53 protein-coding genes, 2 tRNA genes and 1 riboswitch (1 of these 56 cut by a window edge) are annotated in these 55,147 nt (G+C 70.9%); of the genes, 17 read left to right on the top strand and 38 right to left on the bottom strand.

The features are described 5' to 3' along the window. Positions 1-377, bottom strand: partial view of a hypothetical protein gene (locus ACFQ2V_RS18975; RefSeq protein WP_386054505.1) — the 5' portion only. The gene continues 55 nt to the left of window position 1, outside the view; only the first 377 of its 432 coding nucleotides appear in the window; the start codon lies at positions 375-377; its stop codon lies off the left edge, out of view. Positions 378-485: 108 nt separating this feature from the next. Here ACFQ2V_RS18975 and ACFQ2V_RS18970 point away from each other — a divergent pair. Next, positions 486-556, top strand: a tRNA-Gly gene (locus ACFQ2V_RS18970). Positions 557-648: 92 nt separating this feature from the next. Here ACFQ2V_RS18970 and ACFQ2V_RS18965 read toward each other — a convergent pair. The 7 genes from ACFQ2V_RS18965 to ACFQ2V_RS18935 form a co-directional block, all read right to left on the bottom strand. After that, positions 649-1,788, bottom strand: coding sequence for a tyrosine-type recombinase/integrase (locus ACFQ2V_RS18965; protein WP_386054504.1), 1,140 nt, complete (start codon positions 1,786-1,788; stop codon positions 649-651). After that, the gene (locus tag ACFQ2V_RS18960; protein WP_256796217.1) at positions 1,788-1,988 is read right to left on the bottom strand and encodes an excisionase family DNA-binding protein; all 201 of its coding nucleotides are present in this window, start codon (positions 1,986-1,988) and stop codon (positions 1,788-1,790) included. Before ACFQ2V_RS18960 ends, ACFQ2V_RS18965 begins: the two co-directional genes overlap by 1 nt. Then, positions 1,963-3,627 carry a replication initiator gene (locus ACFQ2V_RS18955; RefSeq protein ID WP_386054503.1) on the bottom strand — a complete coding sequence of 555 codons (1,665 nt, stop codon included), beginning with the start codon at positions 3,625-3,627 and terminating at the stop codon, positions 1,963-1,965. The genes ACFQ2V_RS18960 and ACFQ2V_RS18955 overlap by 26 nt, the downstream gene beginning before the upstream one ends. Positions 3,628-3,722: 95 nt before the next feature. Then, a complete protein-coding gene (locus tag ACFQ2V_RS18950) occupies positions 3,723-4,115 on the bottom strand; it encodes a WhiB family transcriptional regulator (protein WP_386054502.1) in 393 nt (130 codons plus the stop codon). Beyond that, the gene (locus ACFQ2V_RS18945; protein WP_386054501.1) at positions 4,112-4,501 is read right to left on the bottom strand and encodes a WhiB family transcriptional regulator; all 390 of its coding nucleotides are present in this window, start codon (positions 4,499-4,501) and stop codon (positions 4,112-4,114) included. Before ACFQ2V_RS18945 ends, ACFQ2V_RS18950 begins: the two co-directional genes overlap by 4 nt. Positions 4,502-4,506: 5 nt before the next feature. Then, positions 4,507-6,201: an FtsK/SpoIIIE domain-containing protein gene (locus ACFQ2V_RS18940; protein WP_386054500.1), complete on the bottom strand. Its 1,695-nt coding sequence runs from the start codon at positions 6,199-6,201 to the stop codon at positions 4,507-4,509. A gap of 1 nt (position 6,202) precedes the next feature. Continuing rightward, entirely contained in the window at positions 6,203-6,619 is a 417-nt protein-coding gene (locus tag ACFQ2V_RS18935) for a hypothetical protein (RefSeq protein WP_386054499.1), read from the bottom strand. Positions 6,620-6,760: 141 nt separating this feature from the next. Here ACFQ2V_RS18935 and ACFQ2V_RS18930 point away from each other — a divergent pair, with 141 nt between their 5' ends. Next, complete coding sequence (locus ACFQ2V_RS18930) at positions 6,761-7,498, top strand: XRE family transcriptional regulator (RefSeq protein ID WP_386054498.1); 738 nt, start codon at positions 6,761-6,763, stop codon at positions 7,496-7,498. Positions 7,499-7,521: 23 nt separating this feature from the next. Further along, complete coding sequence (locus ACFQ2V_RS18925; RefSeq protein ID WP_386054496.1) at positions 7,522-7,992, top strand: NUDIX hydrolase; 471 nt, start codon at positions 7,522-7,524, stop codon at positions 7,990-7,992. Here the strand turns inward: ACFQ2V_RS18925 and ACFQ2V_RS18920 are convergent. From ACFQ2V_RS18920 to ACFQ2V_RS18910, 3 genes are all read right to left on the bottom strand, one after another. Next, positions 7,942-8,523 (bottom strand): hypothetical protein, encoded by a 582-nt coding sequence (locus ACFQ2V_RS18920; RefSeq protein ID WP_386054494.1) that lies wholly within the window; start codon positions 8,521-8,523, stop codon positions 7,942-7,944. The genes ACFQ2V_RS18925 and ACFQ2V_RS18920 overlap by 51 nt on opposite strands. Positions 8,524-8,680: 157 nt before the next feature. Continuing rightward, the gene (locus tag ACFQ2V_RS18915) at positions 8,681-9,535 is read right to left on the bottom strand and encodes a hypothetical protein (protein WP_386054492.1); all 855 of its coding nucleotides are present in this window, start codon (positions 9,533-9,535) and stop codon (positions 8,681-8,683) included. A gap of 299 nt (positions 9,536-9,834) precedes the next feature. Beyond that, positions 9,835-10,158, bottom strand: a complete 324-nt coding sequence (locus ACFQ2V_RS18910) for a WhiB family transcriptional regulator (protein ID WP_386054490.1) — start codon at positions 10,156-10,158, stop codon at positions 9,835-9,837. Positions 10,159-10,515: 357 nt separating this feature from the next. On the opposite strand from ACFQ2V_RS18910, the gene ACFQ2V_RS18905 reads away from it, so the two are divergent. Then, positions 10,516-10,920: a hypothetical protein gene (locus ACFQ2V_RS18905; RefSeq protein WP_386054488.1), complete on the top strand. Its 405-nt coding sequence runs from the start codon at positions 10,516-10,518 to the stop codon at positions 10,918-10,920. An 82-nt stretch (positions 10,921-11,002) separates the two neighbouring features. Next, a complete protein-coding gene (locus tag ACFQ2V_RS18900; protein WP_386054486.1) occupies positions 11,003-12,622 on the top strand; it encodes a signal peptidase I in 1,620 nt (539 codons plus the stop codon). A 1,085-nt stretch (positions 12,623-13,707) separates the two neighbouring features. Here ACFQ2V_RS18900 and ACFQ2V_RS18895 read toward each other — a convergent pair. The 3 genes from ACFQ2V_RS18895 to ACFQ2V_RS18885 all read right to left on the bottom strand — a co-directional run bounded on the left by ACFQ2V_RS18895 (position 13,708) and on the right by ACFQ2V_RS18885 (position 16,287). Then, entirely contained in the window at positions 13,708-14,178 is a 471-nt protein-coding gene (locus ACFQ2V_RS18895) for a DUF4411 family protein (protein ID WP_386054484.1), read from the bottom strand. Next, the gene (locus ACFQ2V_RS18890) at positions 14,178-15,347 is read right to left on the bottom strand and encodes an ImmA/IrrE family metallo-endopeptidase (RefSeq protein ID WP_386054482.1); all 1,170 of its coding nucleotides are present in this window, start codon (positions 15,345-15,347) and stop codon (positions 14,178-14,180) included. Before ACFQ2V_RS18890 ends, ACFQ2V_RS18895 begins: the two co-directional genes overlap by 1 nt. A 364-nt stretch (positions 15,348-15,711) precedes the next feature. Next, entirely contained in the window at positions 15,712-16,287 is a 576-nt protein-coding gene (locus ACFQ2V_RS18885) for a C40 family peptidase (protein WP_386054480.1), read from the bottom strand. Between the two features lie 6 nt (positions 16,288-16,293). Next, a riboswitch (cyclic di-AMP (ydaO/yuaA leader) is annotated at positions 16,294-16,438 on the bottom strand. A 382-nt stretch (positions 16,439-16,820) separates the two neighbouring features. On the opposite strand from ACFQ2V_RS18885, the gene ACFQ2V_RS18880 reads away from it, so the two are divergent. Beyond that, a complete protein-coding gene (locus ACFQ2V_RS18880; RefSeq protein ID WP_386054478.1) occupies positions 16,821-17,303 on the top strand; it encodes an FBP domain-containing protein in 483 nt (160 codons plus the stop codon). Positions 17,304-17,307: 4 nt separating this feature from the next. Here the strand turns inward: ACFQ2V_RS18880 and ACFQ2V_RS18875 are convergent, their stop codons facing one another. Continuing rightward, positions 17,308-17,463: a hypothetical protein gene (locus ACFQ2V_RS18875; protein WP_386054476.1), complete on the bottom strand. Its 156-nt coding sequence runs from the start codon at positions 17,461-17,463 to the stop codon at positions 17,308-17,310. Between the two features lie 218 nt (positions 17,464-17,681). Between ACFQ2V_RS18875 and ACFQ2V_RS18870 the strand changes: the two genes are divergently transcribed. After that, positions 17,682-17,755: transfer RNA gene (locus ACFQ2V_RS18870), tRNA-Gly, on the top strand. A 241-nt stretch (positions 17,756-17,996) separates the two neighbouring features. Beyond that, positions 17,997-19,859, top strand: coding sequence for an acyl-CoA dehydrogenase (locus ACFQ2V_RS18865; protein WP_386054474.1), 1,863 nt, complete (start codon positions 17,997-17,999; stop codon positions 19,857-19,859). Between the two features lie 115 nt (positions 19,860-19,974). On the opposite strand, the gene ACFQ2V_RS18860 is transcribed toward ACFQ2V_RS18865, so the two are convergent. The 6 genes from ACFQ2V_RS18860 to ACFQ2V_RS18835 form a co-directional block, all read right to left on the bottom strand. Beyond that, positions 19,975-20,979 (bottom strand): GNAT family N-acetyltransferase, encoded by a 1,005-nt coding sequence (locus ACFQ2V_RS18860; RefSeq protein ID WP_386054473.1) that lies wholly within the window; start codon positions 20,977-20,979, stop codon positions 19,975-19,977. 160 nt (positions 20,980-21,139) lie between these two features. After that, positions 21,140-21,403, bottom strand: coding sequence for a DUF6458 family protein (locus ACFQ2V_RS18855; RefSeq protein WP_386054471.1), 264 nt, complete (start codon positions 21,401-21,403; stop codon positions 21,140-21,142). Between the two features lie 68 nt (positions 21,404-21,471). Then, positions 21,472-22,350 carry a hypothetical protein gene (locus ACFQ2V_RS18850; protein ID WP_386054469.1) on the bottom strand — a complete coding sequence of 293 codons (879 nt, stop codon included), beginning with the start codon at positions 22,348-22,350 and terminating at the stop codon, positions 21,472-21,474. A gap of 59 nt (positions 22,351-22,409) precedes the next feature. After that, positions 22,410-24,272, bottom strand: a complete 1,863-nt coding sequence (locus ACFQ2V_RS18845) for an NHL domain-containing thioredoxin family protein (protein WP_386054467.1) — start codon at positions 24,270-24,272, stop codon at positions 22,410-22,412. Further along, positions 24,269-25,075 (bottom strand): carbon-nitrogen family hydrolase, encoded by an 807-nt coding sequence (locus ACFQ2V_RS18840; RefSeq protein ID WP_386054466.1) that lies wholly within the window; start codon positions 25,073-25,075, stop codon positions 24,269-24,271. The genes ACFQ2V_RS18845 and ACFQ2V_RS18840 overlap by 4 nt, the downstream gene beginning before the upstream one ends. Before the next feature lie 119 nt (positions 25,076-25,194). Beyond that, the gene (locus ACFQ2V_RS18835) at positions 25,195-27,279 is read right to left on the bottom strand and encodes a cytochrome c oxidase assembly protein (protein ID WP_386054464.1); all 2,085 of its coding nucleotides are present in this window, start codon (positions 27,277-27,279) and stop codon (positions 25,195-25,197) included. A gap of 26 nt (positions 27,280-27,305) precedes the next feature. Here ACFQ2V_RS18835 and ACFQ2V_RS18830 point away from each other — a divergent pair, with 26 nt between their 5' ends. Both ACFQ2V_RS18830 and ACFQ2V_RS18825 read left to right on the top strand, forming a co-directional pair. Continuing rightward, complete coding sequence (locus ACFQ2V_RS18830) at positions 27,306-28,169, top strand: maleylpyruvate isomerase family mycothiol-dependent enzyme (protein ID WP_386054462.1); 864 nt, start codon at positions 27,306-27,308, stop codon at positions 28,167-28,169. 166 nt (positions 28,170-28,335) lie between these two features. Beyond that, positions 28,336-29,124 (top strand): sigma-70 family RNA polymerase sigma factor, encoded by a 789-nt coding sequence (locus ACFQ2V_RS18825; protein ID WP_386054460.1) that lies wholly within the window; start codon positions 28,336-28,338, stop codon positions 29,122-29,124. A 118-nt stretch (positions 29,125-29,242) separates the two neighbouring features. Here ACFQ2V_RS18825 and ACFQ2V_RS18820 read toward each other — a convergent pair whose 3' ends face one another. Then, on the bottom strand, positions 29,243-29,971 hold the full coding sequence (locus tag ACFQ2V_RS18820) for an ANTAR domain-containing protein (RefSeq protein WP_386054458.1): 729 nt from the start codon (positions 29,969-29,971) through the stop codon (positions 29,243-29,245). Between the two features lie 228 nt (positions 29,972-30,199). Here ACFQ2V_RS18820 and ACFQ2V_RS18815 point away from each other — a divergent pair, with 228 nt between their 5' ends. Both ACFQ2V_RS18815 and ACFQ2V_RS18810 read left to right on the top strand, forming a co-directional pair. Continuing rightward, a complete protein-coding gene (locus ACFQ2V_RS18815; RefSeq protein ID WP_386054456.1) occupies positions 30,200-30,721 on the top strand; it encodes a MarR family winged helix-turn-helix transcriptional regulator in 522 nt (173 codons plus the stop codon). A gap of 1 nt (position 30,722) precedes the next feature. After that, positions 30,723-32,471 (top strand): MDR family MFS transporter, encoded by a 1,749-nt coding sequence (locus ACFQ2V_RS18810; protein WP_386054454.1) that lies wholly within the window; start codon positions 30,723-30,725, stop codon positions 32,469-32,471. A 144-nt stretch (positions 32,472-32,615) separates the two neighbouring features. Here the strand turns inward: ACFQ2V_RS18810 and ACFQ2V_RS18805 are convergent, their stop codons facing one another. The 4 genes from ACFQ2V_RS18805 to ACFQ2V_RS18790 all read right to left on the bottom strand — a co-directional run bounded on the left by ACFQ2V_RS18805 (position 32,616) and on the right by ACFQ2V_RS18790 (position 36,901). After that, positions 32,616-33,815 carry an MFS transporter gene (locus tag ACFQ2V_RS18805; RefSeq protein WP_386054453.1) on the bottom strand — a complete coding sequence of 400 codons (1,200 nt, stop codon included), beginning with the start codon at positions 33,813-33,815 and terminating at the stop codon, positions 32,616-32,618. A 94-nt stretch (positions 33,816-33,909) separates the two neighbouring features. Further along, on the bottom strand, positions 33,910-34,647 hold the full coding sequence (locus ACFQ2V_RS18800) for an enoyl-CoA hydratase-related protein (RefSeq protein ID WP_386054451.1): 738 nt from the start codon (positions 34,645-34,647) through the stop codon (positions 33,910-33,912). Beyond that, positions 34,644-35,753: an acyl-CoA dehydrogenase family protein gene (locus tag ACFQ2V_RS18795; RefSeq protein WP_386054449.1), complete on the bottom strand. Its 1,110-nt coding sequence runs from the start codon at positions 35,751-35,753 to the stop codon at positions 34,644-34,646. Before ACFQ2V_RS18795 ends, ACFQ2V_RS18800 begins: the two co-directional genes overlap by 4 nt. Next, positions 35,753-36,901, bottom strand: a complete 1,149-nt coding sequence (locus ACFQ2V_RS18790) for an acyl-CoA dehydrogenase family protein (RefSeq protein ID WP_386054448.1) — start codon at positions 36,899-36,901, stop codon at positions 35,753-35,755. Before ACFQ2V_RS18790 ends, ACFQ2V_RS18795 begins: the two co-directional genes overlap by 1 nt. Before the next feature lie 221 nt (positions 36,902-37,122). Between ACFQ2V_RS18790 and ACFQ2V_RS18785 the strand changes: the two genes are divergently transcribed. After that, positions 37,123-38,154, top strand: coding sequence for a hypothetical protein (locus tag ACFQ2V_RS18785; RefSeq protein ID WP_386054446.1), 1,032 nt, complete (start codon positions 37,123-37,125; stop codon positions 38,152-38,154). A gap of 140 nt (positions 38,155-38,294) precedes the next feature. Here the strand turns inward: ACFQ2V_RS18785 and ACFQ2V_RS18780 are convergent, their stop codons facing one another. Next, positions 38,295-39,554 (bottom strand): Nramp family divalent metal transporter, encoded by a 1,260-nt coding sequence (locus tag ACFQ2V_RS18780; protein WP_386054444.1) that lies wholly within the window; start codon positions 39,552-39,554, stop codon positions 38,295-38,297. A gap of 104 nt (positions 39,555-39,658) precedes the next feature. Continuing rightward, positions 39,659-41,122, bottom strand: coding sequence for a hypothetical protein (locus ACFQ2V_RS18775; protein ID WP_386054443.1), 1,464 nt, complete (start codon positions 41,120-41,122; stop codon positions 39,659-39,661). 88 nt (positions 41,123-41,210) lie between these two features. On the opposite strand from ACFQ2V_RS18775, the gene ACFQ2V_RS18770 reads away from it, so the two are divergent. Further along, positions 41,211-41,570, top strand: a complete 360-nt coding sequence (locus tag ACFQ2V_RS18770; protein WP_386054441.1) for a TraR/DksA family transcriptional regulator — start codon at positions 41,211-41,213, stop codon at positions 41,568-41,570. A gap of 29 nt (positions 41,571-41,599) precedes the next feature. Here ACFQ2V_RS18770 and ACFQ2V_RS18765 read toward each other — a convergent pair whose 3' ends face one another. Beyond that, positions 41,600-42,208: a TetR family transcriptional regulator gene (locus ACFQ2V_RS18765; protein WP_386054440.1), complete on the bottom strand. Its 609-nt coding sequence runs from the start codon at positions 42,206-42,208 to the stop codon at positions 41,600-41,602. Positions 42,209-42,281: 73 nt separating this feature from the next. On the opposite strand from ACFQ2V_RS18765, the gene ACFQ2V_RS18760 reads away from it, so the two are divergent. Together ACFQ2V_RS18760 and ACFQ2V_RS18755 are read left to right on the top strand one after the other, a co-directional pair. Then, positions 42,282-44,402 (top strand): MDR family MFS transporter, encoded by a 2,121-nt coding sequence (locus ACFQ2V_RS18760; RefSeq protein WP_386054438.1) that lies wholly within the window; start codon positions 42,282-42,284, stop codon positions 44,400-44,402. Between the two features lie 154 nt (positions 44,403-44,556). Then, the gene (locus tag ACFQ2V_RS18755; RefSeq protein WP_386054436.1) at positions 44,557-45,378 is read left to right on the top strand and encodes an oxidoreductase; all 822 of its coding nucleotides are present in this window, start codon (positions 44,557-44,559) and stop codon (positions 45,376-45,378) included. 99 nt (positions 45,379-45,477) lie between these two features. Here the strand turns inward: ACFQ2V_RS18755 and ACFQ2V_RS18750 are convergent, their stop codons facing one another. The 9 genes from ACFQ2V_RS18750 to hisC form a co-directional block, all read right to left on the bottom strand. Then, the gene (locus tag ACFQ2V_RS18750) at positions 45,478-46,965 is read right to left on the bottom strand and encodes a dihydrolipoamide acetyltransferase family protein (protein ID WP_386054435.1); all 1,488 of its coding nucleotides are present in this window, start codon (positions 46,963-46,965) and stop codon (positions 45,478-45,480) included. A 15-nt stretch (positions 46,966-46,980) separates the two neighbouring features. Continuing rightward, positions 46,981-47,967: an alpha-ketoacid dehydrogenase subunit beta gene (locus ACFQ2V_RS18745; RefSeq protein ID WP_386054434.1), complete on the bottom strand. Its 987-nt coding sequence runs from the start codon at positions 47,965-47,967 to the stop codon at positions 46,981-46,983. Next, complete coding sequence (gene pdhA / locus ACFQ2V_RS18740; protein ID WP_386054432.1) at positions 47,967-49,121, bottom strand: pyruvate dehydrogenase (acetyl-transferring) E1 component subunit alpha; 1,155 nt, start codon at positions 49,119-49,121, stop codon at positions 47,967-47,969. Before pdhA ends, ACFQ2V_RS18745 begins: the two co-directional genes overlap by 1 nt. 277 nt (positions 49,122-49,398) lie before the next feature. Then, a complete protein-coding gene (locus ACFQ2V_RS18735; RefSeq protein WP_386054430.1) occupies positions 49,399-50,811 on the bottom strand; it encodes an AAA family ATPase in 1,413 nt (470 codons plus the stop codon). Between the two features lie 213 nt (positions 50,812-51,024). Next, entirely contained in the window at positions 51,025-51,438 is a 414-nt protein-coding gene (locus ACFQ2V_RS18730; protein ID WP_386054428.1) for a glyoxalase superfamily protein, read from the bottom strand. Between the two features lie 59 nt (positions 51,439-51,497). Continuing rightward, positions 51,498-52,235 carry a hypothetical protein gene (locus tag ACFQ2V_RS18725; RefSeq protein WP_386054427.1) on the bottom strand — a complete coding sequence of 246 codons (738 nt, stop codon included), beginning with the start codon at positions 52,233-52,235 and terminating at the stop codon, positions 51,498-51,500. Next, positions 52,232-53,023 (bottom strand): hypothetical protein, encoded by a 792-nt coding sequence (locus tag ACFQ2V_RS18720; RefSeq protein ID WP_386054425.1) that lies wholly within the window; start codon positions 53,021-53,023, stop codon positions 52,232-52,234. The genes ACFQ2V_RS18725 and ACFQ2V_RS18720 overlap by 4 nt, the downstream gene beginning before the upstream one ends. Positions 53,024-53,052: 29 nt before the next feature. Next, a complete protein-coding gene (locus tag ACFQ2V_RS18715) occupies positions 53,053-53,733 on the bottom strand; it encodes a hypothetical protein (protein ID WP_386054424.1) in 681 nt (226 codons plus the stop codon). 51 nt (positions 53,734-53,784) lie between these two features. Further along, the gene (gene hisC / locus ACFQ2V_RS18710) at positions 53,785-54,900 is read right to left on the bottom strand and encodes a histidinol-phosphate transaminase (RefSeq protein ID WP_386054422.1); all 1,116 of its coding nucleotides are present in this window, start codon (positions 54,898-54,900) and stop codon (positions 53,785-53,787) included. 147 nt (positions 54,901-55,047) lie between these two features. Here hisC and ACFQ2V_RS18705 point away from each other — a divergent pair. Then, the coding region (locus ACFQ2V_RS18705; protein ID WP_386054528.1) for a 6-phosphofructokinase at positions 55,048-55,147 on the top strand (100 nt) is incomplete at its 3' end.

Genomic DNA, 55,147 nt, shown 5'->3' with positions numbered 1-55,147 from the left:
ACCAGCCAGTCGGCGCCCGCCGCCGGGCCGCCGCTCGCCTCGGTGTCGGCGTCGACCGTCATCGCGTCGACCTCCTCGGGCTGCAGCGTCGTGATGACGGCCACCCCACTGGCGTAAGGCCATTCGTCGTCGGGGAAGTCCTGGAACTCCAGCACGTCGAGCTCGACCCGGACGTCGTGCACCTCGGGCCGCTCGCGCAGGTCGAACAGCACCCGGCGCACCGTGTCGAGTGGCACGTCGTCGGGACGGTTGGGCGCGATGCTCCACTCGCAGTCGTTGCCCTCGAAGAACTGCTCGAGGGTCACCGCCACCTGGGCCGTGGCACCCCCACGTGCGCGGACGTGGTCGACGAAGGCGGACTGCTTGGTCAGATCCATGACGGTGGTGGGCCCCTGGGTCGCGGTCAGTGCACTGGCACGGCGTCGGCTACACTGACGCCGCGTGCCGCCTCGCGAGCCCTTCCGGGGCACCAGCCGGCGGCCCGTGCGAGCGTAGCTCAATGGTAGAGCGCCAGCTTCCCAAGCTGGATACGCGGGTTCGATTCCCGTCGCTCGCTCCGACACGAAGCCGCAGGCCAGGAGATGTCTCCCGGCCTGCGGCTTCGTCTTTGGGGCTGTGCCCTTGGTGCCGCGTGCAACGAACGTGCAATTACGTGCCCTCGTCCACGTCGTGCGACGCGGGTCCACGGTGCGCGGCGACCAGGTCGTTGAGGCGGTCGGCAAGGGCGCGCGACCGAGCCTCCGTGGCGTGCTGGTAGATGAGCGCGGCCCGCATCGTCGAGTGCCCCATCCGGTGCATCAGCTCTCGCGTCGAGGCTCCCGACTGGGCGACGAGGTGGTTGCCCGTGTGGCGCAGGTCGTGGAAGTGGAAGCCCTCGGGCAGCCCGGCCGAGACCAGGGCCTGTGCCCATCCGACGTTGGCGCGCCAGTTTCCGCGGCGTGGGGTGGCGCCCCGCTCCCCCGTGAAGACCAGGGCGTCGTCACCGCCGGCTACTCGCGCCACGTGGCGACGCAGCTCGTCGACCAGGAGGGCGGGCAGCGTCACAACGCGGACGCTGTTGTTCTTGGGCGGTCCCTCCTCGAGCAGTCCGCCTCGTTCGATCAGGCTCCGGTGCACGAAGGCCAGCCCCTCGTCCAGGTCGAGGTCGCGGCGACGGAGGGCGATCAACTCGCCCCATCGCATGCTCGTGAGGGCGGCGGTCAGGACAAAGGCTCGGAACTGCGGGCCGACGGCATCGGCAAGAGCGAACACCTGGGCGACCGAGGCGACCGGTCGCTCGGGAGCCTTCTCTTGGTCGGCGCCCTTGATACGGCAAGGGTTGCGGGCGATTCGTCCGTCATCGACGGCCGTGTTGAGCACCGCACGCAGCAGCCGGTACGCCTTGGCGGTCGTGACCTCCGAGCGGCCCGAGCGCAGAAGCTCGGCGCGCCAAGCGCGGACACGTTCGGTGGTGAGCGAGCCGAGCTGCACGTGGCCGAGGATTGGCCGGATGTGCAGACGGTTCAGGCCCTCGTACAGGTCCCGAGTTCGGGCGCTGATGCGGTGCTCGACGATCCACTTGGTTGCGTAGTCGTCGAGGGTGACACGGCCCAAGTCAGGATCGAGCCAGTCGCCGCGGAGGAGCTCGGACTGCCGCACCGTCAGCCACGCGTGGGCATCGGCCTTGGTGCGGAAAGTGTTGGGCGCCGTTCTGCGAAGGCCGTCGGTGGCCAGATAGCTCGCTTGCCAGCGACCCGACGGCAGTTGGCGGACGGCGCCGAACTCGCGCCGCTTCCTCCGGGTTGCCATCAGGACGCCTGCCGGTTCGCACGGTCGACGGGCTCGACCATCCCAGCGGCCACGAACTCGACGAGCGCCGACTCAGGGATCCTCACGTGCCGGCCCACCTTCACGAAGCGGATGCGCCGCTGGGCAATGAGTCGCCGTGGAAATCGAGGTGACGTGCCGAGGCATACGGCCGCCTCATCGAGGTTCAACAGTCGTTCCATCGTTCTCCTCCTCGGGTGAGCCGACCATGTTGGCGGCGGTGGGACTGTTTGCCGAATGACTGTCCACAGGCGTGGCGGGCGGTGAGCCACGATCGGTTTCGCGTTGTGCCGCAGTGCGTTTCGCGTCGTCGTACTGGGTGCGCCAGCGTTGGGCCTGCCGCAGTGAGGCGGTGATGACGGCGGTGTAGTCGCGGTCGCGGACGGGGACGTCTTCCCAGACGAACCGGGGCAGCCCGTCCTCGTGGAGGACGTCGGCGGCGAGCCGGTCGGCCTCTGGGGCGTCGATGCCGGCCTCGGTCAGGACGGCGCGGACGACGGCGGCGCGGTCGGCCTTGTGCTGGGTGAGGGTCTTGCCGGACCAGTGGCGGGAGACCAGGACGCGGCGGCCGCCGAGGCCGAGGTGGTCGCGGTCGTGGGCTTTGGACGGGCACGCGCCGGGGGTCAGGCCGGGGCCGGGATCTTTGGGTTGGATGCCGTGGCGCAGCCAGTTCGCGCAGGACGGGGAGCAGGGCAGCCACCGGACCTCGTGGTGCAGCCGGTCGATGTGCCGCTCGTACGCCAGCGCCGCCGCGTCGGGCTCGCCCTGCGGGCCAGCAGGGTCGTGATCGTCGGTGGCGGGTGTGCCGGCGTAGGTGTCGGCGATGGACTTGGTCAGGTACTTGCACAGGTAGCGGACGGCGCGGTCGCTGTCGGGGGTGCCGCCGAGCAGGCCTTTGATGTCGACCTGCTTGCCGAAGGTGAGCACGTGCATCGGCTCGACGTCTTCGCCGACGGCGCGGTCTGCGTCGAGCCGGTCGAGCGCGTCCTGCCAGGTCGGCAGCGCGGCCCCGGTGGTCGGGTCTGTGTAGGCCTCCCGGTCGCGGTCCCAGACCGGGAGCATGTCGCCGTCGTAGACCACCTGCTCGATGGAGGGCCACCAGATCGCGGCGTAGGTGCCGCGGGCGACGGCCTTGATGGTGGCCCTGGGGATGGCACCGCGGACGGCGGCGTGCAGGTGCGGGGCGAGGCGGCGCTGGGATTCGACGGCGGCGAAGTACTGCACCTTGTAGCCGGCCGCCCGGCGCAGGTTCTGCCAGAACCGGTCGACCAGCCGCGGGAACAGCAGCGCGTCCAGCGCGGCACGCCGGTAGTCGTAGCGGGCCGGGTGGCGGGGGACGCCGGTGCCGGGGATCACCTTGCCGTAGGAGGGCAGGGTGAGGGTCAGGAACATCGAGGGCCGGTAGGTGCGGCCGGTGCGCTCGTCGGTGAACGCAGTACCGATGGTGCGGTCCTGCACCGGCAGTGTGGGCAGGTCTGGGAAGCCGGGCAGGTGCCGGGTCGAGCGCACCCGACGCGACGACGGCTCCTCCTCGTCCGACGCCTCGTCCTTCTCGTCCTCCCCTTCCTCGTCTTCGAGCTGCTCTCGCTCGAGCTGGTCGGTGTCGAGGTGGCGGGGTGGGTCCTCGGTCAGGTGCCAGCCTTCGCGGCATTGGTGCATCCGTAGCCGGCGGGCCTTGTCGGCGCAGGACTGGCAGACCTTCTCCCGGGTGGAGCCGCACGCGATGGGGACGGTGGTGACGGCGCCGGTGGCGCGGTCGGTGACCTGGCGCAGCACCGGCCGGATGCAGACCCCGGCGCTCTCGGCAGCGGCGACGGCCATGTCCGTGGTGACACCGTCGTGAGCGCGGGTCCGCAGGCGCCGCTCAACGCCAGTCACGCGGCTGGCGGTCGCAGCCGGTGCGGGGCGGTGGCTGCTCATGCGGCACCGCCGAACGGGAGGACGCCCTGCCACGCAGGCTGACCGTCGCTGGCGCCGTGGGCTTTGACCCAGCCGGGCCGGGCGGGCTCGGCGTAGGCCGGGTCCCGGTTCGTCCCGGCCCACCAGCCCGCGGACACACCAGAGGTGTCGACGTACGCGGCGCAGTCCGCGAGGACCGGGCAGGAGCGGCACAGCGCGCGCATGGACTCGGCATCCCACGGGCCGATGTCCTCGGGGTCGGAGGTCCACGGCAGGTCAGTCCGGGCGCCGCACGAGCCGAGCGCCTGCCACGCGACCGAACCAAGCGGGCGACGAGCTGCGGCATCCGCGGCCTGGCACCAGACGGACTCCAGGGCGGCCCAGCGGGCCGAGCGGGACAGCGCGGTCATGCGACCTCACCCCCAGCAGCTGACCCAAGACCTGACGGCCGAGAGAGTGCGTCGTCGACGACGACCGCAAGGGGGACACCACGGGTGAGCCGCCTCTGGAGCGGGCGCCGTTCCGAGGCATCGAGGCCGCCCCAGATCCCGAACGGCTCGTCAAAGACCAGAGCCCAGGCCAGGCAGGGGCGGCGGACCGGGCAGGCGTGGCAGATGGACGCGGCGCGGGCGTGGATGCGGCGTGAGGTGTCGGCGAACCAGAGTTCCGCGTCGGTTTGGCGGCAGGTGCCGTACTCCTTCCAGCCGCCGGAGGCGAGGGCGGCAGGCACCGGGTTGGCGGTGCGCGACAGGTCCCGCCTACCCGACAGGGCGGTCAGTGCGGTCTGGGCGTGCATGATGATCAGGCCGCCTCGGGCCCGTGGTCGCCTGACCCCGACCCTAACCCGGACACCGACGAGGCGGGCGCAGCGCTCTCCCGGGGTCGGCGTTCGCGCGATGTGCGGGGCTGGCGCGGCGTGCGCGTCGGGCGCGCAGGTCGCGGCGCGCGGGTCGTCGGCATCGAGGCGACGTCTGCCCGAGCCATCTCGTCGTCGGGCTGCGTGACGACCGGGGCCTCGCCGGTGGTCTCCTCGACGACGAGGGCGGGGTAGGTGGCGGCGGTTTCGCGGACGAGCTGGTCAGGCCAGTAGTCGGCCCGAACCCGGTCGAGGGTGCCGTCCTCCTCGACGACCCACGCCGAGCCGGGCGCAGCCGGGGAGAGCCGGTGCGCCGGCGCGAGGGCGGCGGTGCCGTCGCCGAGGACCATCCGGGTCTCTTCCGCCGACCGGAGTCGGAGGGCGATGGTCTGGGTGAACAGGCCCCGCATCCCGACGACCTCCTTGCGGGGGTCCTGAACGCAGGCCAGGACGACGACGCCCAGGGCGCGGCCTTGGGTGAGGATCTCGGCAAGCAGACGGGACGCTTCCCGCTTGGTGTCCGGGTCGCTGTAGGCGGTCAGGGCGGCGAGCTCGTCGATCACGAGGACGTGCAGCGGGTCACCGGGCCGCGGCTCGTGGAGACGAGAGACGCCGGCCATCGCGCGGCCCCGGTCCTCGATGACCTGCAGCAGCCGGGTCAGGGTAGCCACGGCCTCCGAGGGGGTGATGGCGACGGTGGTGAACAGGTGGCGGCCCATCAGGACCTCGACGCCGCGTTTGAGGTCGACGCCCCAGAGCCGGACCAGGTCCGCCCGCACCGCGGGGGCGAGGCCACCACAGACGCCCCACAGCATGGAGCCCTTCCCGGAGCCGGAGCAGCCGACGACGAGGGTGTGCCGGCCCCGGACCTGCAGCGCCCACGGGGTGCCGTCCTGCCGTCGGCCCAGGGGGACGGTGTCCACTGTCAGGTCACGTCCCAGCGGGTCGGGCAGCTGTGCGTCGGCGGTCGCGGCCAGGGCTTCCCGCATGACGAGGGCGATGTCGAGGACGGACGGGGTCCACTGCCGGACCCGGTACGACACCGCAGACGCTGCAGCGGCGAGGGCCGGAGCGGCAGTCTCGAGGTCTTGGACGGTCTGTCCCATCCGGGCCCGGACCCGCAACGTGAGCGTGTCCCCGGCAGTGAGGACGTCCACCAGCCGTGGCGGCACCCACTCCGACGCCGTGCCGGTCGAGGAGACCTGCACGCGGCCGTTGCGGCGCGCCAACGCCCAGGTGCGGCGACGGACGTTGCGCTGCACCGACAGGCCACACTCCCGAGCCAGAACCGGCCAGGTGCGACGAGCCCAGCGGCGCCACCCGAACCGACGAGACGGGCCCGCAAGCCAGCGGCGATACCCGACCGGCCACCGGTGCTCCCACACCGCGACCACCAAACCAGGAAGCGCGGCGACGGTGATCAGGACTCGTGCAGCCTTGGGGTCGGGCTGGGTCAGGGCAGCGAGCAGCGCCAGCGGCGCGAGCCCGAGCGCCCACCGCGGGTGACGCCGCGCCCACCGGGCCCAGCCTTCCGCGACGGCGAGGACCACCCGGACACCGGCGCGGGAGGAGCGCAGGGCCCGGGAGCCGACCGCAGCCGACCCCCGAACCCCACGCGAGACAGCAGTCGAGGACGTCATGTCACGCCGCCTTCGAACCCTGACCCGAACCCGAACCAGCCGAGCCCGACGGCTGGCCGGCGGTGCGCTTGCCCTCGTCGACGAGCCGGTCCGCCCGCCACATCTCCGACAGGCCACCGGCCTTGTTGACCCGGACTTCGACGGTCAGGTCGACGAACTCGACCGGCGCGAACTCCGCCAGCACCGGACGGTGCGGGCACCCCAACTCGACGACACCGGTCGTCATCGACTCCCGGCCGAACGTCGTCTGCTTGTAGACCACCTCGACCTGCCACAGCGGCATACCGGTCGCCTCGTCCCGCGCCTGCATCTCACTGGGGCGCCGCTTGCCGTCTCGCTCCTCCCACTCCCGAACCTCGTTGACGATGCCCGTCGAGCGAAGCCCCGCCCGCTTGCTGTCGACCGCGTAACTGGACATGTGTTCCTGCCTTCGTGTCATCGGGCCGTGTTGCCCATGACCAGAAGACGCCCGCAAAAGGGGACAAACACACCACCCTTTGGGACGTTTGAGGACGTCCTCGCGTGATAGAAACGTCCCAGAACGTTCTGAGGAGGGAACATGACGAACGAACGGCTTCGGGCCGCGATCACGAGCGCGGGCCTGAACCTGCAGACCTTCAGCGAGCAAGTCGGCGTCGATCCCAAGACGGTCGAGCGGTGGATCACCAAGGACCGCAGCCCGCACCGCACCCACCGGATGAACGCCGCGGCGATCCTCGGCAAGAGCGACGGATTCCTCTGGCCGGCAACCGAGTCCGACCGCATCAGCCGATCAGCCACCGAGGCCGAACTCGTTCGGCTATACCCGAGCCGCGGCGCGATTGACGCCGATATGTGGCTCTCCCTCGTCGATGACGCCAAGGAATCGATCGACCTGCTCGCGTACGCCGGAAGCTTCCTCCACGACGCGATCCCCGGCTTCGTCGACCGCCTAGCCGCCAGGTCACGGAACGGGGTCCGCGTCCGCCTCCTGTTCGGGGACCCAGAGAGTGAAGCCGTCGCGCTGCGCGGTCGCGAGGAAGGCATCGACGAACTCATGGCCGCCCGATGCAAACTCACGTGGAAGTACCTGGACCCGGCCGTCGGTCCCGCGCGGATGCAGGCGCGCCGACACGGCACGACGCTCTACGCATCGATCTTCCGCTTCGACGACGTCCTGCTGGCCAACCCACACGCCTACGGCGCCAGCGCCTCCCACTCCCCAGTCCTGCACATCAACCGCATCCCTGGCGGGCGGCTCTTCAGCCACTACATGGACTCTTACGACCGTGTCTGGGCCACCGCTCGCCCGGTCTAAGCAGTCACGCATAGGGTCGACGAATGGGCCGAACTGATTACATCGACGACCCCGACGCGCCGGCAATCAACAGCGTGGTCCCCTCAGTCGTCGCCATCGTCCAGGACGACCAAGGCCGGGTCCTGATGATCCACAAGACCGACAACGACAAATGGGCACTGCCCGGGGGCGGGCACGAGCCGGGGGAAGCGATTAGTGACACCGTCATTCGCGAGGTCAAAGAGGAGACTGGCTACGACGTCGAGGTCGAAACCATCACTGGGACGTACACCAACCCCAACCACCGCATGGCCTACGACGACGGCGAGGTCCGGCAGCAGTTCTCCATCGCCTTCCGAGCACGCCTCTTGGGAGGAACCCCCCGCACGAGCAGCGAGAGCAGCGAAGTCGAATGGCTCACACCGGAGCAGATCGAGCAGCTCGATGTGCACCCCTCGATGCGCCTACGCCTCCAGCACGCTCTCAGCGACTCCGAACGGCCATTCATCGGGTAGCCGAAGCCGAGCGCGCGCCCGTGCCGCAGATTCGAGCAGGCTGGGGCTCGACCGCGTCACCGCGCGATACACCGGGTCCTCGCCGCCATATCGCGACAGGATCTCGCCGATGCGGTCCTCCGGTGACGTGAAGTGACCCGACGGGCCAACAACTAGATCCAGAAGGGTCAACGCGTCCAAGTCCGCCGCATCGGGCACAGGCAATTCACCGAGCTGATCGGCTAGACCGCGCTCCTCCGCCTCGTGGATAGCGCCTGTATGGTGCGCGACGAGGGCGACGACAGCAGCCGGAGCACCGAGCCGCATGAGCGCCCTCGCACCATCGATGGCGTGCATCCCCGTGTCGCGCAATCCGGAGGCATAGCCGAGATCATGCACCCACGCGGCTTCTACCACCGACGAGGGCAAGCCCGTGCCCCAAGCCTCGGCCTCCTTGGCAAGTCGGCCCACGGCCGACAGGTGAGCCCACCGACGACCTGAACCCGAGATCCACTCCCGCGCCAGGTCCTCTGCCGTCGACTCGCTCCACATCCGACAATCATCCCGTAACTGGCGCGCTGTTGATGCGGAGGCTTCGAGTTCGAACCTTTCCCATCATGCCGATGATCGGACGTTGCGACTCTGCCGAGGGTCGAACGTCCACCGATAGCCTGCAATCGCTGCTGCTGTGACCGGACGGATGGCGGCTCTAGAAGTCGATGCCCGCCAGCGGTACGGCGATCGGCGCGTACCGGCCCTTCCGGTCAGCCTCCTGCAGCAATTGCACCACGTCGGCGTTGAATCGATCGACGCCGTACGCCATCGCGAGCAGCATGACATGGAAGGTCACCGGGTGGGTCCACTTCAGCAGCGGGCCCGGGCCCAGAGCCGTGCGCATCCGCTCCAGGTGACGGAACGCCGTGCGCTCTCCCTTCCATGACCCGCCTTGCACCATCCAAACCCCCGCCGCCGCCAGGCGCTGGCATGCCGCGGTGATCTCCGCGTCCGTCAACCCACCGGTGTCCAGGTGGACGCGAAGGCGGTACCCGTCGGCGCGCTGTGCCGAGAGCAGCTCCTCGAGCGCGTCGTAGAACGGGGCTCCGCCGGAGTCACGCAGCCTTTCAGGGGTCGCGATCACGGCCAGCTCGGTGGCGCCTTGCCCTGAGAGGGCCCGTGCTTCCCTTCTCCACCCGGCGCCGCAGATCGGCGCTTCTCGGCGAGCGTGGAAGGACAGCCCCGACACCACGGACACCGCGCTGCCGGCCAGCTGTCGAGCGGCCATCGGCAGCTGGTCGGGACGGCAAGTCACCGCGGCCAGTCCTCGCTCCAGGGCCAGCCGACATCCCTCGTCCAAGTCGGCGCCATCGACGTGGCTGAAGTGCATGCCCAAATCCAGGCCTTGCGCGAACTCCGCGACCGTCATCAACCGGCGACCCCGAAGATCGTAGCCGGTGCTCGTGGCGAGCTCGCCTTCTGAAGTCCCCATGTCCCCTGTATCCTTTTCATCCCGCATCGTTGCCTGTTCCATGAAGCAGCCGCTGCACGATTCGGCCGTCAGCAGCACGCAAAGGCCCGCTGATGGAGCCGAGACCGCGGATTCGATCCGTGCGAGGGGCACAACGAAAATACCCAAAACGGACACCTTTGTGGGCGGGTCGTCGGGACCATTCCACGCGACCTAGGGCCAGTGGCCGCCGGGGGCTCACGACCCACATTGGCCAGCGTGGCCGCCGACCCTTCGCTCGCGTCGAGCGACTTCTTGGCGAGCAGCAGCGCAGTGCTGAAGCTTCAGAGCGCAACCGGACGGCGGGTGTCGTTGGTGGGGGGCCGGCGCCGGCGGCCGCGTCGCCCGGAGACAGGCTCCTAGCCGCCCTGCGCGGCCATCCCGGCCTGAAGCGCCGACTTCCACGACGTGATGTCCGGCCGCTTGCGCAGGAGGGCCCGACGCTCACGCTCGGTCATGCCGCCCCACACACCGAACTCTGTCCTGCTGTCCAAGGCCTCCGCCAGGCACTGCGCGAGAACCGGGCACGTCTTGCAGACCGCCTTTGCGGCATGTTGCGCCTTGCCCCGGACAAACAGCGCCTCAGGGTCCTGACCGGAACAGTTGGCGTCCTTGGCCCACTCGTCCACCCACAGATCCACCGATGCGCCAGCACTGATGGCAGCACTCGTGACAGCACTCATTGCAACTACCCCTCCCCGCCCGGCGCCTCCCATGGCCTCCGAGCCGACCCGGACCGTCCCACCGGTCCCGATCATGCGGACCTCCCCGGCCCAAGGAAGACACTACGAGCCCAGACCACCAGAGGGACATAGTCCGTTTTGACCGTTTCGTCCCCCTCCGGTGACTAGTCCCTTCGGCATCGACTAGTCACTTTTGGCTATTTGTCCGCTTTCGTCGTTTATATCCGATTTATCCGTGTCACTCTCGTGGTGTCGCAGTTCAGGGACCCCTCAGAGCGCCTGCCCAGGACGCGCACCGGCTCGGAAGCACTCACGCACGCCGAGCAAACCAACCCACACAAAGAAAGCGGTATTTCCATGCGTTCCTCCGTCAAGCTCTTCGGCGCCCTGGCCCTCTCGGGTCTCGTTGCAGTGGCCGGCTCCGCCTTCACGGCCACCAGCACGATCGACTCGGCCAACAAGGTCGTCGGTGCGACCAGCCAGAGCATCAGCGGTGTCTCGGTCAGCAACGTGGCCTACACCACCGACCCGACCAACGACGTCACCTCGGCCGTGACCTTCCACGTCACCCAGGACCTGACCGCGGCCGACACCGTCACTGCGACGATCACGGGCACCACCACCGGCGCCACCCCGGCCGCCGGCAGCAGCTCCGCCACCTGCACCCACGACGCCCTCGGCGCCGGCGCAGGCACCAACCTGGCCTGCACCTTCAGCAGCCCGCTGAGCAACGTCACCAAGCTCGACATCGTCGCCAGCTGATGACCGGCCGGGCTGCGGTGGCCGACCTTCACCGGCCACCGCAGCCCGACCCGACCCGCCCACCACGGTCGCCGTCATGACAATGACCCGCAGCAGAAAGCGCAGCAGCAACCGCAGGAGAGCGCCACGGCTGCTGGCCCTGGCGGTGCTCCTGATCGCGGTGTGGCTCCTGCTTCCCGTGGCCGCCGGCGGCCACAGCGACTACGTCATCACCCACGGCACCAGCATGGAGCCGGGTTTCCACACCGGGGACCTGGCGGTCGTCCGCGCCGCCGGCTCCTATCGGGTGGGCGACGTAGTCGCCTACCGCAGCCAGAGCCTGCACACCACCGTGATGCACCGGATCGTGGCCATCCAGGGCGGCCGGTACCTCTTCAAGGGCGACAACAACAGCTTCATCGACCCCGAGCACCCGGGCGGCGAGCAGCTGATCGGCACCCTCGCGCTGCGGATCCCCCAGGGCGGCACCTGGCTGCACCGGATCACCGGCCCGGGGGGCCTGGCCCTGGCCACCCTGTTCCTGCTGACAGCAGGCACCCGCGCAACCCGGCCCCGCGACCGACGACGAAGAAGAAACACCACCATGAGCAACCCGCGCCCCGTCCGCAGCCCAGCCCTTGCTGCCGCGATGTCCACCCCGGCCGGCCGCGCCGGACTGACAGCAACCGCCACGCTGGCCATCGTTGGCATGCTCCTAGCCTTCATGGCCTGGAAAGCACCGCGCGACCTGGCCGCCCACGAGGCAGGGTCAGAGGTGAGCACCAGCTTCGCGTACCACGCCACCGTCGGACGCACACCCGCCTACGACAGCGACACCGTCACCTCACCGGACCCGGTGTTCCGCCGGCTGGCCCACCACGTCGACCTCGACGTGCGCTACGCCGGCCCGCCCGGAACCATGACGCTCACGTTGGAAGTCGCGGCCAGCAACGGCTGGCACACCACATTGCCGCTGCAGCCGGCCACCGCCTTCGACACCAGCAGCCACCACACCACCGTCCCCTTGGACCTGAACCCCGTCGAGCAGCGCGCCAAGGCCGCCGCCCAGGTGATCGGCACCCCCTACGACATCCTCACCCTCGCCGTCCACGCGCACGTCCGCACCGCCGACGGGCAGCAGCTGACCCCCACCCTCAACCTGCTCCTGACCCCCAGCCAGCTCAAGCTGGCGGGCGGACCCAACACCCTCACCGTCGCCACCGAAACCCAGCCGCCCTCCGGGCAAGCCGGTGCCCCACCGGTGGTGCACATTCTGGGCCACACCCTCGACGCCACGGACGCCGCCGTGGCCGCCGGCGCCCTCCTCGCGGCCGCCCTGCTCCTAGCCCTGGGAACGGTCGTGCTCAGCGGACGTCGTCCCCGCGACGAGACCCGCGCCATCCACGCCCGCTACCGCGACCTGCTGCTGCCCGTCCACCCCCCAGCCAGCAGCCACCTCGGCGAAACCGTGGACGTGCAGGACTTCACCGCTCTGGCCCGGACCGCGCAACGGTACGGCCTGGTCATCATGACTTGGCTCACCCGCGACGGCCACGTCTTCGTCGTCCAGGACCAAACAGTGCGCTACCGCTACTCCACCCCCGGCCCCGGCCGGCAAACCAGAAGCCAGCGCCGCAACGGCGATCCCAACATCGTGATGGACCCGAACCCTTCAACCCCGCACTCCACGCCCTCGCAGCGCCTCGGCCGCAGCTCCCGCTGAACCCGCCCACGCCCCATTCCGCCCTCAGTTCCTACCGTCCCCGCCCCTAGCGCTCAACCCCGGGCCGGCCGAACGGCAGCGACCAGAGAAGAGGTGCACGCATGGCAGAAGCCAAACCCCGCGCCGCATGGACCGACGACATGACCCCACCCCGGCGCGACCTCGTCGACGACCAACTGCTCGAAGAGATCGAGCTCCTCGCCGAGGTGATCACCCAAGCGGCCGGGCACCCCGGCCCCCTGTCACAAGACGAAGTGGACGCCGTACTCGGGCTATCGCCCCCGTGGCGCGGACCTCATCCATCTCCCAGTGGGCGTCGAGGCCTTCTCCCCTACGCCGTAGACCTATCCGAAGCGCAGTCACACGGCACCCCAACTGCCGGAATAGTCAGAACCTCCACGTAGGCCGGCGAACCCTCGCCGGCGACGCTCACCGACCCCCGCCCATCCATGGAGCTACCCAAACGCGGCCCACCCAAGCCGCGCGGGTAAGAAGCGGCATCACTCCCGTACGTCCCTCCGGGCGGGAGACCGCGCATAGAACCGCCCTTCGACCTCACCGCCGGGCATGGCCTGCTACCACTTCCTTAGGCACTGCCGCGATGTCCTCAACTGCCGCTGCCAGTGCGTCTTGCTCCATGGCGCGATCATCGGCACGCGCCACGACTAGCGCTCTCCCTGACGCTCGATGGAGACAAACTCCGGCAGACGATCCGTGCGTTGCTGGGCAGGGCTCTAAGAAATCAAGGGCGCGGCTCCGCCGCGCCAACCGGCTGGCTCAGGCCGGCTCACGGCAGGGACCCCCGCGCTCCGGCGCTTCGCGCCTACGCGCACCCCCGCCACTCACCGGCCACACCAGCCGGGAAACCGAGGGCCACGCCGTAGTCACTCCAGAGCGAACTGACCTCCGAGCCGCCGACCCTACGCTCGAGCATCCGCCCGCCTCCGGACCGCGTCAACGGCGCTACGCGTCACTCCGTGATGGCCTCCGGCCACCGTTGACCCGGACGCTCCGCCAGGCTCTTGTGCTCCGCTATCGGCTCGATGGCTCTCCCTGGCTGGGATTCTCGCCGGTGGTGGTGCCCGTCAGGCAAACGTCCAGCCCTCGGCCCGGATGACCTCAAGCACGCTGTGCACCGGCACACCGCGTTGCTGACACACATAAGGAATACGCGGCTTCTGCTGTGACCCCCCGCGCTCCTCTGTCACAACCGCGCAGCCGTTCATGCGCGCTGTTGCGATCACAAAGGGGTCCGCCTTTCCCCGGCCTGTTCCCGTTTTCGTGAGCTCGGCATGGTCAGCAAGTACATCCCGGGCCTCGAGCATGACTGCCCGAGACGTCGGAACAACCAATGTGCTTTGTCGCGTCTTCACCCAACCGTGAAGTGCGTCATCGCGCTCGGCAAGCTCCTCGAGCACCTCCTCGGGGACCATCAAGCGCCCAGCTGCGCCAAGCGCGTCGATCTGGTCCCAGAGCGCGGGAAACACATCTGGCGGGTATGCCCTCACCCATGCGCCGATCAGGGCACTCGTGTCCCAGACGTACACGGCAGCCATCAGGACACTTCCCGTTCCAGATCAGGGATGTGCTTCGTTCGCAGCGCGAGGAGGCGAGACAGGGACGACGTGCTTATGGCGTTTCGTTGATAGGCATCGAGAACCAGTCGGACGTAGGGGCGTCCACGGTCTCTGATCGCCATACGGTATGGCGGCGGTCCCCCGCTCTTCCCGCGGCGGCGCAGCTTCTCCTCCGCCCGCCAGTTTTCGAAGGCCGTACGGTACTCATCACGCTTCTGCTGATAGAACGTGGCAGAAGTGAGATTCAAGGAGAGGAGACGGCGGACCACCGCTTCGCGGCTCACCACCCACCTTTCCGAGAGTTGGCCGATCACGTCCTCCTCCCAGGAGTTCGAGTAGGTTGCGGCGTCGCCCAAAGCCGCGAGGAAGGGCTCTCTCGGCATCAAGGTTGCGGCCGCGACCGCGTTGCACCACGTCTCAACTTGGGCAGCGGTCCCTGTCGAGGACCCAATCAGGTCGCACAACCCTTCGGCGTGAAGCATCAGATGGGCAAACTCGTGCAGCGCGGTGAATATCTGCGCACGCGGAGGATCAGTGGCGTTGATCATGACCACCGGCACCTCGCCCGGCATAGAGAACCCACGCATCTCGGCAGACGCGACTTCGCTAGTGCGCAGAACTAGGACGCCCGCCTCCTCGAGCGCCTCAAGCCAGCCCTTCAAAGCAACATCGGGGTTGCGCCATCCGCGCTGGTCCTCAAGCGTCACGTGTAGGGCAGCACGTGCGCGAGAACCGGCTTCCTCAGGATGCTCGTCCACTGCGGCCAACGGGACTTTGGCGCCGACAGGAATGTCATCGGCGCGCAGCAGCTCCGCCATAATTTCTTGCTGTTCAACGGCGCGCCGGTAGGTCTTGTGTAGGGGCCGCGACCACGCACTCTCATCGGTATCCGGAAGACGTCGGAAGTCCCTCATGGCATCAAACTCTCGCGGCGGTTCGTCGAGGAAGAACACCGCGAGCGGCCTCTGGTAGAGCTTGGCGAGGCTTCTGAGTTTTGCGAGAGTGGGCTCGGCTTCGCCAGCCTCCCACGAAAGCAAACGGTCTTCCGTGACGCCGGCACGCTTGGCAGCGTCGGCAACCGTCGCGCCGACCGACTCTCGGGCCCATCGGAGGACGGTGGGCGTTACCGGTGCGACTTCGGTAGCCACAAGTCCCCCCTTCCTCGAGCCCGTACCGCACACATGCTAGCCACGCCGTGCGACGATCGAGTGCTCACGCCGCGGCGAGGCTAATCGAAGTCGCTCGACGAGCCGTCGATCGCGTGTGCAACGAACGTGCAACAGCACGCTGGCCACCGGGGACAACTGCGGTCACTGACGGCGCATCGCTAGCGCACGCGTACCGCAGCCCGTTCTACGCCGACGGACTTCCCAAGCTGGATACGCGGGTTCGATTCCCGTCGCTCGCTCCGCAGCAGTGACCCGGAACCGGTCTCCCGGAACGGGTCACCGAACCGGAAGAGCGCGCCGGGGGCGGCCCAGCGCGCCAGTCCGACCAGCCGTCCGAACGCGCCTAGCGCACCCGACCGGCCACCCAGGCGGTGGTCCAGAGTCGCGAGAGCTGCACGCGCTGGCCCGGTCGCGGCGAGTGCCAGACCTTGCCGTTACCGGCGTACACCCCGACGTGGTAGGCCCGTCCGGCGCGCATGAAGAAGACGAGGTCGCCCGCCAGGATGTTGGCCTTGGCCACGCGCACGGTGGCGAGGCGCTGGGCGTTCGCCGTTCGCGGCACCGCGATGTGCAGCCGTGTCCGGTAGACGTAGTAGATGAGGCCGGAGCAGTCGAACGCGTACGGCCCGGCGGCGCCCCAGCGGTAGGGCTTGCCCACCTGGGCGGCGGCGAGGCGCAACGCCTGGATGCGGCGCGGGACGGTCGCCACGGGGGCGGTGGCGACGTTGACCCCCTTCTCGGTGACGGGTGTCGCGCTCTGGGCTGCTGCCGGAGGCGCGGTCGAGGAGGCGGGGGGCGCGGCGCCGGTCCCGAGGAGGAGAGCGGCCCCGACGAGGGGGGCTAGGGCGAGGGAGTGGAGTGGCAGTCGACGTGCGGGGCGCCGGTGGCGCCCGGGGCGTGCAGAACTCGTAGCGGGCATGGTCGGGTTTCCTTCCCACGCCTTCGAGGTGAGCTGTCGGGTTCGGGCAGAAGTGGCCCGGCCGCAAGTCGCGGCTTCACCCCGAGGACCGGTCCTAGCCGGCCCAGAAAGTGGGTCCCCCGCTCCTGTCCACGTGATGCGCAGCTGCCCCGACCGGCGGACAGGACTCGGCGTACCGGCGGGCCGGCCGGGGAGGACCCCGGCCGATGAACTGCCTCGACGGTCGCAGACGAATGGTTGAACCGTGTAGGTCACGGCTCGATATCGGCAGATGTTGCCGAGACAAACCGCCCGAACAGGGCTTTCGGACAGGCGCGTGTGAAACCGCCGGAAAATGACTGGATCCCGGTCCGCCTCCCGCCGCACCATGGACCCCGCTCCGCGCCGGAGCAGTCAGTCGTCAGCGGGAGGGCCCGCGGAGAGGTGGGTGGCCGTCATGGCCTGCTCAGCGGTCAGGGTCGAACACCACCTCGCCCACGCCCGTTGACCGGGTCGCCCGGTCGCGCCCGACTGACAGGAACACCGTGAAACCAGTGACAGACAATGAGATTCGCTCTGCCCTCGTGAACTGCTCGCGCCGCGAGGCGAAGCAGGCCAGCATCCCCAACGACCTCGAGACGCGCCCTTGGGAGCAGCTCGACTACCTCGGCTGGGTCGACCGCAGCAACCCCCAGAGGGCGTATGCCGTCGTGCCCGTCGACGACGAACCCGTCGCCTTCGTCCTGCGCGCGTCCGACCGCGCGCGGAAGGCGAGCGCGATGTGCGCCTGGTGCGAGGACGTCTTCGCGACGGCCGACGTGCGACTGTGGGTCGCGCGACGGGCCGGCGCGGCCGGACGCGAGGGCAACACCCTCGGCACGCTCGTGCACGCCGACTTCAGCTGCTCCCAGCACGTGCGCAGGCTGCCCAACGCGATGGAGGGCGGGCTCGACCCGGCTTCCCTCGTCGAGCGACGGGTCGACGAGCTCCGTTCGCGGTCAACGACATTCGCGCGACGGGTTCGCGACGGGTCGTAGACGGTCAGGGCATCGCCTCGACCGGCTCGCCCGACAGCACGCCGTCCATGATCCGGCGCCAGATGGGGGCCGTATAGCAGGCGCCCGTCATGGATGCGCACGACCTGCCCGCCATCGACACGTTGAACATGTGCCGGGTCGGGTTCACCGGGTTGCCCACCCAGACCGCGGTGGTCAGCGGCGGGGTGTAACCGACGAACCACGACTGCGCGTTGCCGTCGGCCGTCCCCGTCTTGCCGGCAAGGGCCGCCCGGGCCCACCTAGGCGTGCCTCGCCGACGGCGACCTGCGTGCCGGCTGGGAGTCGGCTGGTGCGGGAAGCCTTCGGCGTGCCCGTTTGGACGAGGGCGCCCGACTGTTGCTACGGTTGCGACGCCTCGCAGGCGTAGTTCAGTAGCAGAACAGCCCTCTTCCAGAGGGAAGACGTACGTGCAATTCGTGCCGCCTGCTCCAACGCGAAGGGCCCGGTCCGACGACCGGGTCCTTCTGCTTTTCCCGGCTTCCAGTCCTCCCGGCCGGCGGTGACGCAGGCCGCGGCATCCGTGCATGCGGAAGGGCCCGGACGTGGCGGAACCGTGACCTGCTGCCCTTGCCATTCGTTACTGGTGGGTAGCATCATGGAAGTGACCGGCCAGTAACTTGGTGCGCCCGCCGAGGCGGACGCACGACGAGCGACAGAACGCGGAGGGTCCCGATGGGCCACTACAAGAGCAATGTGCGCGACCTCGAGTTCAACCTGTTCGAGGTCTTCAACCGCCAGGACGTCCTCGGGCAGGGCATCTACGCCGACGTCGACGTCGAGGCGGCGAAGGACATCCTCCACGAGGTCTCGCGACTCGCCGAGAACGAGCTGGCCGACAGCCTCCTCGACAGCGACCGCAACCCGCCCGTCTACGACCCCGCCACCCACTCGGTGACGATGCCCGACTCGTTCAAGAAGTCGTTCAAGGCCTACGTCGACGGCGACTGGGGCAACCTCGACGTGCCGGCCGAGCTCGGCGGCATGGTCGTGCCGGCCTCGCTGCGCTGGTCGGTCGCCGAGATGATCTGCGGCGCCAACCCGGCGATCCACATGTTCACCGCGAGCTACTCGTTCGCCAACCTGCTGTGGCACCTCGGCACCGACGACCAGAAGAAGCTGGCCAAGCACATCGTCAACAAGGCATGGCACACCACGATGGTGCTCACCGAGCCCGACGCCGGCTCCGACGTCGGCGCCGGCCGCACCAAGGCCGTCCAGCAGGCCGACGGCACGTGGCACATCACCGGCGTCAAGCGCTTCATCACCTCGGCCGAGTCCGACATGGTCGACAACGTCGTGCACTACGTCCTCGCCCGCCCCGAGGGCGCCGGCCCCGGCACCAAGGGACTGTCGCTCTTCATCGTGCCGAAGTTCCACGTCGACCTCGAGACCGGCGAGCTCGGCGAGCGCAACGGCGCCTACGTCACCAACGTCGAGCACAAGATGGGCCTCAAGGTCAGCACGACCTGCGAGGTCACCTTCGGCGAGCACGAGCCCGCCGTCGGCACCCTGCTCGGCGACGTCCACGACGGCATCGCCCAGATGTTCAAGGTCATCGAGAACGCACGGATGTTCGTGGGCACCAAGGCGATCGCCACGCTGTCCACCGGCTACCTCAACGCCCTCGAGTACGCCAAGGAGCGCGTCCAGGGCGCCGACCTCACGCAGATGACCGACAAGTCGGCGCCGCGTGTCACCATCACCCACCACCCCGATGTGCGCCGCTCGCTCATGCTCCAGAAGGCGTACGCCGAAGGGCTGCGCGCGCTCGTCGTGTACACCGCGAGCCAGCAGGACACGGTCAACCAGGCGCAGGCGGGCAACCCGGCGGCGCCGCTCGAGGAGGGCTCCGAGGCCGAGCTCGCCAACAAGATCAGCGACCTCATGCTGCCGATCGTCAAGGGTCTCGGCTCCGAGCGGGCCTGGGTGCTGCTCGGCACCGAGTCGCTCCAGACCTACGGCGGCTCGGGCTTCCTGCAGGACTACCCGATCGAGCAGTACGTCCGCGACGCGAAGATCGACACGCTCTACGAGGGCACGACGGCCATCCAAGGGCTCGACTTCTTCTTCCGCAAGATCGTGCGCGACAAGGGCCAGGCCCTGCAGCACGTCGCCGCGCAGATCCAGGAGTTCGCCAAGGACCTCGGCGGCTCGCTCGACACCGAGCGCGAGCTGCTCGGCAAGGGGCTCGAGGACATCCAGGGCATCGTCGGCTCGATGATCGGCACGCTCATGCAGAGCGACCCGCGCATGGGCGGCGACGTCGCGAACCTCTACAAGGTCGGCCAGAACACCACTCGCCTGCTGCTCTCGGCCGGTGACCTCGTCGTCGGATGGCTGCTGCTGCGCCAGGCCGAGGTCGCGCAGGCGGCCCTCGACGGCGGCGCCTCCGGCAAGGACGCCGACTTCTACCGCGGCAAGGTCGCAGCGGCGTCGTTCTACGCCAAGAACGTCCTGCCGAAGATCGCGGCCGAGCGCGCCATCGCCGAGGCCACCGACAACGACCTCATGGACGTCCCCGAGTCCGCCTTCTGACCCGGTCGCGAGAGCACGTTCGTCACATCACGATCGAGAGAGCAGTTCGTCCCGCGTGTGGGGGGACGAACTGCTCTTTCGACGCCGGGCCCCCTCGGCGCACGTCGGGTCGGTGTCAGAGCTTGCGCTGGTAGGCGGGGCACAGCTCGACGATGCGGAAGCCGAGGTCCTCGTTGATGGAGACCATCCATGAGTTCGTGTCGTCGTTGCCCGTGACGACGCGCTTGCGCTCCGGGTGGTCGGCCTGGAGCCGGCGGAGGTTCTCGACCTTGACCGCCATGCCGAGCCGCCGGCCGCGATGGTCCTTGTGCACCAACGTCCCCCACTGCCAGGCCACCGACGGGGCGCCTGACGGGAGCATCAGGTCGGTGTAGGCGACGACGTCGCCCGACGCCTCCTCGACGGCGACCGTCGTGAGGCGCACGCGGCCCTGCTTCTCGAAGACCTCGAGGTACTCCCGGTAGCGGGCCGGCGTCAGGGACTCCTCCTCGAACTCGATGTCGCCCGTCGGGGCGTCGACGGCGAGCTGGTTCATCACCGCGCAGAGCGACTCCTGCAGCGGCTCGGGCACGCCGCCGACGTACGTCTCCAGCCGGTACGCGCCCTCCCACCTCGGGCGCGCGTGCTCCGCGTGCCGGCTCAGCAGGTCGTCGTCGACCGGCAGGTCGAGGTGCCGCATGATCTCGGTGTTGCTCAGGTGGAAGCCCTGCTTCTCGGCGATCCGCCGATAGGGGTGGCCGTCGGAGTCCGGCGGCACCAGCAGGTCCGTGATCAGCGTCGCTCGTGACTCCTCCCGGGCGCGGGCCACGATGCGGTCGACGAGGGCCGAACCGGCTCCGCGCCTCCGGTGTGGCGGGTCGACCTGGACGTCGTGCCAGACCATCGACGTGTTGTCGCTCATGGGCAGCCAGATCGTCGCGACACCGACGAGGTCGTCACCTTCCCAGGCGCCCCACATCTCCATGCGCTCGGCCTCGTCGACGTGCCGCCACTCGACGAGCGTCTCCGCGAGGGAGGGCGGTTCGTTCCAAGGGCGCTGGTGCGCCTTGCTCGCCGTCATGACGTCGTACGCCCGCGCGCAGACGTCGTCGTCGTGCACGTCGATGAGCCTCGTGTCCATGCATCGACGGTAGGGGCGCAGATCCGTGCCGTGCCATCGAGTTTCCGCGACCGAGGCCGAGGCCGGTGGAGCTCACGTCCGCGCCCTCTGGAAGCACTGACGGCGGCCCGAGCAGGTGAGTTCTCCTGCTGGGCCGCCGTCGTGATGGCGGGGGGCTGCGTCAGACGACGTCGTCGCGGCCGGTGGTGCGACGTTCGACGACGTCGGGCTCGCCACGCCGCTCGGTCACCGTGGTGTGCTGCGTGCGGGTGCGCTGCGCGTTCATCACGAGCGCGAGGATGATCGCCAGGGCACCGGCAGCCATGAGGATGATCCCGATGGTGTTGCCCGTGCCGCTGCTCATGTTGAGAACGTTCGAGTCGATGTTCGTGAAGTAGAAGATCGCACCGACCACGAGCAGCACGATCCCGAGTCCGATACCCATGAGGTCTCCTTGGTCAGGGCGCGCCACAGCAGCGTGCCTGAACACCACGTACCCACCGGACGACGGCGTCAGGCGGCGCGGCGGCGCCCGAACGCCAGCGAGACCGCGGAGAGCACGAGCATCACGACACCGACGCCCACCGCGATCGCGATCTCGTAGTAGAGGTTTCGGGCCGCGAGACCGTACGCGGCGTCGGCGATCGTGCGCGCGACTGCGGGGTCGACGCGTCGCAGGAGCGGCTCGCGCGCGACCATGACGACGAGCGCCAACGCGAGCGAGGTCACGATCCAGCCGAGCGCCACGAGGGTCGTCGCCGTACGCCACCGGCGGGCGAGGAAGATCGCGAGCAGCCCCAGCGCGGCCACCACGACAGGTGCCCACGGCCCCCAGGCGTCGGCGATCCGGTATGCCTGCTGCGCCTTCTGCAGGTCGCTGGCCTTCGCGACCGGGATCGTCACCACCGGGGCGAACGAACCAGCCCCGCGCACCCCCGCCTGCTCGAGGGTGGAGGTGAGCGCGGGAACGGGGATGGTGAGTCGCACGGCGACGCGGCCCTGCGCGTCGAGCTCGGTGTTGCCGCGGCCCTTCATCACGTCGATGAACTGGCTGTGCACCGCCTTGATGCCCGTCGCCCAGGCGGACGCGACCTGCGGGCTGGCGACGATCGTCGCTGCCTCGGCCCGGATCGGCACCTCGAGGGTCTTCTCGACGGCGGGCTGGAGCTGGACGGCCCCGAGCACACCGTCGACGATGCCGTCGGTGAGCGCCTCCTGGACCTGCGGCTTGCTCACGACCGGGCGCAGCTCGTCGACGAAGACGTCGGTGCGCGTGAGCATCACGGACGCCCAGAACCCGACGAGCGCGACCGGCAGGAGCAGGACGGCGAGCAGGCCGCAGAGGCCGGAGAGGAAGGAGGGTCCGGTCCTGCCGGATCGCTGTCGTGCCACGCCTGCCACCTGTCCGATCGTCGGCGTCCGGGCAGCTCCCGGACGCGCTGCAGACCCCGCTAGACCCCCCGGAGGTCGAGAGCCAGTCTCGCAGGGGCGGCCGGGTCGATCACCACGGGGATGCCCCAGTCCTGCTGGAAGAGGTGGCAGGCGGCGTGCTCCGGCACCTCCCCGGTCACGGGGTCGCCGTCGCAGGAGGCGGCCTGGACCGAGATGTGCAGGGTTCCGCTGCCGATGTCGTCGAGAAGCACGAGCCGGCGGCTCAGGCCCTCCGCCCGGCCGGCTCCCTCCACGAGAAGCCCGTCGGGGGTGGCCGAGACGTCCAGCCGCGTGGGATCTCCCCAGCGGTGGTCGAGCTTCTGGCCCGCCGGGGGCACGAAGGTCACCTCGAGGGCCACCGGTCCGGGCGGCAGCGGCGTCGACGGACGCTGGGTGCGGTGCGCGGGCCCGTCGACCCGCTGCGCGTCGCGGGGTAGGGCGACGCGCGTGAGGCGGTGGGCCGCGGACTCGACGACGACGAGGCGGGTCTCCCCGGACTCCGGGTCGGCCTCGACGACGGCGTCGCTCGGCTCGGCGAGACCCTGGGCCAGGGTCGTCACCTGGCGGATGGCGGGGTCGAAGCGGCGGATCGCCCCGTTGTAGGTGTCGCTGACCGCGACCGACCCGTCGGGCAGCTCGGTGACGCCGAGCGGGTGCTGGAACAACGACTCGGCCGCGTCGCCGTCGCGGTGGCCGAAGTCGAACAGGCCTGTGCCGACGTGGGTCTCGACGACCAGACCCTCGTCGGCAGAGACGTGGACGGACCGCAGCGCCGACGTCTCGGAGTCGGCGACCCACACGCAGTCACCAGACGCGGAGGCGGCCAGGCCCGACGGCTGGGCGAACCACGCCTCGCTGCCGGGACCGTCGACGAGCCCCTCGTTCGACGTCCCGCCGACGACCTCGACGGTGCCCTCCTCGAGGGTGCGGCCGGGAGTCCAGGCCCACAGCTGGTGGGTGCCTGCCATCGCGATGAGGACACGGTCGCCGAGCCAGGCGAGGTCCCAGGGCGTCGACAGCGCCTGCTCGAGGGCCGGGCCGCCGCCGGTGCGCTCGCGCAGCTGGCTGCCGGTGCCTGCGACGACGTGGATCGACCCGTCGGAGAGGCGAATTCCCTTGAGCTGGTGGTTGACCGAGTCGGCGACGAGCAGGTCGACGCCCAGGCGCTCGGCCACCTCCGGGCGCGTCACCAGGACTCCCTGGGGCTCGTTGAGCTGACCCGCCCCGCCCCACCGGGCGCGCTCGGTCTCGAGGTCGTCCTCGAGGTGCACGACCTGGTGGTTCGCGGTGTCGGACACGACGAACGTGCCGTCGGGCAGGGCCACGGCCTTGCCGGGGAAGCGCAGCGCGGTCTCGGGGGCCGCCGGCGGCACGTACGGGTCGCCACCCGGCTGCAGGGTGCCCTTGCGTCGGTGCTCCTCGATGAGCTCGGCGACGAGAGAGGCCAGCCCGGGCCCGTGCCCCTCCCCCGACATCGAGGCGACCACGTAGCCCTCGGGGTCGACGACGACGAGGGTCGGCCAGGCGCGTGCGGCATACGCCCGCCACGTGACGAGATCCGGGTCGTCGAGCACTGGGTGGTGGACGGCATACCTCTCGACGGCTGCGGCGAGGGCGTCGGCGTTGGCCTCGTGCTCGAACTTGGGCGAGTGCACGCCGATGATCGTCAGGGCGTCGGGGAAGTGCTGCTCGACGGGCCGCAGCTCGTCGAGGACGTGCAGACAGTTGACGCAGCAGAAGGTCCAGAAGTCGAGCACGACCACGCGACCGCGCAGGTCGGCGAGCGACAGGTTCCGTCCGCCGGTGTTGAGCCAGCCGCGCCCGACGAGGTCCGCCGCGCGGACCTTGACGCGCGAGCGCAACGACGCGGTGCCAGCACTCATGCGAGCCTCCGGTCGGGCAGCACGGGAAAGGTGCGGCGCCACTCCAGCGTCGCCGCGGTGTCGATGTCGATGCTGATCACCTCCTGGTCAGGGCCTGCTGACGCGAGAACCTTGCCGGTCGCGTCGACGACCTGCGAGTGGCCGCCCATCTCGTGACGGGCGTGCGTGCCGGCGGTGTTGCACTGGAGCACGACGCACTGGTCCTCGATGGCACGAGCCTGGCCGAGCAGGGTCCAGTGCCCGACCCGGCGGGCCGGCCAGGCGGCGGGGATGACGAAGACCTCGGCGCCGCGGTCGAGCAGCCGCCTGTACAGCTCTGGGAAGCGCAGGTCGTAGCAGGTGGAGAGGCCGACGGGCACCGCGTTGCCACCAGCGACCGGCACGTCGACGACGACGAGGTCCTCGCCGGCGTCCATCAGGCTGGGCTCGCCCTCGCCGAAGCCGAAGCGGTGGATCTTGCGGTACGTCGCCACGAGCTCACCGGTCGGCGAGAAGACGAGACTGGTGTTCCACACTCCACGGTCTGCGTCCGAGACAGGGGTGCCGCGCTCGACGATCGAGCCGCCGTGGAGCGTGACGCCGGCATCGCGCGCCGCAGCCGAGAGCGCCTGCGCCACAGTGCCGTCAACCGCCTCGGCCCGCTCGTCCCAGTGCGTGTAGTCGAAGCCGCCGGCGGACCACAGCTCGGGCAGCACGACGAGGTCGTGGCCCGCCAGGGTGCGCACGAGGTCGGCGACCCGAGCGGTGCGGTCGGCGACCGACTCGTCGTCGCCGTAGGCGAGCTGGATGAGCGCAACCTTCATGCCCACATGCTCACACGACGCGCCCGGCTCCGGTCGGCTGGGTCGGCACCCGGCGCCCGACGGCATACGCCCCTCGACCGAAGTGCACGCTGCGACGGGCGGCGAGCCGCTCATCAGGTTCAGCGCGGCGAGCCGTCGTCGCGCCGGGCCAGGGCCGCGAGGCGCTCGTTGTACGCGGCCAGCTCGGCGTCGCCGTCGCGGTCGGCCCGGCGGTCGACCCGCTTCGACTCGGCACGGTCGCTGCGCGACCACTGCAGCGCGACGATGAGGGCGAGCACGAGGGCGGGCAGCTCGCCGATCGCCCACGCGACGCCGCCGCCGTACTGCTGGTCGACGAGGAGGGCCGCGTCGTTCGTGCCGATCCACGAGATCCTGATCGTCTGGAAGAAGTCGCCTCCGAGCAGCGCGGTGCCGCTGATCATCGCGACCCCGAAGAAGGCGTGGAAGGCGATGGTCGCGAAGAGCACGACGAGGCGAAGGGCCGGACTCCACTTCCTCGGGCCGGGGTCGACGCCGATGAGCACCCACGCGAAGAGGTAGCCGGTGAGCACGAAGTGTGCGGTCATCAGCAGGTGGCCCGTGTGCGTCTGCAGCGCAAGCTGGAACAGACCCGTCCAGTAGAAGACGACGAGGCTCGAGAAGAAGAGCGTGGCTGCGACGGCCGGGTTGCCCACCACCGCGAGGAAGCGTGAGTGGACGAGGCCGAGCAGCAGCTCGCGCGGGCCGAGCGTGCCGTCGCGCCGGGGGCGGAGGGTGCGCAGCGCCAACGTGACCGGGGCTCCGAGGACGAGCAGGATGGGGATGACCATCGCCTCGGTCATGTGCAGCATCATGTGCCAGGAGAAGGCGACCCGGCCGTAGATGCCGAGCACCCCGTTGGTGGCGTAGAGGAACAGCAGCCAGCCGGCCACCCACGCGACAGTGCGCATCACCGGCCAGCCGTCGCCGCGCCTGTGGAGCCGCACGACGCCCGCCACGTAGAGGCCGATCGCGAGAAGCCCCGTCGCGAGGAAGAGCCACTCGACGCGCCACTGGGTGAGCCAGGACAGCCCGGAGGGCGCGGGCGGGGCGGGGAAGCCCGTGAGCGCCAGGGCCGGCGAGGGGCTCGTCACGGTCTCGGGCACGGGCGGTGCGGTGCGCGACAGGGCGGCGGCGACCCCGAAGGCGAGACCCATGACGAGCGTCTCCACGACCGCCAGACGGGCGAAGAGCCGGCCTCGAGCACCGCGGCCGCCGGCCGACGTCGCTTCGTCGATGCGGTCGAGGGTGATGCGCCGGTGCCACACGCCTGCGACCCCGAGCGCGACGAAGGCGATCACCTTGACGAGCACGAGCACGCCGTATGCCGTCGCGAGGTCCGACCAGCCGCCGAGCCTCGTCGTGGCCGACATCACGCCCGAGACGCCGAGGGTGACGAAACACCACAGCGCCACGGCCGAGTAGCGGCGGGCCACGGCGCCGAGGGCGTCGTCGAGGTGGCTGCGCAGGACGACGAGCGCGAGCAGGCCACCCACCCAGACGCCGGCACTCAGCAGGTGGGCGGCGATGGCGTTGACCGCCGTCTCGTGGTCGGCCGAGCCGCCGGCGTGGCCGGCGAGGCCGAGCACGAGCAGGCCGAACGCCGACACGACCGTGAGCGCGAGGGCGACCGATCGCGCGCGGGCGACGGACGCCACGGACGCCACGGCGAACGCGGCGACCGCACTGAGCAGCCCAACCCGGAGGGTCTCGATGCTCCAGACGTTGCCGGTGAGGTTCGTGCCGAACGTCGGGTCGCTGAGCGGCAGCCCCGCGGCGTCGGCGAACGCGAGGACGACACCCACGGCGCCCGCGATGGCCCACACGAACGCCGCAGCGGTGGCCACCCGGAAGGCCGCGGCGCGGCGCGGCTCGTCGAGCGACGCGCTCTCCTGGCGGGTGCGGCCCGGGATGACGGTGGCGGCCAGCAGCAGCGACCCGATCGTCAGCGATGCCGCGACGTCGTGCACCACCCGCACGAGCGGCAGCGCCCAGCGCACGACCGGCCCGGCGTCGGTGATGCCGCCGGGCGGTGAGTCGGCCGCCCCGGTGTAGCGGGCGGCGACGAGGGTGGCGAGCAGGCCCACGACGGCGGTCGCCGCGACGACCGCCGATGCGCCCCACGAGGCGGCGGCCCGGGTGCCCGTGCGCGGGTCGGCGAGACCGTCTCGCTGCTGGGTTGGCATGTGTCAAGGGTAAGTAGTCTGTTGACATGCCCATGCACCCGTCCGCCCCCGATGACCGCACCGGTCTGATCGACGCGTTCGACCACTCCGTCCAGTCGATCATCGACCTCGGCTTCTCGTGCCGCGACGAGGAGTTCGACGTGCAGACCGAGTGCCCGGGCTGGACGGTGAAGGACCAGATCGCACACGTCGTCGGTTCCGAGAAGTCGTTCGCCGGGCTCCCCCGCGTCGAGGTCCCCGTGCCCGACTACCCGCACCTGCGCAGCGACTTCGCCCGCTTCGTCGAGGTCGACGTCGAGGCCCGGCGCGGCCGGAGCGGCCGCGAGATCGTCGCCGAGCTGGCCGAGTTCCATCCGCGACACATGGCCGAGCTGCGCGCGTCGGAGGCCGACCTCGACACGGTGATCGGTGGTTTCTTCGGGCCCGACACGACGTTCGGGCAGTACCTGCACCGTCGCATCGTCGACGCGTGGGTGCACGAGCAGGACCTCCGGTCGGCCCTCGACCGGCCCGGCAACCTCGACTCGCCGGGTGCCGCGACCTTCACCGCCGACATCCTCGCCGCCCTGCCGCGCATCGCCGCGCGCGCCGCCGGCGTCGGCGCCGGCCACGCCGTCGTCATCGACGTGAGCGGTCCGGTCGTCGCGCGTGACGGCGTGCGCGTGGTGACCGGTGACGACGGACGGCCTTACGGCGAAACGCTGTTCAGCGGCCACGACCGTCCCGAGGGCGAGGAGCAGCTCGACGTCACGTCGATCCACCTCACCACCGAGGCGCTGACCCGCCGGGCTGCGGGACGTCGGCCGGTCGACGAGATCCACTACACGGTGACGGGTGACGACGAGATCGCGCGACGAGTGCTCGAGGCGCTCGTCATCGTCACGCACTGACGCTCGGAACGTCTTTCGCCTCCGCGGGAACGGACTGCCCTTATACACCCGGAGGCACCCCAACGGTAAGTACGCCCATCTTGTGTATGTGTGGGCAACGGCCTAGCGTCGTGTGTAGTCGGTCAAGCCAGTGCCGCATCGGGGATTTCCGATCATCGGAGAAACAATGACCGACCCGTCCGCGGGTCCGCGCAGAGATGCGCGCACCAGAGACCTCATCCACGCACTACGCACGGCGGACACCGAGTCCGAGCGTGCCAACGCCCTCGAGACCGTGACGCTGCTGCACATGCCGCTCGCACGCTCCCTCGCCCACCGCTACTCGGGCAAGGGCCTCGACCGGGAGGACCTCGAGCAGGTCGCCTTCCTGGCCCTGCTCAAGGCGATCCAGCGGTTCGACCTCGACAAGCCAACCGAGTTCGGCGCCTATGCCACGCCGACCATCACCGGCGAGCTGCGCCGCCACTTCCGCGACCACGGCTGGCTCGTGCGGCCGCCGCGCGAGCTGCAGGAGCGTCGCCAGCTCGTCACCGACACCAGGTCCCGGCTCGAGCAGCGCCTCGGCCACAACCCCGACGCCGGCGAGCTCGCGAAGGCGCTCGACCTCACCCTCGAGTCGGTCAGGGAGGCCCAGGTCGCGGCGACCAACCTTCGTCCGGCATCGCTCGACTCGACGACCAGTGACGGGGCCAGGCCGGTGCTCGACCTGCTCGAGGCGCGCGGCGACCCGGGCGCCGACCCGGCACTCGACGACGGCATCGTCGTGCGCAGCGCGCTCGAGCGGCTGCCTGCCCGTGACCAGCAGCTGGTCGAGCTGCGCTTCGGCAACGACATGACCCAGGCCGAGATCGCAGAGTCCATGGGGCTCAGCGCGATGCAGGTCAGCCGGCTGCTGCGACGCACGCTCGACGAGCTGCGGCGACAGCTGACGTCGGAGGGCATGGCCTCGGCCTGACCCCCGAGCGAGTCACCGGCGGTCCCGATGCGCACCTCCCAGCGTGTCGGGGCCGGTCGTCGTACCGGCCCACGCAGCGGCCCGGCGCTTCCCACACGTCGTCGGCCGGGCAGACCGCTCACGCGCCGTGGTGGCTCGTGAACTGCGACTCCTGCCCCTCGATGACCTGCGACGCCACGTGGGCCAGCTTCATGTTCAGCTCCTGCGACGTGTTGCGGAGCAGCTCGAAGGCCTCTTCGCCGCTGATGTGGTGCGCAGCCATGAGCAGGCCCACCGCCTTGCCGATCTCGCGGTTGCTGCTGAGACCCTGGCGCAGGCTCGCGGCCTCCTCGCGAGCGCGGATGGCCATGAGGGCCACCGACGCGAAGGACGCGATGACCGCACCCGTGTCTGCCGACTTGGCGGTGAGGCCACCGGGCACGTCGGCGAAGAGATTGAGGGCGCCGACCTTGTCGCCGTCGAGGAGCAGCCGGTAGCCGATGGCGGAGCGCACGGGCGTCTCGGCGACGATGCGCTCGGCGAACCGCGGCCAGGGCGTCGTGCCGTCGGTGAGGTCGGCGTCGTGCTGGTAGGCCTCCTCGACGATCGCGTCGACGCAAGGCCCCTCACCGACCTCGAGCTCGATCTGGTCGATGCGCCTGGCGATGTCGTCGGTGCTCGCCGCGGTGACGAAACGGTCGCGGGTGCGCACGAGCAGGGACGCACGGGTGCACCCCTCGACGAGGCGGGCCGCGGCGTCGACGAGCGCCTGGTGGATCGAGCCGGAGTCGGCGCCGGCGTAGACCAGGGCAGACATCTGTCGGAAGACGTCGGTGATCGTCGGGTCGACCGGAACGTCGCTGCTCATGGCACTCCTCTCGCTCGGACCTGGGCCGGGCCGCCCGCTGCTGGACGAATCGACGCGTCTGTCATCCTCGCACCTCCCCGGGGTGCGAGGACCACAGAAAACCACATGAGTCGCCGCCACGGGAGCACCGGCTCGTCGGCGGCACGAAGGGTGGACAGGCAGGTTGACATCGGGGAGGGCGGGGCAAATACTTGCATGCTGCAAGCAAGTATCCACGGAGGTCGGTCAGTGGCGGTCAGCAAGGACGAGGCGAACGACGTCTTCCTCGGGCTGCTGCGCGTCCAGAAGCTGTTGGTCGCCGCCCGCAACACGGCGCCGCGGCTGGAGGACGGCGTCGACGCGACGGCATACCCCGTGCTGTTCGTCGTGGCCGGAGCAGGCACCGTGCGAGTCTCCGACATCGCGACCACCCTCCACAACGACGTCTCGACCGTCAGCCGGCAGGTGAGTGCACTGGTCTCCGTCGGGCTGCTCGAGAAGAGCGCCGACCCGAGCGACGGACGGGCGTCCGTCGTGTCGCTCACCGAGCGCGGACGCGACGCGCTCGGCCGCATCCAGGCCTCCCGCGCCACGTGGTTCCAGGGCCTGCTCTCCGACTGGGAGAGCCCCGAGACCGCGGCGTTCGTGAGCCGCCTGCGCGAGCTCGGTGACGCGCTCGACGCCAACCTCAGGGCCCGGGGCGCAGCGCCGCCCCCGATGCCCTTCCACACCCCCAGACAGCAGCAGGACCAGAAGCAGAAAGAGGACTGACATGTCCGACACCTCGGCCGAGCCGAACGGCGCGCCCAGCGTCGCGCCCGGCGCCACGCAGAGTCACGCGGCCACGGCAGCCGACCACCCGCCGTTGTCGCACCGCGAGATCGTCACGATCCTCGTCGGCCTCATGATGGGGATGTTCCTCGCGGCGCTCGACCAGACCATCGTCGCGAGCGCGATGCGCGTCATCGCCGACGACCTCAAGGACCTCGCGGGGCAGGCGTGGGTCACGACGGCATACCTCATCACGAGCACCATCGCGACGCCGCTCTACGGCAAGCTCTCCGACATCTACGGGCGCAAGAAGTTCTTCCTCTTCGCCATCTCGGTCTTCACGATCGGCTCGATGCTCTGCACCCTCGCCTGGTCGATCCCCTCGCTCGCGGCGTTCCGCGCCGTGCAGGGCATCGGCGCCGGCGGCCTCTTCTCTCTGTCGCTCGCGATCATCGGCGACATCGTGCCGCCGCGTGAGCGCGCCAAGTACCAGGGCTACTTCCTCGCCGTCTTCGGCACCTCGAGCGTGCTCGGCCCGGTCATCGGCGGCTTCTTCGCCGGCCAGGACACCCTCTTCGGCGTCACCGGGTGGCGCTGGGTCTTCCTCGTCAACGTGCCCATCGCCATCGCCGCGCTCATCGTCGTGACGCGCACCCTGCACCTGCGCCACCACCGCCTCGACCACCGCATCGACTACTGGGGCGCCATCTCGCTCAGCGTCGCCGTCGTGCCACTGCTCATCGTCGCCGAGCAGGGCCGCGCGTGGGGCTGGGGATCGGGCGCCTCGATCCTCTGCTACGCCATCGGCCTCGTCGGGCTCGTCGCGTTCTTCGTCATCGAGCGCACCATGGGCGAGGAGGCGCTGCTGCCGCTCCGCCTCTTCCGCAACCGCACGGTGGGTGCCAGCTCGGTCGCCTCGATCTTCATCGGCATGGGCATGTTCGGCGGTCTCGCCGCACTGCCCCTCTACCTGCAGATCGTCCAGGGTGCCACGCCCACCCAGGCAGGTCTCATGCTGCTGCCGATGACCCTCGGCATCATGAGCGGCTCGATCATCTCGGGCCAGCTCATCTCGCGCACGGGTCGCTACCGCCACTTCCCGATCATCGGCGCGATCCTGCTCGTGCTCTCGCTCTTCGGGTTCCACTACATCACCGTCGACACGGCGCTGTGGCTCGTCATGGTCGGCATGTACTTCTTCGGTCTCGGCCTCGGCTTCAACTTCCAGCCGCTGACGCTCGCGGTGCAGAACGCCGTCGACCGTCGCGACATGGGAGTGGCCACGTCGTCCGCGACCTTCACCCGCCAGATCGGTGGCACGCTCGGCACGGCCGTCTTCCTGTCGATCCTCTTCTCGCAGGCCGGCACGAAGATCGGTGAGGCGTTCCAGCGGGCCGCGACGACGCCCGACTTCCAGGCGGCGCTGCGCAACCCGACCGGCGGCGACCCCGCGACGAACAAGTCGTTCATCGAGGGTCTCCAGGCCCAGGCCCAGGCGGGCGGTGGCGGCGCCGGCGGTTCGGCGCTGCAGGACAGCTCGTTCATCCAGCAGCTCGACCCGCGGCTGGCGCGCCCCTTCCTCGTGGGCTTCGCCGACTCCATGTCGGTGGTGTTCCTCGCGGCCGGGGCGGTCATGGTGCTCGCCGTCGTCGCGACGTTCTTCCTGCCGCACGTCGACCTCGGCCCGAAGCCGGGCCAGCCTGGGGGCGCCAAGCAGGATGACGCGGCCGCCCTCCCCGCCGGCCACTGACCCACCTCTCACTCAACCGCCGGGAGGCCGAAGTCGGCCGCCTGACGGTAACGAAAGGCCACTTCTCGCCTCGAGAAGTGGCCTTTCGACGTGCAGGAGCCCGCAGAGCCCGGCCACTGGACGGTCGAGGAGAGAGGGGGAGGTTCAGCGGAGGTTGTGGAGCTCGCGTTTGCTGAGGAAGGCGCGGGTCCCGAGGGCCATGACGAACGCGAACCCGCCCGCGATGACCGCGACCCAGTAGCCGTGCTGCGCGCCCACGCGGTCGACGACGGCGCCCGAGACGGCCGACCCGGCGGCGATGCCGATGATGAGGCCGGTCAGCACGATCGTCATGCCTTCGTTGAGCTGGGCCTTGGGCACGATGCGCTCGATGAGGTTCATCGTCGTGATGAGGGTCGGGGCGGTGGCCATGCCCGCGACGACCATGAGCCCGGCGAGCGCCCACAGGTTCGGCGCGAAGAGCAGCGGCGCCTCGAGCAGGCCCATACCGAGAGTGCCGGCGACGAGCAGCTTGACGAGGTTGCGTCCGTGCGACACGTGGCCGAAGACGAGGCCCGCGAGACCCGACCCGACGGCATACAGGGCGAGGATGGCGCCGGCTGCGCCCTGGGCTCCGTGGTCCTGCGCGACGGCGAGCGTCACGACCTCGTTGACGCCGAAGATCGCACCGGTCATGACCATGATGAACGCGAGCGGGATGAGGCCGGGGTTGTGGTGCGCGTGGCCCTCGGGGCGCTCGTGGTGCGGCACCACGGGCGGTTCGGTGGAGCGCGCCGACAGGAACACGAGCACGCCGATGCCGTAGGCGACCGTCGCGACGACGAACCCGGCCTCCGGGAACCAGGCCGTGGCGAGCCAGATCGCGACGACCGGCCCGATCACGAAGGTCAGCTCCTCCATGACCTGCTCGAACGACATGGCCGAGTGCAGGGAGCGCGGGTCGTGGGCGAAGATGTGCGTCCACCGGGCGCGGGCCATGGTGCCCATGTTGGGGATGGCCCCGCACATCGGGAAGGTGATGAAAAGCAGCCACGACGGCCAGCCCTTCACCGACGTCACGACGGTCAGGACCGCCCAGACGCCCGACCACAGGAAGAACGGGATGGCGATGCGCCGCTGGCCGTAACGGTCGACGAGCCGGCCGAGGAAGGGCGCGAAGAGCGCCAGGGCCACCATGCCGACGGCGACGACGGCGCCGGCCAGCTCGTAGGAGCCGGACCGCGCGGCCACCATCGCGACGACGGCCACACCGAACATCGAGCCCGCGGTGCGGGCCACCATCCCCCCGGCGATGAAGGTGCGCGCCCCCGGTACCTCGAAGAGAGGTCGATAGGACGCCAGCACGGCTGCTCCTTCTCGCTCGGGGACGGCCAACCTGCCCATCCTTGCACCACGCCCCGGTCGAAACGGAAATCGTCGAGGGTCGGCGGGGCGGCCCTCAGGCGTCGTGCTTGCGCCTGAGCGACCACATCTGCGGCGAGCGCTCGAGCTCGACGGCGACGTCCCACGACACCCCTCCGGGAGCCGTCTCGCGGCGGAAGCTGGTGACGAGCCGCCGGGCCAGCGCGGGGTCCTTCGCGACGCGAGACGCGATCGCCATCGCCTGGGCCTCGACGTCGTCGTCGTCGTATGCCGCCCACGCGAGTCCCAGGGCGACGGCGCGGTCGCCGTCGACCTCCTCGCCGAAGAGCCCGAGGGCCGCAGCGGCCTCGCGCCCGCCGACCCGGTTGAGGAGCGTGAAGTGCCCGCCGCCGGGGTGGATGCCGATCTGCGCGAAGCCGGGCAGCAGCCGGGCGGTGCGCGAGACGACCCGCAGGTCGGTGGCGAGCGCCAGGTTGAGGCCGGCCCCGACGGCCGCGCCGCGTACGGCCGCGACCGTGGGCAGACCGATCGACCCGATCGTCGTGAAGGCGGAGTACACCGTCTCGAGGTTGCGGTAGGCCTCGTCCTCGACGGGGTCACGCCCCGTGTCGGCGAGGACGCTGCGCACGGCGCCGGCGCAGAAGTGGCGGCCACCGGTGACGACGACCGCCCCGACCGCGTCGTCGGACTCGGCGGTGCGGGCGGCGTCGACGAGCTCACCGGCCATCTCGACGGAGAGGGCGTTGCGCCGGTCGGGGGCGTCGAGGGTGATGAGGGCGACGCCGCCCCGCACGTCGTAGCGGACCTCGGTCATGGTGCGTGGCTCCTGTGGTCGTGGAAGGGCTTGGCGCGTCCGGTGGTGACGAGGGTCCAGAGGCGGTCGTGGCCCGCCGAGGCGGCGAGGGTCGTGAGCGACTCGTCCCAGTCGTGCAGCGAGCCGTACTCGCTGCGGCGGGCCAGGATCGGCTTGGTCAGGGTGTGCAGCTCGTGCTCGAGCGTGGTGCCGATGGCTCCGAGCACCTGGTGGGAGCCGCGCACGACGACCGAGGCGGCGTGGCCGACGCACGACTTGGCGACGCCGACGGCGAAGAGCATGCCGGGGTCCTGCCAGTCGGACGCGGCGGCCCTGGCCACGGCGGCATCGGTTGCGGCACGGGCCAGGGCGGTCTCGGAGGCGATGTCGGCGACGAGGTGCTGGACCGCCTGGAAGCGGCCGATGGGCCGGCCGAACTGGTGCCGCTCGCGCACGTGGGTCAGGACGATCTCGACGATCCGCTCCATCGCCCCGACGACCTGCGCCGACCGGGCCAGGGCACCGCGCAGGTGGAACTGCTCGCCGATCTCGTGCGGCACCAGCATGCCCGCCTCGAGGTCGTCGACGTCGAACTCCACTGTGTCGCTTGGCTCCCCGGCGAGGTTGCGGCGCTCCTCGATGCCGATCCGGTCGGCCGGGACGTCGGCCACGCGCCACTCGTCGCGGTCCTCCCAGAGCGCCACCACCCGGCTCGCGTCGCGCGCCCACGTGACGTTGAGCGCGACGCCCGAGGGGTCGGGACGGCATACGGTGCGCAGCCCGCCGTCGTTGGGCAGGCCGGCCGCCTCGAGCAGCCAGCCGCCGAGCACGTCGTGCTCGGCGAGTGGCACGGGCGCCGCCGCGGCCGCGGCCAGACCGAGCAGCGCGGCGGCGTCGACCCAGCCGCCGCCGCTGCCGCCGGACGACTCGGAGCCGGTGAGGCGGGTCATGCCGAGGTCCTCGAGCCGTTGCCAGAGCTCGCGGTCGAGGTCGACGACCGCGGTGGGCGTGGGGCGGGTGTCGCGGTAGTCGGCGAAGAGGTCGGTCAGCACCTCGACGAGGTCGGGGTCGGGGGTCGTCGGGGCCGCGAGCCGGCCGGCGTCATGGACGTCGTGGGGTGCGGCCATCAGCGCAGCCCCAGCCCGCGGGCGATGACGCCACGCAGGATCTCGTTGGTGCCGCCGCGCAGGGTGAAGCCGGGCCGCTGCAGGATCGCGGCGTGCAGGAGCGTGTCGAGCTCCTCGTCGAGCGCCCAGCCCGTGGCGTTGAGGGTGTCGACGTAGTCGGCGATGTCGCCCTCCTCGGTGGTGCCGAGCACCTTGACGACGGCAGCAGCGGTGTCGGCCTCCTCGTGCTTCTCGAGGGCGGCCGACACGGCGAACGACATGTGGTGCAGCGCGGCGACCCTGGCCACGTGGCGCCCCAGGCCGGGGTCGAGCGGCAGCCGGCCGTCATCCATCGCCTGTGCCGCGGCGGCGAGCAGCTGGAAGGTCGACAGGACGCGTTCGGGACCGCTGCGCTCGTAGGCGAGCTCGGACGTGACCTGGGCCCAGCCCTCCCCCACCTCGCCGAGGACGCGGTCGTCGGGGATGAACACCGCCTCGAGGTGCACCTCGTTGAAGTGGTGGTCACCGCCCATCGACACGATGGGCCGGATCGTCACGCCCGGCGCCCGCAGGTCGACGATGAACTGCGTGAGACCCGCGTGGCGGTGCTCGGGGTCGAGCGGGGCCGAGCGGGCCAGGGCGAAGAACGCGTCGGCCTCGTGGGCGCCGCTCGTCCACACCTTCGTGCCGGTGAGGCGCCAGCCGCCCTCGACGCGCTCGGCCCTGGTGCGCACGCTCGCGAGGTCGGACCCCGAGTCGGGCTCGCTCATGCCGATGCCGAAGACGACCTCGCCGCGGCTGATGCCCGGCAGGTAGGCCTGCTTCTGCTCCTCGGTGCCGTAGCGCAGCAGTGACGGCCCGATCTGCCGCTCGGCGACCCAGTGCGCGGCGACGGGGGCACCGACGACGAGCAGCTCCTCGGTGACGACGAACCGCTCGAGGTAGGTGCGCCCCTGCCCGCCGTACCGGGTGGGGATGACCATGCCGAGCCAGCCACGGCGGCCGAGCTCGCGGGTGAAGTCGCGGTCCCAGCGGGTGAGCCAGGTGTCGACGTGCGGCACGAACGCGCCGGCCGCGACCTGCTCGGCGAGGAAGGCACGCACCTCGAGGCGCAGCTCGGTCAGGGCCGGCAGCTCGCGGGCTCCCGGCGGGACGAGACGGGCGGACATGCTCACCTTCCTCGTGCGACGTCGCAGCGGTTCGTGCGCCACTCTCCCACACCGACCCAGCCGTCCCAGCCGCCCCGTCCGCCCCCGGGGACCGTCTCAGCAACCGGTCCCGGAGTCTCGGCGGCTCGTCCGGGCCACCTGTCGCCAATGCTCCGCTGATAGCCTCCAACGTCATCAACAGGAGTGCGGCACCTGGCCGCCGAATGCAGGAGGACAGCTCAATGTCGGCACCAGCCATCGAAAGGGCCGTCGACGCTCTCGACGTCGAAAAGTTCTGGGAGCGCGGCTACGCGATCCTCCCGGGGGTCTACACGCCCGAGGAGATCGAGGCCTTCCGCCAGGCGGCCTATGCCTCACGCGGCTACGGCGGCGACCTGCTCGCCAACCCGCGTCTGCGCAGCGTCATCACCGACGGCCGCATGGCTGCGGTCGCCCGCAAGCTGCTCGGCACCGACGAGCTCTTCTACAGCGGCGACAGCTCCTTCACGATCAACGGCACCCAGAAGGGCTGGCACAAGGACAACGCCGACCGCGTCGACCCCGACGCCCCCGACTGGGCCGACCGCTACACCCAGCTGCGGTTCGGCGTCTACTGCCAGGACCACTCCGAGCACACGGGCGGTCTCAACCTCCGCGTCGGCTCGCACGACCTGCGCAACACGAGCGAGGGCGAGAACCTCTACGTCAAGACCAAGCCCGGCGACCTCGCCGTGTGGAGCATGCGCATCACCCACTCGGGCAACGGCATGCTGCTCAAGGACCCCGAGGCCCCCTTCCCGATGCCGAACGAGCACGACCGCTTCAAGCCCGAAGAGGTCGCCGAGGCCGACGGCGACCGCATCGCCCTGTTCGTGCACATCGGCGCCGACGACAAGCACGCGAAGCGCTACGCCGACTACACCAAGACCCGCAAGTACCTCGTCGACGCGTGGCGGATGCGTCCCTACGACGACGAGGCCCGCCAGGCGGCCAAGGACGCCGGCCTCAACCTGCGCGACATGCCCGCCGAGGTCATGAACGACCCCAACGCCGGGCTCAACGAGCTGTGGCAGCCCTTCCCCTACGAGGGCCAGAAGAAGGCCCCGGCTCCCGCCGCCAAGCCGGCCGCAGCGCCGGCGGCGCCCCCGGCCGCAGCCCCGGCTGCGAGCACCCCCGACGCCAAGGCGGTCGCCAAGGCGACGCTTCGTCGCGTCTACCGTGCGGCCCGTGCCGGCGCCAAGGGCGCTCGCGACGGCTGGCGCGCCAGCCGCTGAGGCACCCGGCGGTCGGGGTCCCGCGGAACCACGCGGCCGCCGAACGAGAAGCACGAGGGGCGGAGTCCGACGGGCTCCGCCCCTCGTCGTGCCCGGACCTCGCCGAGGCCGTGTGCCGTGTCCGCCCGAGCCTCGTGCTGTCAGAGGCCGGTGAGCACGAGGTAGCCGCAGAGCCCGACGATGACCGCCGTGATGAGCGCGGCGACGGCCGTGGTGAGGCGGTGGTTGACGAGCGCGCCCATGAGGTGGCGGTCGCGGGTGAAGAGCAGCAGGGGCACGAGCGTGCCCGGCAGGGCGAACGACAGCACGACCTGGCTCCAGACCAGCGCGTTCGTCGGCTCGATGCCGATGCCGAGGATGACGAGGGCGGGCACGACCGCCACCATGCGGCGCAGGAGCGGCGCGATGGGTCGACGTCCGAAGCCCTGCATGACGACGTCGCCGGTCTGCACGCCGACGAGGGTGGAGGCGAGGCCCGACGCGAGGAGGGCGACGGCCAGCATGGTCGCGGCGATCTGGCCCGCGCCGGCCCCGAGGGCGGCATACGCGGTCTCGATGCTCGCCCCGGCCTCCGACGGCAGCGCGGCGGAGAAGACGACGAGGCTGATGTTGGCGACCCCGGCGACCGACATGGCCACGACGACGCTGCGCACGGTGCGGCGGCCGGCGCGCAGGCGTGCGGCCTGGCTCACCTCGACGGTGCCGTCGTCGTGGCCGCGCGAGGCCGCTGAGTGGAAGTGCAGCGCGTGCGGCATGACCGTGGCACCGACGATGCCGACCGCGAGCAGCGCGGCGGACGCGTCGAGCGGGCTCGGCACCATCGAGTGCAGCAGCGCGACCCGGTCGACGTCGGCGATGAGGACCTGCCAGACGAGCGAGCCGATGATGACGCTGAGGAGCACGAGCACGACCGAGTCGAAGTGGCTGCGGCCGCGCACCTTGAGCGCGAGCACGACGAGGCTGAAGAGCGTGACACAGACGGCGCCGGCCATGAGCGGCATGCCGAAGAGGAGCCTGAGGGCTATGGCGCCGCCGACGATCTCGGCGAGGTCGGTCATGATGACGACGAGCTCGGCCTGGGCCCAGAGCAGCAGGCGGCCGACGCCCGGGAAGCGCTCGGCGCTGTGCTCGGCGAGGCTCTTGCCGGTGACCATGCCGAGCTTGGCCGCGATGTACTGGATCACCATCGCCGAGCAGCTGGCGAAGACCACGACCCACACGAGCGCGTAGCCGTGCTCGGCACCGGAGGTGATGTTGACCCCGAAGTTGCCGGGGTCGACGTAGGCGATGGCGGCCAGCAGCGCCGGGACGAGGGTGCGCGGCGCGCTGATGGTGCCACCGAGGCCCCGCTCCGGCGACCGCTCGCTCACCCGTGGTCGCTGCGCGACCTGCTCTTCCATGGGAGACAGCATCGAGCCTCGCACCCGTCGAGGCCAAGTCCGGGGCCGGATTGAGACACAGGACTCAGCCGGCGTGCCGCCCCTCTGGGCCCCGGCGCCGGACGTCAGCGGGCCGAGGCGAGACCGAGGAGGGCGGCGAGGCCGAGAGCGCTGCGCGGGTCGTAGGCGGAGGTCCACAGGCCGCCGTGGGCCGCGGCGTACGCCTCGTCCTGCCAGGGCTCCGGGCGCGCCGGCGACCCCGTGCGCAGGTCGTGGACGAGGAGCGCCGCCATCAGGGTGTTGGCGGTGCCGGGCTCGAAGACCTCGATGCCGAAGCGGTGTGCACCGGCGTACGCGGCGGCGAGCGCACGGTTCTTGACGACGGACCGGGTGCGCGTCGGCGGCGCCACCTTGAACGACACGAGCCCTCCGTCGCCGCGGTATGCCGTCGCCCTCCACCGCTGGAGCCGCTTGGCCAGCAGGTAGTTGGGTCCCTGCTGGAGCACGACGCTGTCGTTGATGCCCGGGTCCTGTCCGGGCACGTAGTTGCGCCGGAGCAGCCTGCCCCCGCTGACGGTGCGGAGCGGGACGCGCAGCACCTTGGAGGTGCGACGGCGGGCATAGCTGTCGACGGAGTGCTCGACCGCCGTTCCCGGCACGGCGAAGACGTCGGTCGGGGTCGCGAGGAACGCGAGCCCGACGTCGTCCCGACCCCTGGCATCGACGACGTGCCGGGTGAGGGCGTCGACCGCAACGGACACCCGCACGTTGGTCTCGCCGTCGGCGTAGACGTAGTTGCCGATGACGAGGCGGCCCTCGAGGCCGGCGACCCAGCGGGTGACCGCTGCGAGGTCGTGCACCAGGTCGCCACCAGCCCTGCTGCTCACCGGCTCGACCCCCTGACGAACGGGCAGAGTAACCGACCCCGCCAGTCGGCTCGTGTCGCCGATCAGCCTGTCCCACAGCTCCTTTCGCGGGAGGTCGACCGCCGCGACGTCGGCGCCCCACCGCAGCAGGGAGCGGAGAGGACCCATCTCCGCGGCGGCGCCGAGCACGACGACGGTGCGGTCCGACAGGTCGAGCCAGTCGGGGTTGTCGATGACGAGGCCGACCGCCTCGGCGCAGCTGGGCTCGATGGTGCCGGCCTGCACCCACGCGTCCAGCCGGCGGCGCAGGGCATCGCCCGAGAGCCGCTCACCGGCATACGGGACCGAGAGCGTGCGGTCGGGGGTGCCGGTCCCACGGACGGTCTCGGAGCCCAGGGTGCGGGTGCGGCCGTCGTCGCCGAACGCGTCCTCGAGCGGGCGGTCGCCGTCCGCCGCCGACCACCTCATGCGGTCGTGCAGCGACTCCAGCCCGTCCCGGGCGATCGCACGCGCGGCCTCGGGGGAGGTCAGTCCGGCCTCCACGAGCCGTCGGAAGTGCGGGAGGTAGCCCTGTCGCCAGTTCGTCTCGCGCTCGGCGGAGGCGGCTCCGACGGGGTCGACACGCCGCAGCGCGTCCGCCACGACGGCTCGGCCGGTCGCGGTGGTGCTGCGGCGCCCGGACGTCGGGTCGAGGGGGAAGACCACTCCACTGGGGTCGCTCATGCGCCCCATCATGTCGGAGCGTGGTGCCGGGCGAGGGACGCCTCCTCGGAAGGCGCAGGGCGGTGCCGCACGGCGCGACAATGGCGGCATGCGCGAACAGGGCGACGCCCGCGACAGGCTCGAGGGCGACCGGAGGACGACGGTCGAGCGGCTCGAGGCGCTCCGCCGCGGCTACGACCTCGTGGTCGACGCCGCGGAGGGGTCGAACGCCGACGACGAGCACGATCCCGAGGGAGCGACGATCGCGTACGAACGGTCGCAGCTGGGTGCGCTCGTCGACCAGACCCGGGAGCACCTGGACGAGGTCGACGCCGCGTTGGCGCGGCTCGAGGCGGGCGTGTACGGGCGCTGCGAGGTCTGCGGCGAGGCGATCCCGGCCGCACGTCTCGAGGCCAGGCCGACGGCGCGCACCTGCGTCGAGCACGCCGGTCACCCGCGAGTCCGGTGAGCGCGGGGCCGACCAGGGGCTGACCCCGCTCAGCGCAGCCCGGCGGCGATGCGGTCGAAGGCCTGGTCGATGTTGCGCTCGAGCCGGCCCGACCCGCCGTTCTGCTGGTGCTCGATGCTGGCGCGCACGGCTGCGATGGCGACGGCCACCGTCAGGCGAGGCTCCAGCGACTCCCCCGGCCGCACCCCGAGGCGTCGCTCGAGGGCCGCGGTGAGGGCGTTCTCGATGCGGATGTTGTTGCCGACGAGCGCCGGCGCCAGGGCGGGCTCGCCGAGCAGGATGCGGCGGCGCTTGGCCCGCAGCTCACGGTCGACCGAGGCGGGCGCGAGCATCCCGGCGAGGATGCGACGGAGGGCGTCGAGCGGCGGCTCGCCCTGCGTCTCCTCCTCCAGGGCGGCGGCATACGACTCCAGCTCCTCGGCGGTGGTGCCGATGACCGCGGCCTCCTTCGACGGGAAGTAGTTGAAGAAGGTGCGGGCACTGACGCCTGCGCGGGCTGCGATCTCCTCGGTGGTGACGGACGCGAAGCCCTTCTCCTCGACGAGGTCGAGGGCGGCGAGGTTGATCGCACGGCGGGTCTCGCGCTTCTTGCGCTCGCGCAGGCCGCAGGCGTCGTCGATGACGGGGGTCGTGCTCATGCCCTCATGCTCGCACGGGGATGCAGTAACTGCAATTTTGCAGTCACTGCACAATCGGCGTACCGTGGCAGGCATGCCCCAGACGACCCAAGGAGTGGACACGAGCTCCCGACCTGCCACGACCGGCGCCACGCCCACCGGCCTCGACCGCTCGACCCGCAACATCTTCATCGCGCTCATGCTCGGCATGCTCGTCGCGTCGATCAGCCAGACGATCGTCGGTCCGGCGATGCCGCGCATCGTCGCCGAGCTCGGTGGCATCGACCACTACTCGTGGCTCGCCACCGCCGCGATGCTCGTCAGCGCGATCACCGTGCCGATCGTCGGCAAGATGAGCGACCTCTACGGGCGACGCGGCTTCTACCTCGGCGGTCTCGTCGTCTTCATGGCCGGCTCGATCCTCTCCGGCTTCGCGCAGAACTTCTGGTGGCTCATCGCCGCCCGCGCGATCCAGGGCGCCGGCATGGGCACCCTGATGCCGCTGTCGCAGACCATCATCGGCGACATCATCCCGCCGCGTCAGCGTGGCAAGTACCAGGGCCTCATGGGCGGTGTGTTCGGCCTCGCCTCGATCCTCGGCCCGCTCGTCGGCGGCTTCGTCACCGACCACTGGGGCTGGCGCTTGCTCTTCTTCATCACGCTGCCCATCGGCGTCTTCGCGTTCTTCGGCATCAGCCGCTTCCTGCACCTCGAGCACACGCCGCGTGAGTCGGTCGTCGACAAGGCCGGCATCGGCGTCCTGTCGCTGACGCTCATCCTGCTGCTCGTGCCCACGTCGCTCGGTGGCACGACGCTCGCCTGGGGCTCCCCCGCCATCATCGGCATGTATGCCGCAGGCGTCGTCGCGCTCGGCGCCTTCATCGCGATCGAGCGCAGGGCCGTCGAGCCGGTGCTGCCGCTCCGCCTCTTCAAGAGCCCGCTCTTCACGCTCTCCAACATCGCGGCGTTCATGGTCTCCGTCATGATGTTCGGCGCGATGATCTACCTGCCCGTCTACGCGCAGGGTGTGCTCGGCGCCTCGGCGACCAACTCCGGCCTCATCCTCATGCCGATGTCGGTGGCGATGATCGGCCTGTCGATCGTCTCGGGTCTCGTCATCACCAAGACCGGGCGCTACAAGCTGCAGACCATCGCGGGCATCCTCATCATGGGCGTCGGCTTCTGGCTGCTCACCCAGCTGCACTACGGCTCGAGCCAGACCGAGCTCACCCTGTCGATGATCGTCTTCGGTGTCGGCCTCGGCATGGCGCTGCAGGTCTTCACCCTGATCATCCAGAACTCCGCCCAGCGCAAGGACCTCGGAGTCGCGACGGCGTCGACGCAGTTCTTCCGCAACGTCGGGTCGACCGTCGGCACCGCCGTGTTCGGCACGATCATGACGAGCGGCCTCGCCGGCAACATCGCCTCGCACCTGCCCGCTTCGGTCGTCAAGCAGATGCAGGCCTCCGGCCAGCAGGTCAGCGCCGGCTCGGTGCTCGACCCGTCCGCTCTCGCCACGCTCCCGCCCCAGGTCGCGGCCGGGGTCCAGCAGGGGCTGGCCGACTCCCTGCACACGGTGTTCGTCTGGGGGCTCGTGCCCTTCGCCCTCGCGCTGCTCGCCGCCCTGTTCATCAAGGAGCTCCCGCTGCGTGACACCGTGCACACGCCCGACGAGGCCGGCATCGAGATCCTCGACACGCTGTCGCAGTCGGCGCCCGACGACGAGCTCAAGGTGCCGCTCGGCCGCGAGGCCGGCAACACGCGTACGCACGAGCGCCTGCTCGGACTGCGCCTCGGGCTGCTCGCCGACTCGGCCCTCCAGGGCGACCGTCCACTGCTGACGCGGGCCGTGACCCGGCTCGGCGACGGCGACCTCGACGCCGGCGCGGCCCTGCTGCACCGGACGGCGCGCATGCTGACCACCGAGGACATCGCGCTGGCCGCCGAGACCGAACGGTTCGCCGTCGAGGTCGGGGCCCGGGCCAAGGCGCTGGGCGGGGTGCTCGACGACGCGCTCAAGCGCGAGCTCGCGACCGCCGTGGCCGAGCGCGACGCCCGCACGGTCATGACGACCGTCGAGCCGACCGTCGCCGCGCGGCACGAGGCGGTCGACATCCGGTTGCTGTCGTCGGTCGGTGACGACCTCGGCGCGGCCTACCTCGTCGACCGGCAGAACGCCCGCGCCGCCGAGCAGGAGGCAGCAGCCACCCGCTGACCCGCCACCCCCCAACCGTCGAGAGGCCGGTTCCGGCCGCCCCGGGCAGGTCGAAAGGCCAGCTCTCCCCACGAGAACTGGCCTTTCGGCTGTGGTCAGGCGGCCACACGCGGCCTCTCGACGGTGGGGCGGGAGGGCCGCATACGGTGTGGGGATGAGCAAGGTTGCCCTGGTCACCGGAGCGTCCGCCGGCATCGGCGAGTCCATCGCCGTCCTTCTCGCTGAGGCGGGGTGGACCGTGTATGCCGTCGCCCGCCGCGTCGACCGGATGGCGGGGTTGGCGGCGCGCGGGGTCACGGCCTTCGCGATGGACGTCACCGACGACGACTCGATGGTCTCCGGGGTGCGCCGCGTCCTCGACGAGCAGGGTCGCATCGACGCGCTCGTCAACAACGCGGGCTACGGCTCCTACGGCCCTGTCGAGACCGTGCCGATCGAGGAGGCCCGTCGGCAGTTCGAGGTCAACGTCTTCGGGCTCGCCCGCCTCACCCAGCTCGTCATCCCGCGGATGCGCCGCCAGCAGTCCGGGACCGTCGTCAACATCTCGAGCATCGGCGGCAAGATCTACGAGCCGCTCGGGGCCTGGTACCACGCCACGAAGTTCGCGGTGGAGGGGTGGAGCGACAGCCTGCGGCTCGAGCTGGCGCCGTTCGGGATCGACGTCGTGCTGGTCGAGCCCGGGCCGATCGTCTCGGAGTGGGATGGCATCGCCGCGGACGGCATCCTCGCCTGGTCACGCGGCACGGTCTACGAGGACACCGCGCACCGCATGGCGGCGATGTTCCGGCGCACGTACGCCTCGTCCCAGGTGTCGGGGCCCGAGGCGGTCGCCGAGAAGGTGCTCGTGTCGCTCGAGGCGGCGAACCCTGCTGCGCGCTACCCGGCCGGCCGTGGGGCGAGGACGATCATCACCGCGCGGCGGCTGCTCCCCGACCGGGTGATGGACGTCGTGATGCGCCGCGTCACCGGCACCTGACCCGGTTCCTGCACGCGCGAACGCCGCGTTCGGTGCCGAACTGCGTGTTGCAACACTGAGCTCGAGACCGAACGCGGCGTCCGGTGGTGCGCGGGGGGGTCAGCCCCAGACGAGGGCCTGCGCCGGGTCGGACAGGATCGCCGCGAGGTCGCTGAGGAACCTCGAGCCGAGCTCGCCGTCGATGAGCCGGTGGTCGAAGCTGACGGCCAGCTGCGTGACGTGCCGGATCGCGATCTCGTCGTTGCCGTCGGCGTCGGTGACGACCCACGGCTGCTTGCGGATCGCGCCGAAGCAGACGATGGCCGACTCACCCGGGTTGATGATCGGGGTGCCGCTGTCGACGCCGAAGACGCCGACGTTGGTGATCGTCATCGTGCCGCCCGACATCTCGGCCGGCTGCGTGCGCCCCTCGCGGGCCGTCGCCGTGAGCGAGCCGATGGCCTGCGCCAGCTCGAGCATGGTCATGCCGTGGGCGTCCTTGATGTTCGGGACGATCAGGCCCCGCGGCGTCGCTGCGGCGATGCCGAGGTTGACGTAGTTCTTCTGGACGATCTCCTGCGCTGCCTCGTCCCACGTGGCGTTCATGCCGGGGTTGCGCCTGACCGCGAGGACAAGCGCCCTGGCCAGAACGAGCAGCGGCGTGACCTTGACGTCCTTGAACTCGCGGCTGCCCTTGAGGCGGTCGACGAGCTCCATCGTCTTGGTGACGTCGATGGTGATCCACTCGGTGACGTGCGGCGCCGTGAAGGCGGAGCCGACCATCGCCTGCGCGGTCATCTTGCGCACGCCCTTGATCGGGATGCGCTCCTCGCGCGGGCCCGAGCCGAAGGGGGCGTATGCCGCCGCGCCGGGTGCCGCCACACCGTTGACCGCCGACGTGGCCGGGGCCGAGTCAGCCTGCGCCGCAGCGGAACCCGAGCCGGACACGAATGCCTGGACGTCGTCACGGGTGATGATGCCGTCGGTGCCGGACCCCTGCACGGACCAGAGGTCGACACCGAGGTCCTTGGCGAGCTTGCGCACCGGCGGCTTCGCCTTCGGCCTGCCCTCGCGGGAGACGGGCTCTGCGACGGGCGGAGCCGGCGACTCGGTGCGCGGTGCGGGCGCGACCGGCTCGGCGACCGGCTCTGCCTCAGCGATCTGCTCGGTCTCGGTCGGCGCGGACGCGGTCGGTGCGGACGCGGCCGGAGCAGACGCGACGGGCGCCGCACCGGCGGCCTTGCGCGGGCGGCGCGCGGTGGCACCGGCCTTGGCGCCGTAGCCGACGAGGATGGCCTCCGACGCGCCGGTACCCTCGGCCGACGCGGCGCCGGCGGCAGGAGCCTGGGGAGCCTCGTCGCCGCCCTTGCCGTCGTCGATCGAGATGATGGGCGTGCCGACGTCGATGGTCTGGCCGACCTCGACGAGCAGCTCCTTGACGGTGCCCGCCCAGGGAATGGGCAGCTCGACGAGCGACTTGGCCGTCTCGATCTCGAGGACCATGTCGTTGACCTTGACGGAGTCGCCGGGCGCGACCTTCCACTCGACGATCTCGGCCTCGACGAGGCCCTCACCGGGGTCGGGCAGGTTGAACGTCTTGATTGCCATGTGTCGCAGCCCTTCTCAGTACGCGAGCGCGCGGTCGACGCCGTCGAGGATGCGGTCGAGGTCGGGGAGGAACTCCTCCTCCATCCGGCTCGGCGGGTAGGGGATGTTGGCGCCGTTGACGCGGATGACCGGTGCCTCGAGCTCGTAGAAGCACTGCTCCGTGACCTGCGCCGAGATCTCGGACGCCATGCCGAGGAAGCTGCTCGCCTCGTGGACGACGACGAGACGGCCCGTCTTGCGCACCGACTTGACGATCGTCTCGATCGGCAGCGGCGACAGTGAGCGCAGGTCGATGACCTCGATGCTCGTGCCCTCCGCCTCGGCCGCGGCGGCCGACTCCAGCATCGTCTTGACGACCGGGCCGTAGCCGAGCAGCGTCACGTCGGTGCCCTCGCGGAGCACGTTGGCCTCGAAGAGCCCGCGCGGGGACGTCTGCGCGGAGGTGTCGTACTCGGCGCGGTCGTGGTAGCGGCGCTTCGGCTCGAAGAACATGACCGGGTCGTCGCACGCGATCGCCTGCTGGATCATCCAGTGGGCGTCCTCGGGGTTGCTGCACGCGACGACGCGCAGGCCGGCCGTGTGGGCGAAGTAGGCCTCCGGGCTCTCCGAGTGGTGCTCGGGACTGCCGATGCCGCCGCCGAACGGGATGCGGATGACCATCGGGATCTTGAGCGCGCCGAGCGAGCGAGCCCGCATCTTCGCGACCTGGCTGACGATCTGGTCGAAGGCCGGGTAGACGAAGCCGTCGAACTGGATCTCGCAGACGGGGCGGTAGCCACGCAGGGCCATGCCGACCGCGGTGCCGACGATGCCGGACTCGGCGAGCGGCGAGTCGATGACCCGCTCCTCGCCGAAGTCCTTCTGCAGGCCCTCGGTGATGCGGAAGACGCCGCCGAGCTTGCCGATGTCCTCACCGATGAGCACGACCTTCGGGTCGGCCTCCATGGCCTTGCGCAGGCCGTTGGTGATGCTCTTGCCGAGGGTGACCTTCTCGAGCGCCATCAGTTCGCCTCCTCGAAGCTCGCCTTGTAGGCAAGGTAGGCGGCACGCTCCGCCTCCATGACGGGGTGGTCCTCGGCGTAGATGTGGTCCCACATCGTCTCGCCGGCCATCGTCTCCATCGTGACGCAGCCCTCGCGCAGCTCTGCGGCGAAGCGGTCGGCCTCCTCGTCGACGCCGGCGAAGAATGCCTCGTCGGCCATGCCCTCGTGGGCGAGGAGGGTCTTGAGGCGCAGGATCGGGTCGCGGAACTTCCACTCCTCGACCTCGGCGGAGACGCGGTACTTCGTCGGGTCGTCGGCCGTGGTGTGGGCACCCATGCGGTACGTGTACGCCTCGATGAGCAGCGGCCCGTTGCCGTTGCGCGCCTCGTCGAGGCAGTACTGCGTCACGGCATACGTGGCGAGGATGTCGTTGCCGTCGACGCGGACGCCCGGGAAGCCGAAGCCGCGGGCGCGCTGGAACAGCGGGATGCGGGTCTGCTTCTCGACGGGCTCGGAGATGGCCCACTGGTTGTTCTGGCAGAAGAACACGACCGGGGCATCGAAGCTCGCCGCGTAGACGAACGCCTCGTTGACGTCGCCCTGGGAGGAGGCGCCGTCGCCGAAGTAGCAGATGACGGCGGTGTCGCGCTCGGGGTCACCGGTGCCGACGTTGCCGTCCATCCGCACACCCATGGCGTAGCCGGTGGCGTGCAGCGCCTGGGCGCCGATGACGATCGTGTAGAGGTGGAAGTTGTTCTCCTGCGGGTCCCAGCCGCCCTGGCTGACGCCGCGGAAGAGCTGCAGCGAGCTCTGCGGGTCCATCCCGCGCACGAAGCCGACGCCGTGCTCGCGGTAGGTCGGGAAGACGAAGTCGTGCGGCTTGAGCGCGCGACCGGAGCCGACCTGGGCGGCCTCCTGGCCGAGCAGGCTGGGCCACAGGCCGAGCTCGCCCTGACGCTGGAGGGCGTAGCCCTCGGCGTCGAGACGACGGATCAGGACGAGGTCGCGGTAGAAGCTCCGCAGGTCCTCGGGTGTCAGGTCCGCAACGTACTTGTCGTAGTCGGGATGGGACACGCGCTGACCTTCGGGGGTCAGCAACTGGATCATGTCCGGGCCACCGTCGCCGACCGCGGGGGTCGGCTCGTGCAGCTCCGCGACAACCTTGTCGCTCACGTGGGGCTCCTTCGCCGGTGAGACCGGCCTACTCGTTCGGCCCGCAAACGGGGGTCACCCGCTGTCGGCTTCTGGGGGGCGCAGGACCGCCGTTCGTGACGACGGACACGTGCTTGGTCCTCGACCCGGAACTTACCGGAGAGGCCTGCGAATCTCACAATGCGGGACGGTTTCGCGGCAGGCGTGGACGGTCCGGCGGGATGCTGCACCTCCACGCCCGGCCCGCTGGGCAGCGGGGGCCGTATGCCGGATGCGTGGGTCTCGCTGGACGGTGGCGTCAGCGGCGGGTGCCCCACGACCACGCGGGCGTCGTGAGCAGGCCCTGCCCCTGCACGAAGGTCTCGCCGAGGTCCTTGACCAGGGTGATGCCACGGGCGGGCGAGCCGAGGCCGACGGGGATGTCGCCCTCCTCGTCGGGCTCTACGAGGCGCATCGCGTCGATGAGCGCGTGGGAGTGGGAGACCACCATCACCTGGCTGCGCTCGGCTGCCGCGCGGATGAGGCGCGCCAGCGGGGCCAGCAGCTCGGGGTGGAGCGAGGTCTCGGGCTCGTTGAGCACCATGAGCGGCGGCGGGTCGGGGGTGAGCAACGCCGCGACGAGCAGCAGGTAGCGCAGCGTGCCGTCGGAGAGCTCGGCCCCGGCCAGCGGCCGCAGCATGCCGGGCTGGTGGAGGGCGACGTCGAAGCGACCGCCGTCGACGGTGACGTCGAGGATGGCCCCGTCGAAGGCGTCCGCGACGGCCCGGTCGAGGTCACGACCGCCCTGCTCGCGGATGGTCTGGAGGGCCGCAGCCAGGTCACGCCCGTCGTCGGCGAGCACGGGGGTGCGGGTGCCGACCTGTGGCGTGCGGGCCGGGGCGTCGGAGTCGGCGCGGAAGCTGTCGTAGAAGCGCCAGCCCCCGATCATCCGGCGGACGCGGAGCAGCTCGGGCGCCCGTTCGGGGTCGGCCAGCTCGGTGAGCATGCTCTCCCAGGGCCGCAGCGACCGGGTCAGCTCGGTCCACCCGGGGCGGGCCCGTCGGCCGTTGGCCGCGGATCGGGCGGCTGCCCCCTCTGCGGGTCCGGTGTCGCGGTAGGCGGCGCGGGACCCCGCGTGCGAGCCGGGCGCCTCGACGGGGTCGGACTCCCACTCGCCCCACTCGTCGTCGCCGTCGCTGCCACCCCAGCCCGCGCCCCAGCCGCCCCGCTCGTCGTCGCCGCCCAGGGCGCCCCGGGTCTCGACGACTCCCCACCGACGGCGCACGAGCACCGATCCGGGGCGCATGACCGGCCCGGACCACACGACCTCGCGCTTGATCTCGGGATCGCGCAGGAACGCCGATGGCGTTCCAGCCTCTGCTCCTGAGGACTGCTGCGGCAGGCCGAGGTCGACGAGGTAGCCCAAGTCGTCGGAGGCGAAGCCCAGCTGGAGGCTGATCGGCCCCTTGCGCCGCGTCCCCTGGACCGCGTGCCCTCGGTCGCGCGCACCGCCGAGCGTCGCCGGGCCGGCCCAGAGCGCCGACTGGAGACCGCCCTCACGCGCGAGCGTGCCGATGACGTCGCCGCGCCCGCAGCCCGCGAGGAGGCGCAGCGAGCGGTAGAGGCTCGACTTGCCGCTGCCGTTGGCACCCGTGACGACGTCGAGCCCGTGGAGCGGCACGACGACGTCTCGCAGCGACCGGTAGCCCGAGACGGCGACAGCTGTGAGCATGCCCCGAAGGTATGCCGCCGGGCCGACATCGGGGCGCCCCCGCGAGCCCCTCCATCGGTACCTGCTCCGCTGAGGGGAGCAAGATCCGAGCCCCGGGGGGTTTTTGTGGCGGTGCTTGCCCATCAGTTCTTGCTCCGCTGGACGGAGCAAGAACCGAGCACCGGTCCGCAACGAGCAGCAGCGGCACTGCCCGGCGGAGCACCGGCACCGCCGTCAGGCGCCGGTCTGTGGGTCGACGCCGTCACCACCGGCACCAGCCGACCAGGCCGGCAGCTGCTGCAGGGACCACTTGTTGCCGTCGGGGTCGGAGAAGTAGACGAAGCGTCCCCAGGGCTGCTCGTCCACCTCGGACGCCTCGACCCCGCGGCCGACCAGCTCGGCGCGCGCCGCGTCGGCGTCGGCGACGACCATCTGCAGGTTGTCGAGGCCCCCCGGCACGATCTCGGTCAGGCCCCTGCCGATCGCGATGGAGCAGGCAGAGCCGGGCGGCGTCAGCTGCACGAACCGGATCTCGTCACTCACGGTGTAGTCGTGGTCGGCGTTGAAGCCGACCTTCTCGACGTAGAACTCCTTGGCCCGGTCGACATCGGTCACGGGCACGCCCACCAGCTCGAGCTTCATGTCCATGACCCGACGGTACGGCCCGGCACCCACGCTCCGGGGCCCCGAGAAGCGGCGGGTCCCGGTCAGCGCCGCTCGGCTCCGCGGTCGTCGGTGCGGTCGTCGGTGCGGTGGTCGGTGCGGTCGTCGGTGTCATGAGTGAGGTCGTCGGTGAACCCGACCTGCGAGCCCGGCGCGTCGTCGAGCTCGCGCACGCGCCGCCAGGACTCGGCGACCCAGGACCCTGCGGCGCCGCTGGCCCGCGGGAACAGCTGCGGTCCGAGCAACAGCGCCAGCGCGACGACGAACAGCACCGCCGCGACGGTCTCGCACCAGCCGGCGGCCGTCGTCACGGCGCGGACGCCCGGCTGCAGCATGGCCGTCCGGTCGTCGAAGGACAAGCGCCAGACCGCCGACGCGGCCACGGCGCCCAGAGCGAGCGCCGTGCAGGTGGCGCCGAGCAGCTCGCTGCGTCGTCCGGGCCGGAGGAGCAGACCCACGAGGCTGACGGCGGCGAGCAGCAGGACCGCCACGAGCAGCACGAGGCGTGGTAACGGGTGTGGCCCCAGGTCGTCGTCGAGCACGAGTCCGTGGGACGTGTAGCTGACGACGTCGCGCCCCCACGCCCAGAAGCGGCGCTCCGACCCACGCGTGAAGTCACCGACCTCGGGCATGCGGAGCGACAGCACGAGCGTGGGCCAGATCGTCGTCGTCGCCGCGAGCAGCACGCCAACGAGGCCTGCCACCGCTCCGACGTGGGTCACCAGCTGCGTACGGTCGATGGGGTCGTTGCGGGCGGCAGGCGGGGCCGGGTCGACCGTCATCGCGGTGGCCGGAACCGCTCGGGGTCTGCGACGGGAGCGGGACTGCGGTCCTGGGCGTCGTCGGAGAAGCCGACACCGGAACGCCCCCCGTTCCTGGGACTGCCTGATCCGGTGCCGACTGCGCGGCCGCCCCACCCGGGGTGTGCTCCGGGCTCCACGTCGCGGATGGTCGCCGTGCCGACGCGCGGTGGCGCCGGCGTCCCGTCGGCGCCGAGGGCAGGCCCCGCACCGCGCGTCGACGTCCGCCGACGCGTGGACCCCAGGAGCGCGGAGCCTCGCGCCCGAACAGCCCCGGCGAACGCCAGAGCCGGCCGACGGACCATGGCCCCGAGCCCGCCGAGCAGCACGACCAGTGCCGCCAGCTGGAACACACCCACCGCGGTCGTGTCGGCCGTGAGTCCCTCCGTGAAGCCGAAGTAGCCCTGCATGCGCCCCGCCGTCTGGCCGACGCCGGCAGCCAGGCTCGCCGCGAGCCACGACGCGCCCGCGGCTCCGACCAGGAGGCCGTCCGAACCGCGGCGGAACGCGTGGCTCGCCGCCGCGACGACCCCTGCGAGCAGTGCCACGCCGAGCAGCAGCAGCCCCCACGGGCTGCCGAAGTCGATGGACGGGTCGGTCGTGCCGGGACTCGCGTCGGCGACCCGGCCCCATGACCAGAAGGCCATGCGCTGCGCCTCGGTGCCCTGTGCCACCTGGTCAGGTGTCGGGGTGAAGGTGATGGTGTTCGTCGGCCACACCATCGACGGCACGGCGCACGCGACACCGCCCAGGACGAGCAACGTCCCCACGAGTCGTCCTCGGACCGGAGTCGGCCAGGTCATGTCTTGTCCCGCTCGGGGTCGCCCAGCCCGACGGCGGGCCCCGACAGGTGCTCGCCGGCAGGTCGGCTGCTGATCGTCGAGCGCGGACGCCCCGTCGTCACGGCCTCGTCTGCCGTCGGGTCGGTCCCGCGGCGCTCGTCGGTGAGCCGGCGCAGCCGCGCGACCCAGGCGGACGGCATACGCCAGTGGGCGAGCGAGAGCACCATCAGCAGGACCGCGACGCAGAGCAGGACGGCAGCCAGTGACTCCGACGTGCCCGCCACGGTGGAGCTCCCGGTGGCGGCGAGCCCGTGCACGTCGTCACGGACCGAGCGGCCATGACGTTCGGAGACGGTCGTGGCGAGCCGGCCCAGCAGCGCCGCCGACGCGACGGGTGCCGCGCTGGCCCAGGGCGACGTCGTGACGACCCAGGCGACCGCGCCGGCCGCCGTGAGGGCCAGCAGGCCGACGAGGAGCACGAGCCCGAACGGGTTCTGGAGGTCCTGCACGACAGCTCCACCGGCACCGAGCAGCTCGGACCTGCCCCAACCCCAGTCCTGCTGGTCGAAGAGCATGACCCCACGCTCGCTGTCGAGCGTGGTCAGCCGCCAGGTGGGCGCGACGACGGAAGGGGCTGCGAGGGCCACGCCGACCAGCGCGGCCACGCCGGCCGGGACCCGTTCGCGCAGGAGCGCCATCGCTTCCTCTCGGTGCCGCGCCCGTCGCGGCTCACTCCATTGTCGCCTCGATCAGCGCGCCCCGAAACGGCCTGCGACCTCGACGAGTCTGGAGTTCGCCTCGGGCTCACCGATCGTGACCCGCACGCCGTCGTCGCCGTACTGGCGCACCATGAGCCCGGCCTCCTCACACGCCTGCAAGAAGGCGGTCGAGTCGGCGCCCAGCGGGAACCACACGAAGTTCGCGTCGGACTGCGGCAGCTTCCACCCCTGGTCGGTGAGCGCCCGGACCACCCGGTCGCGCTCGGCGACGAGCGTCTCGACCCGCTCGGTGAGCTCGTCGAAGGCGTCGAGCGAGGCGATGGCGGCCGCCTGCGCGATCGAGTTCACGCCGAAGGGCGTGGCCGTCTTGCGCAGGGCGGCGGCGACCGGGGGGTGCGCGACGGCATACCCGACGCGAAGGCCCGCGAGGCCGTAGGCCTTCGAGAACGTGCGCAGCACGACGACGTTGGGGCGGTCGCGCCAGACGTCGAGACCGCGTACGGCCTCGGGGTCGCGGACGAACTCGACGTACGCCTCGTCGACCACGACGATGACGTCGCTCGGCACCTTGTCGAGGAAGGCCTCGAGCTCGGCCTGGTGCACGCACGGGCCCGTCGGGTTGTTGGGGGTGCAGACGAGCACGACCCGGGTGCGGTCGGTGATCGCCGCGAACATCGCGTCGAGGCGGTGGCGTGCCCGCTCGTCGAGGCCGACCATGACCGGCTTGGCGCCGGCGAGCTGCGTCACGATCGGGTAGGCCTCGAACGAGCGCCAGGCGAACACGACCTCGTCGCCCGCGTCGCAGGCGGCGTTGACGATCTGCGCCAGCACGGCGACCGAGCCCGTGCCGGTCGCGAGGCACTCGGCGGGCACGTCGAGCGCCTTGGCGAGCCGCTGCGTCAGGGCGGTGACAGCCATGTCGGGGTAGCGGTTGACCGAGGCCGCCGCGTCGTCGATGGCGGAGAGGACCGACGGCAGCGGACCGTACGGGTTCTCGTTGGACGACAGCTTGTACGCCGTCACGCCTGCGGGCGCCGCCGCCGGCTTGCCCGGCTTGTAGTCGGGCATCTGCGCGAGGACCTCGCGGAGCCGGACGCCAGGGTTCTCGTCAGGATGCTGGGAGGGGTGCGCGGCCGTGTCGCTCATACCCGAACTGTAGAGGCAGTGTCCACGGCGGCGACCGGCCCATGGACGCGGGACTGACGTCGTGCCCCCGGTGTGGTTAGGCTCACATCGTCGCGTCAGCGCCGCCACGACACCCTGTTTGCTGCCCACTCTCCGAAAGTCCACCCAATGCGCATCGGCATTCTCACCGGGGGCGGGGACTGTCCCGGCCTCAACGCCGTCATCCGCGGCGCGACCCGCGCCGCCGAGGTCACCTACGACAGCACCG

Origin of the sequence: Terrabacter terrigena (genome assembly GCF_042676085.1) — a bacterium.
Taxonomy (GTDB): domain Bacteria; phylum Actinomycetota; class Actinomycetes; order Actinomycetales; family Dermatophilaceae; genus Terrabacter; species Terrabacter terrigena.
This window is presented reverse-complemented; position numbering and strand designations above follow the sequence as displayed.

Coding starts and splice junctions, on each gene's coding strand:
- ACFQ2V_RS18965 (WP_386054504.1), bottom strand. CDS start 1,788: ATGGCAACCCGGAGGAAGCGGCGCGAGTTCGGCGCCGTCCGCCAACTG.
- ACFQ2V_RS18820 (WP_386054458.1), bottom strand. CDS start 29,971: ATGAGCAGCGACGTTCCGGTCGACCCGACGATCACCGACGTCTTCCGA.
- ACFQ2V_RS18835 (WP_386054464.1), bottom strand. CDS start 27,279: ATGCCAACCCAGCAGCGAGACGGTCTCGCCGACCCGCGCACGGGCACC.
- ACFQ2V_RS18895 (WP_386054484.1), bottom strand. CDS start 14,178: ATGGCTGCCGTGTACGTCTGGGACACGAGTGCCCTGATCGGCGCATGG.
- ACFQ2V_RS18750 (WP_386054435.1), bottom strand. CDS start 46,965: ATGGCAATCAAGACGTTCAACCTGCCCGACCCCGGTGAGGGCCTCGTC.
- ACFQ2V_RS18800 (WP_386054451.1), bottom strand. CDS start 34,647: ATGACCGAGGTCCGCTACGACGTGCGGGGCGGCGTCGCCCTCATCACC.
- ACFQ2V_RS18825 (WP_386054460.1), top strand. CDS start 28,336: ATGACCGACCCGTCCGCGGGTCCGCGCAGAGATGCGCGCACCAGAGAC.
- ACFQ2V_RS18830 (WP_386054462.1), top strand. CDS start 27,306: ATGCCCATGCACCCGTCCGCCCCCGATGACCGCACCGGTCTGATCGAC.
- ACFQ2V_RS18930 (WP_386054498.1), top strand. CDS start 6,761: ATGACGAACGAACGGCTTCGGGCCGCGATCACGAGCGCGGGCCTGAAC.
- ACFQ2V_RS18795 (WP_386054449.1), bottom strand. CDS start 35,753: ATGGCCGCACCCCACGACGTCCATGACGCCGGCCGGCTCGCGGCCCCG.
- ACFQ2V_RS18960 (WP_256796217.1), bottom strand. CDS start 1,988: ATGGAACGACTGTTGAACCTCGATGAGGCGGCCGTATGCCTCGGCACG.
- ACFQ2V_RS18905 (WP_386054488.1), top strand. CDS start 10,516: ATGCGTTCCTCCGTCAAGCTCTTCGGCGCCCTGGCCCTCTCGGGTCTC.
- ACFQ2V_RS18785 (WP_386054446.1), top strand. CDS start 37,123: ATGTCGGCACCAGCCATCGAAAGGGCCGTCGACGCTCTCGACGTCGAA.
- ACFQ2V_RS18945 (WP_386054501.1), bottom strand. CDS start 4,501: ATGCACGCCCAGACCGCACTGACCGCCCTGTCGGGTAGGCGGGACCTG.
- ACFQ2V_RS18865 (WP_386054474.1), top strand. CDS start 17,997: ATGGGCCACTACAAGAGCAATGTGCGCGACCTCGAGTTCAACCTGTTC.
- ACFQ2V_RS18840 (WP_386054466.1), bottom strand. CDS start 25,075: ATGAAGGTTGCGCTCATCCAGCTCGCCTACGGCGACGACGAGTCGGTC.
- ACFQ2V_RS18900 (WP_386054486.1), top strand. CDS start 11,003: ATGACCCGCAGCAGAAAGCGCAGCAGCAACCGCAGGAGAGCGCCACGG.
- ACFQ2V_RS18925 (WP_386054496.1), top strand. CDS start 7,522: ATGGGCCGAACTGATTACATCGACGACCCCGACGCGCCGGCAATCAAC.
- ACFQ2V_RS18885 (WP_386054480.1), bottom strand. CDS start 16,287: ATGCCCGCTACGAGTTCTGCACGCCCCGGGCGCCACCGGCGCCCCGCA.
- ACFQ2V_RS18950 (WP_386054502.1), bottom strand. CDS start 4,115: ATGACCGCGCTGTCCCGCTCGGCCCGCTGGGCCGCCCTGGAGTCCGTC.
- ACFQ2V_RS18910 (WP_386054490.1), bottom strand. CDS start 10,158: ATGAGTGCTGTCACGAGTGCTGCCATCAGTGCTGGCGCATCGGTGGAT.
- ACFQ2V_RS18715 (WP_386054424.1), bottom strand. CDS start 53,733: ATGGCGCTCCTGCGCGAACGGGTCCCGGCCGGCGTGGCCGCGCTGGTC.
- ACFQ2V_RS18955 (WP_386054503.1), bottom strand. CDS start 3,627: ATGGCCGTCGCCGCTGCCGAGAGCGCCGGGGTCTGCATCCGGCCGGTG.
- ACFQ2V_RS18770 (WP_386054441.1), top strand. CDS start 41,211: ATGCGCGAACAGGGCGACGCCCGCGACAGGCTCGAGGGCGACCGGAGG.
- ACFQ2V_RS18845 (WP_386054467.1), bottom strand. CDS start 24,272: ATGAGTGCTGGCACCGCGTCGTTGCGCTCGCGCGTCAAGGTCCGCGCG.
- ACFQ2V_RS18810 (WP_386054454.1), top strand. CDS start 30,723: ATGTCCGACACCTCGGCCGAGCCGAACGGCGCGCCCAGCGTCGCGCCC.
- ACFQ2V_RS18725 (WP_386054427.1), bottom strand. CDS start 52,235: ATGACGGTCGACCCGGCCCCGCCTGCCGCCCGCAACGACCCCATCGAC.
- ACFQ2V_RS18860 (WP_386054473.1), bottom strand. CDS start 20,979: ATGGACACGAGGCTCATCGACGTGCACGACGACGACGTCTGCGCGCGG.
- ACFQ2V_RS18775 (WP_386054443.1), bottom strand. CDS start 41,122: ATGAGCGACCCCAGTGGAGTGGTCTTCCCCCTCGACCCGACGTCCGGG.
- ACFQ2V_RS18730 (WP_386054428.1), bottom strand. CDS start 51,438: ATGGACATGAAGCTCGAGCTGGTGGGCGTGCCCGTGACCGATGTCGAC.
- ACFQ2V_RS18935 (WP_386054499.1), bottom strand. CDS start 6,619: ATGTCCAGTTACGCGGTCGACAGCAAGCGGGCGGGGCTTCGCTCGACG.
- ACFQ2V_RS18855 (WP_386054471.1), bottom strand. CDS start 21,403: ATGGGTATCGGACTCGGGATCGTGCTGCTCGTGGTCGGTGCGATCTTC.
- ACFQ2V_RS18765 (WP_386054440.1), bottom strand. CDS start 42,208: ATGAGCACGACCCCCGTCATCGACGACGCCTGCGGCCTGCGCGAGCGC.
- ACFQ2V_RS18745 (WP_386054434.1), bottom strand. CDS start 47,967: ATGGCGCTCGAGAAGGTCACCCTCGGCAAGAGCATCACCAACGGCCTG.
- ACFQ2V_RS18940 (WP_386054500.1), bottom strand. CDS start 6,201: ATGACGTCCTCGACTGCTGTCTCGCGTGGGGTTCGGGGGTCGGCTGCG.
- ACFQ2V_RS18755 (WP_386054436.1), top strand. CDS start 44,557: ATGAGCAAGGTTGCCCTGGTCACCGGAGCGTCCGCCGGCATCGGCGAG.
- ACFQ2V_RS18790 (WP_386054448.1), bottom strand. CDS start 36,901: ATGTCCGCCCGTCTCGTCCCGCCGGGAGCCCGCGAGCTGCCGGCCCTG.
- ACFQ2V_RS18780 (WP_386054444.1), bottom strand. CDS start 39,554: ATGGAAGAGCAGGTCGCGCAGCGACCACGGGTGAGCGAGCGGTCGCCG.
- ACFQ2V_RS18760 (WP_386054438.1), top strand. CDS start 42,282: ATGCCCCAGACGACCCAAGGAGTGGACACGAGCTCCCGACCTGCCACG.
- ACFQ2V_RS18735 (WP_386054430.1), bottom strand. CDS start 50,811: ATGCTCACAGCTGTCGCCGTCTCGGGCTACCGGTCGCTGCGAGACGTC.
- ACFQ2V_RS18920 (WP_386054494.1), bottom strand. CDS start 8,523: ATGTGGAGCGAGTCGACGGCAGAGGACCTGGCGCGGGAGTGGATCTCG.
- hisC (WP_386054422.1), bottom strand. CDS start 54,900: ATGAGCGACACGGCCGCGCACCCCTCCCAGCATCCTGACGAGAACCCT.